This window comes from Saccharopolyspora sp. NPDC003752, from assembly GCF_053605825.1.
The window spans coordinates 1-57671 of record NZ_JBSGJZ010000047.1 but is presented as its reverse complement, the minus strand read 5'-3'; the positions used below and the strand labels follow the sequence as shown (position 1 = coordinate 57671).

Below are 57671 nucleotides of genomic sequence, written 5' to 3'. Positions count from 1 at the left end.
TGACCTCCTCCGCTTCCGGATCATGCCGAAGACGCCGGAGACGGTGCTGCATCACACCGTCGAAATAAGTTTCGACCCGAATACGGTGATCGACCAGAACCATTGGCAGTTCGGGCAGTTCGCGGTGCAGTTCGCGCACGGGTACGGCCGCATGATCGGGCTCGTCGAGGAGTACTCCGACGAGCCCGGCCAGCTGGACGTCCATGGCACCGTCATGGGGCGGCACATGACCGTGATGGAGGACGGCACCCGAGTTCCTATGGCGGGCATTCGCACGCCCGCCCGGTACGGCCAGGTGCTGTCGCTGTTCATCGGTGAAGTGCCGATGGAACCGGGCCTGGTGGGTGCGGTGGATCCGGTCACTGGTGCGCCCGCACCGGAAGCGTCGGCGACTACGGACGCACGCCCGCCTGTGGACAGTGTGATCACTCCGTCATTGCGTGACGGTTCGACCTTGCCGCAGGCCCCGCGGCCGCAAGGAGATCGGGAGTTCGAGTCCGGCACGCCGCAGTCGGCGGTGGTGGGTGGGTGGCCGGTGGAGTTGAGTGGTGACCTGCTCGAACACGTGCGGTCTGCGATGCGGCAGATCCGGCAGCAAACGCAGCCGCAGAAAAACGTGGTGGTGACGGCGGAGGATGCTCGCCACGGGTATGCGGAGTGGCTGGAAGTCCGGGGCGTATACCCGGAGTGGGCTCGGCTTTCGGTGCCGGAGAACTCCGTAAGGCTGGCTGTTGAAGTCGCCTATGTCGAGGCGCAGAGACGGAACGGTCATGACCGGCCGGCTATTCCGGGTCTGCGTGGTGGCGCGCCCGGTACGTCTCGTGTCACTGGCCCTTCTGCTTCAGCATCGTCTGGTAGTCGGGCGGGCATTGGTGATCACGGGGGTGCCGGTGGACACGCAGCCGCGCGGGGCGAGTCCTTGGTGGTGCCGGCGGAGGTGCGGGAGCGCATCACCCAGTGGCGCCCAGCACTGGAAGAGCCGCAGGCACCACGGGATTTCCCGAGCGGCCTCCAGCGGGACGGCCAGGACCTGCCCGTTATGGGTGGTGCACCGGACCCCGGACCGGTTACCGAGCGGACGCACCAGGTCCGGGTGTTGCTGCCACACAACGTCGTCCGGGCGGAGAACATCGACGGCCAGGGGATTCGCCAGACCGCGCAGGAGGCGATGAAACGGGCCGGGGTCTCCGAGCAACGGATCAAGCAGGTGCTGCACGGCCTGTCCGACGCCGCGTTGAAGGACAATTTCACCGTCCTCAACGGCGAGGGGCTGACCGTGAGCGTCGGCCTCGGCGCGGACGCAGTGGAGATCTCTGTGCACGCGCGGCTCACCGACGACACAGTTTCCGGAGGGGCGCCGGAAACGGCGGCTCAAAAGCCCGGCAAGTCTGGGAAGCCGGGGAAGAGCGGCAAGAAGTCCAAAGAGAACAAGATCGAGAACGCTTTGGGCGGCTACGGAGAGGTCAAGCACGAGGTGTCCTCCCCAGGCCGCTGGGACGATGGGTACGGCTACCGCGCCAACATCCCCGTGCCCGGGGCCTCTGTGCAGATCGCGACCAGCTTCAAGGGGCTCACCCCGCAATCGTCTTGGAAGGCCACTGATAGCTCGGAACTCCGGTACGGCTCGTCGTTCATGCCGCTGGGCGCCCGCACTACGAGTTCGCACGACTTGACGCACGCCGTCACCGTGCGTCGTGATAGCCAGGAACCCGTTCAGCTCAGCGGGCAGCGCGCTGGTGCGGCGACCGTGAGCACGCCGAACGTCCTGCACGGCCTGCGGCGCGTGGACACTGCGGAGCTCGGCAGCGAGTCCGCCACCGGGTTCGAAGCTTGGCTGAACACCGATCGTGCATCCGTGCGGCCCGGCGAGTCGGTCTACCTGTGCGGAAGCCAGACGCTGTTCGACAGCGCCAAGGCTCTCGTGCACCGGCACGATGACTGGGCTGGCAAGGCCGACGAGATCGGCTCGTCGCTGCGCAACACCCTGCGGGCCATGGTCGGCAGCGCCAATCTCAGCCAACGCGGGCCGGAACTGCTGTCCGGCGGCACCATTACCGAGAAGCTGGAGATCCGGGACGCGACCGGGAAGACCCGCACCGCGACCTTCGAGCTCAAGGTCCGCCAGGGACAGTCGCACGCCTTGCTCACCGATGAGGAAGTCCCGGCGGGTGACACGAAGTTCACCGCCAAGTTCGGCCGCAAGGACGGCCGCGAGCTCCAGGCCACGGTGGAACAGCCGGTTGGTCTCGGCGTCCGGTTGCGTCTCGCCAAGAGCGTCTACGACGACGGCGCCAATAGCCTCGACGTGCGTGTCTCGGGGCAGGGCAAACTGACCTCGCAGGAAGAGCACAGCGAGACCCTCGTCGACGACCTGCGCACCGAACTCGAGTGGGAGCACCAGGGTGAATTGCGCGGCGTCAGCGCGGACCTGACCTACGACCTGCGGGTCAAGTTCGACGACGGCCGGGTGTGGGACACCTCGCACGACATGGCGGACGGCGTCACCAAGTGGCGCGCGCTCGCCCCGGCACCCACGGACTCGGACGCGACCTCGCCGACGCAGCTCGATGGGGAGCCGTTCCCACCGCAGAAGGTCCTCGGAGCGGCCGAAACCCGATTCCCCAACGTTGCCGCAGTCAACGCGGCACTGCGTCAGATGCTGCCCCAAGGGGTGCTGCCGACTGCGGGTACGACTGCCGAATCGCACATGGCCGACAACGAGGAGATGCTGAACGACTTCGTGTCGGACCGGGGGTTCAGCAGCCATTCCCCGGATCTCAACGGGCCGGGTCTTCCGCTGGTGTTCACCAAGGCCACCTACGCCGACACGTCCCGCCCGGACGAGCTCGTCGGCGTGGTCATCCAGGCCGTTCCGCGCGGCTCCCAACCGCGCGGAGGGTACGGCACCGTCGACTCCGGGACGGCCGTGGCCGAGGCTGCTGCCGGGCGTGTGCCTGGCGCCGGGCTGAAGGGCGCGCTGACCGGCAGCACGAAGGTGGAGCACAGCAGCTCGGTCAAGACTGGCACGACCCTCGGCGGCGGTGCCGGCCTGCGCGGGCGCGCCGAAGCATGGGGGCAGTTGGACCTCAACGTCCAACGCGCGGACAAGTACAACACCGTGGAGTCCACACTGGACTTCTACGGTGGAGTCGGGCGCGGCCAGGGCTGGAAGGCCCCCGACGTCGGCGTGCACCTGAAGCAGGTCGACTACCTGATCACCGTGCTGGACAATGATGGCGTGCTCGGGCGGCGGACCGTCCGAGGCGGCCCGGCGACCACCTTCGTCGGTGGGGCACTCCCCGTCGGCGACCGGCCCGCGGACGCAAACAGCGCGGGCGCCAACGCCGCCGACGGGGCCGACGCTTCCGCCTTCCACGAGGTCGAGCACGACACACCGCGTCGGCCGGAGGGCTGGACGCCGGCCGCGCTGCCCGACTACTACGTGGTGCACGGCCTGGACCTGCCCGTCGTCAGCGGCCGCGAGCTCACCAGCCGGCTGCTCGGTGACTTCGGCGACAACAACGTCATCGCCGCGCACCAGGTGCATTCCTTCGCTGGTCCGGAAGAGGTCGCCACCCACTTCGACAGCGTCACCACCGGCACCTACGAGGGCGTGGTGCACCGCTACGCCAAGGGCAGGTTCCTGTCCGTTGAGGAGCGGCTCGGCGACATCAAGCAGCACACGGTGCTGAGCAACGCGCGCCTGAACGGGCCACCGCAGAACGTCGAGCTGAACTTCATCAGCACGGTCAGCGGCGCCACCGGACACGGCACCACCAAGTTCAGCGGCGGCGGCTGGACCCAGCGCGTCCGGGTGGGCGGACAGAGCAACGGCGACGATGCCAAGGGCATGTTGATGGGTAGCCACTCGGCCACGCCATCGGCATCGAAGGGGCGGTCGTTCAGCCAGGAGTTCGAGCACACCACGACCACGACTTACAAGGGCCTCGCCTACCTGGTCACCTACGACAGCAGCACGCTGTACAGCGGCAGCGAGGCCGAACACGGCGCGAACCCGCTGAGCGACGCCGCCGGGAACACGCGGCACCTCGAAGCCCACAAGAAGGGCTCGGTCCAGCTCTGGGTGCCGGCTGGCGAGATCGGCAGGCTCGGGCTGGGACCGGACGCGAAGACCACCCCGGCCACGGGCGACGGTTCGGGCTGGGAGCCGACCGCGTTCGTCGACGACGGGCACGCCTCGGCGACTGTCCGGCCCGAAGTCACCGGGGACCTGGTCAGCGGCATCAAGGAGCTCCTCAGCAGCGTCCCGCAGCAGAACGTGCCGGGCACCGCCGGCCAGCAGTTCACCGACTACCTGACCAAGCTCGCGTTCGGAACGGCCGAGCCGCGCGCCAGCCGGGACCTGTGGAGGCAGAGCATCCGCGACGTCGCCCCGCGCGGCTTGCAGGCGCTGTTGAAGGACTTGCGCGGGCCAGGCAAGCGGTGGTCCACCAGGATGTTGGGGTCGCTCGGCAAGATCGACGTCACGCTGACCTTGAAGGGCCGGCAAGGCCCCGGCCGGTTCGCTGGGGTCGAATCCGGGTGGAGCGAGAAGCACGAGATCAAGACGACCTCCGAGGACGCCGTCACCACGAAGAGCGGTCAACAGCGCCGGGTCCAGCCGATGCTCGGAGCACGGCAGTCGGGGGATGGTTCGCGGCAACCGGTGGCGTTCATCGGGCAGGGCGCCGCCGCCCAGAAGTCGTCCACCAAGCTCGTCGAGACCGCCAGTAAGGAAAGCACCCGGACGTACTCGTTCGAGAGCGACTTCCTGATTTTCGAGCACGACCTGGACCTCGTACTTACGGTGACCAAGACCGCGCACGCCGACCGCGCGTCGCGAATCCTGACCCTGGGCCTCGCCGACCTGGCGACCCAGGCGACCCTGGCGAGCACTAGCAGGACACTCCCGCTGCGGTCGTTGCCCGGCGTGGTGCGGACCCGCGTACCCATCGGAGAGCTCGCGCCCACCGAGTACCAGCCGAAGAGGATCGACACGCTGCCCGAGATGAGCCACGCGAAGGCGAACTCGGACGAGATGCACAAGGTCCTCCAGCGGTTCCTCGCGCCCCCTGCCGAGCAGACCGAGCAGACCGAGCAGACCGCAGACACCGCGCCCCCGGTGCCGCTGGGCGCGACCTGGACCCGGCACGCCATCCTGACCGGCACCACCACGAGCGCGCTATCGGCGCACCTGCAGGAGGCTATGAGTAAAGACGGCTACCGCCTTGACGGCCTCGACCACGACAGCCACGCCGCCGACGTCACGCGGAACCCATTGAAGTCCCTAGTTTTTCATGCCTACCTGGACGATGCGCACGTCACACCGACCGCGGACTCGGCAGGTCTGACGACCAAGGGCTCCACGACATTCAGCATCAAGGAGGAGCACAAGGACGGGCCGGTCTTCAAACCCAGCGCTCGCTTCCGGCAGGTCGCGCAGGCCACGATCGGCGGACCGGAATACTCCTGGCAGCAGACTTCCGCCGCCAAGTCGAAGTTCAAGGACGCCAAACCGGAAAAGAGCTCCAGCGGCGAGACCTACCTGGTGAGCGCCATGGCGAACTGGACGATCGAGCCCCGCCACCGGGAGGGGGCGCCTGAGGGCTGGAATGTGCCGCTCCACGCCAGGGACAAGGTCTTCGTGCACACCGACGAGGCCGGTCTGCGCGAGATGGGGCTGCGGCCGCCGCGTCCTGAGAATCTCTGGCGGCGTACCCCGGTACGGGAGGCGTCGTGGTTCACTCCGCTGCCGAACCCGCTGAAGCCCACCGACTGGGAGCACCTGCGGAACGCGCTCCCGGATGGCTCGGCGGACTTCGAGATCAGCGGTGCCAAGATGTCCAGCCGCCCCGACGATGTCGTGGACCGTGTCGTATTAGGCAATTACGACTGGCGGCGTTTCGAGGTCGACGGGCGCGGGGTTCAGGAGTTCACGTTCAAGGCGCACCTGAAGGAAGATGAATTCCTGGTGCCGTGGCGGGAGAGCGCGGAGCGTGAGCTGCGGCTCGCTGAGGAGGCCGACGCCGATGCCGCCGTCGCCGATGCCGCCGTCGCGGTCCGGCGTCTCCAACTGCAACTGGATTCGTCGCCAGACAACGCCGACGCGCTAGCCCGCGCGCAGGCCGATGTTGATGCCGCTCGGCGCTTGGCCGACGAGCAGCGGGAGAAGGCCCATGAGGCTAGCATGGAGCTGGATCAGCGGCGGCAGTTGGTCGACGATGTCAAGCGGCGTGCCGCCGGTGCGGTGGACGAGGTGTTCAACCAGGGCTACCGGATGCCGCGTTCCGGCGACCAGTTCCACTACCGGCTCGAGTTCGTCGATGGCCCGGCGCAGGCGCATCAATCGATCCGTCTCCACACCGATCCGGGTGCGCGTTCAGACCAGCTCAGCTGGAACCCGTACACCGCCGACGAATCCGTGTTTGTTCACGAGCTCGGGCACCCGCTCGGCCTTCCCGACGAGTACCGCCAGTTGGGGACCTACCAGTTGGGCCGGCGGCAGGCTGCGGACGGTGTGTGGCTGCCGGAGTACACGGTCAGGATGCACCTGAACACCGATTCGCGCCTGGTCCCACTGCGAGAAGAGGTGGACACCCATGAGCGGTGGGCCGTCGAAGCCGAGGCGGATGCGACGCGCAAACCGCATGATGCGGAGCTGCGGGACGAGGCGCAGGGGTTGCGGGCGAAGGCGAACGAGTCGAAGCAGCGGCTGGCGGAAGCCGAGCGGGAGATCGATGAGCTGAAAGCCCAGGCGATCGTTGCGGTCTCGGAATTGTTCGATCCCAAGCGGATGCACCCGGATTCGCGTTTCTTCGTTAATCTGGAATTCACGGACATCGTGTCGGACTCGCATGTCCGCGTCGATCTCATGGACGAGTCGATTGGCGAGCCGAGAGACTGGGGCACCCGGGCTGGCGGGTTCAAGCTCGCCGACACGGTTGGTCGCCACCTGGGTTTGGAATCCGGTTTCCTCCAGGCGCTGCGGCGGGACCAGGCAAGCTACATGCAGGCACGCCCGAAGGCTGACGACCGGTTGGTGTTCAACCGAGCCGACCCGCCGATGCCTACCGAACCCACGACAGGCCGGCCGCATCGCCCGCAGAACTCGTACATCGACGATGACGGGCTGATGGGCACCCACCAGCGGACGTTCCTGCCGCGCCACCTGTGGCGGATCGAGGAGATTGCGGTTTCGCAGGGCCTGCGTCCGGACGTGGCGGTGCCGGGCCCGGAGCGCCGGGCACGGACGCTGGATCACTTGTTGTCGCGGGAATCGGTCAACAAGGACGCGGTGCTGAACGAGCTGGCGGCGCTGCGCGGGAACCCTGCGGCGGTCGACGAGGTGCGAGCGGCGTTCCTGGCGAACGCCGGGGATACGCTGGACACGGTCCTGCGCATGGTGCTCGGCGAGGACGGTTACCGGGAGGCTGTGCAGCAGCTGGAGCCGCGAGACAACTCGGCAACCTCGGCTGCCGACGCGGACACCGAGAACCACCGCGAAGTCGCGCAGGCGGACTCGCGCCCGTCCGAGCGGGTGGACGTCAGCCCGAGGGACGACAGCACTGCCCACGAGGGCGCGGATTTGGCTCAAATGGACACTCCGATGCGGGGCGACGAGTCCGCGCGGCGCGACGGCACCGCGACCGCGGAGCGGAGCGAGGCCACCGCGGCGGTGCAGGACGGCGACGGAGCCGAACAGGACGGGGACAGCGACAGCGACGGTGAGTCCCTGGAGAACAGCGTTGGCACGGAGGTGACCGAGCAGCCCGAAACCACCACGCCTGCCGGGAACGAGGCTCTCGCCCGGCGTCGGTGGCGGGCTCTGCCGCGCTACCTGCTCGGCAACCGCGGGCTCGGTGCCGCGAGGCAGCTCACCGCCACGCAGGCCGCCGACCGGATCGTTTCCGCCGCCCAGGACTTGCTGACCAAGACACCGTCCGCTGAGGAGATTCACAGCCTGCGGCACGCTGTGGCGAACGAGTTCGAGTCGTTCCTCGGCGGCGGCCGGGAACTGAACGTGGGGGAGAAACGCCTCCTGGTCAGGGCCGAGCTGAACTGGTCGGAGGCTGCTTCCATCGAGGCGGACATCTCGGGGCCCTCCGGGGCGACCGCGCACGCGGGCGGTGACGGTGCCGCCACGTCCAGCGGCCGTACCCCGATGTCGCGGTGGTTCTTCTTCGTCCCGGCAGTTCCGGGGCTGTTCCTGCTGGGTGGAGTCAATGCGCCGACCGCCGCTGCGACGTCTCGCAGCAGCTCACGGAAGCACGTGCACGGCGAGCAGAACCGGGTCGCGCTTCCGGATAGCACCGACAGCGAGATCGGCTACCGGGGGATGCGCGCGGTGCGTGTGCCGGCCACGTTCTTCATCTCGCGGCTTGACGGCGAGGGGAACCCGACTCTGCCGGAGGTGCGGGTCGGCCGGGCGTTGGGTGACCAGACTCCGGTCACGGTCGAACTCGGTGTGCCCGTCGGCATGGCAGGGGCGGGACGCCAGGTGCCGGTGCCCGCGCAGCTGCCCCACTGGGCACCGGAGCACGCCGAAGTCCACACCGACGTGCAGGGCTGGTACAGAAACAAGCAGCTGCCCGTACCCAGCCGCCGCGCGCTGCCCGGGGGCAAGAGGCCGGACGGTATCCGGCTGAACTTCATGTTCGATCAGGTCGCCACCTACGTCGGCGAGCTGAGCGAGGACGCTCTCGCCACCATCCGGAAGTTCATCAGCCCCAGCAACATCAAGCAGCATCTGCCCGAGATGGCGGTGACCCCGGACCAGGCCGATGCGGGCCTGGGCTGGGTGTCCTCGGACGCGTTGCTGCCGGGTATCAACCCGATCAAGCGGATCGTGCGCTGCAGGGGCCAGCGGCTGCAGATGCGCGTCGTCGTCCGACAGGTCGCCTACGACCAGACCATCGATGGCGCGAGGTTCGAGAAGACCACTTCGGCCACGGCCACCGCCAGCGACTCCAACTCGACGAGCCTCAGCGGGGATGGTTCGCTCGCCGGCGGGCCCGGCTTCGACGTCGGAATGGTCTCGGTCGGAGGGGGCCCATCCGCGGGTGGTGGGTACGGGACCAGCCACGAACAGGGCTATGAGCGTGGCACCGGGACGGAGACGACCCGAACCCACACTGGCCCGGCGACGCGCTTCCTCACCGTTGGTGACCTGGAGATCCGTAAGCCGGGGCATGAGCCGATCATTTTCCGCGCAGCGGTGGACGGCTACCACCTGGCGGAGGCGGCCGAGGCTTCGCGGCACGGCATCGACGCTGCCGCGGCGGCGAACGGTGCACCCACAGAAGGGGCGGTGAAGGACACAGCGGCCCGCGCGGCGCTGCAGCTCAGCGAGGCCAGCGGGCGGCTGGCGAAGATCATGGAAGACTCGGCGGCTGAGCTGCCCGGCCACAAGCGGTGGAAGTGGCGGGACGCCAGGTTCGTCACCAAGTTCGACGACCCATCCCTGGACAAGGGCATTTCCGCCAAGGACGAGCGGAAGCTGGCACGGGGCGACGAGATCCGCGGCAGGATTTCTCCCGCGGAGCTGGCCCGCCGCGCGCCGGACATGCTCACCGACCGGCCGCTGGTACTGGACCTCGAAGCGGAACCCGGGCGGGGCCACGACTACCACGCCTCGTTCGAGGTGACGGCGAGCCTGGAGGGCGGCCTGGTCGACCTCGGACCGGCCGAGAGCCCCGTCACGGGTGAGAAGATCTCCGAGTCGGAGGGCGCCACGTTCGCCAAGGGGCGGAACTGGACGCTCAGCGGCGGCGGCGTCGCCCGCGTGTACGCGGCCCTGCACGGCACGGGCATGCTGACCGCCTACAGCAAGTTCACCTACAACCGGTCCGAGTCGTCCGGGATGGGGCAGGAGACGAAGCTCTCCGGCGGCGGCGTGCGCGGATCGGAACTGGACGCCGATGGCAAGGTCCGGCCCGAGCCGATGCGGCGGTACCGGGCGACGATCAAGCTCACCGTGTCCGGGCACCACTGGAACCAGCACAACGAGCTGGTCCGTGGCATCAGCGTCGGCAAGTCCGGCAAGCACGCGCCGGAGCGGCCTCCGCTGGACATCGTGGACTCCGCGGCCGCCGCCGAAGGGCGCGAGCCGGGAACGGTCACCGTGGACGTGGTCCTCGAACTGCCTGCCTCGCACGGAGAGCTGCGCCCGGACGTGCAGCCGGTCAACCACACCAAGCTGGCAGACGTCTCGATCAACCGCAGCGATGAGCTCCACCGCGGCGCGTCCCGCAAGCTCGACTGGGCGCAAGCCGTGTCGTTTCACGGGCTGGAGCACGTGCGGGAGGCGATGCGGCGGGTGCTGGTGCGGGCATCCGGCGATCCGGTCTGGAAGTTCGAGGACGGGGACAACTCTGGGCTGATCGACCGTGCGATCTCGCAGGAGGCGTTGTCCGGTGACCCGCGGGCGTTCAACCGCCCGACCCGGATCAGCGGGCTCTTCTGGAGGAACCGCAGGCGGGCCGATGCGTACGCCGAGGGCGCCGTGTCCTACATGCTGCGCAACCCGGAGATCCTCCAGACCGTCTGGCAGCAGCCGGAGCAGTCGATCAGCGGCGGCAGCACTACCAGTACGGAGAAGGGCCGGACCTGGACCTGGGCCAACGCCATCGAACCGGCATACCTGCCGACCAGCGCCAACGAGCTCCACACCCCGGGCACGGCCACCCATGGGCTGGGGCTGCTCCTGCACGAGCTGAGCCTTTGGGTGAGCAGCTGGGGACACAAGAAGGGGCACAGCACCGCCGTTTCCAACACCGTCTCGGTGGCCCCCGAGCCCCGCAAGATGTATTTGATCTCCGCCTCGGTGGAGGCCACGGTGGCGGGGGAGACGTGGAGCCGAGGCAAGCTGGACCGCTGGAATGTGTTCAAGCCGAAGGAGGTCGCCCGGGCCGCCGAGCGCTTCGAGTTGCCGCGCGCGGCGAAGGTCTTGGTCACTCCCGAGCAGCTGGACGAGATCCGGAGCAGGCAAGCGGAAGAGGACGCGCGGCGCGCGGGCGAGGCCGCCGGGGAAATACCGCTTCCCGTGCACGAGGCGGAGCTCGGGCACGATGCCGATGTGCTCAGCCCGGTGCCGGAAGGGCACGACATCGGCGCCCCGAAGTGGGCCGACGCCGTCATCGAGCCGATCGACCTCACCAACCGCCTCGCACCGCTGCGGGAACAACTGGTGCAGCGCCTCGGTGAGGAGCGGGCCAACCGACTGCTGCCACCCTCCCCGTTGGGGACCGAGCACAGCACGCACGACAACTACCGCGAGGCGGAGCGCTACCTGTCGCAGTTCCAGGCATCGCTGGGCGACCTGGAAGGCGGCGGCACCAGCACCCCGCTGCGGTTGCAGGACCGGTTGACCGGCGAGACCTACGAACTGCGGGTCAGCGCGGAGAAGCTGGGCGAGGCGAAGCCGGAGGGCATCACGCACGCCGAGATGGCGAAGGTCGCCAGGACCACGCGGACCGCCAGCACCGCGCGCAAGTTCTCGAGGGTGGTGGCCGAGGCATTCACCGTCCTCGCGCCGGCCGCCATGATCCAGAATGACTCCGCCGCCGCGCACGCCGAGACGACGCCCGGCAAGCACGGCGCGCCCTACGGCAACTTCGGATTCGGGTTGGGCCACATCTTCGAGTGGCTCAAGCAGACCCGGGAGACTACTCGCGAGCGGACAACCGAGCACGTACACACCGAGACGGTGAAGGGCGCGCTCGCCCAGCACCGCACCGAGATGCTCTTCGACGTGCGCATCGAGCGACACGGCGAGCGCATCGCGGCGGCGCCGGACACCCGCGAGGTCACCACGATCACACCGATCGAGGACACCACGGTTGTCGGCACCCGGGGCGGCACAGGTGAGGGTCACGTCACCGAGCGCTCCGCGGAGGATGCGACTGAGCAGGCGCTTCTGAAGTGGCGTGCCGCGGAGCCCACGGAGACGCTGCCGGACGACCCGGCCAAGTTCCGGGTGATCGATTTCAGGGGCAACGTCGAGGACTTGGTCCGCCAAGTGGAGCAGGGCATCAGGGACGCGGGCGGCACGGTCGACTCGCACACCAGCCGGATGCTGCGCGCCGAGCTCACTCGGAGCCGGGTGGCCGCGCTGCAGAACGCGCCCGGACCGAAGGGGGTGACGCTGGAACTGCCGCCGGGCCTCGGGTTGAAGGTGACCGCGCACTCCAAGCTCACCGGCCACGGCGAACTCGAGGGCGTGAGCACGCGAATCGAGATGGACGGGTCGAAGACGACGGCCGGCAGCAAGGCGACCGAGGTCACCTCGGGCAGCGGTAATACCCTCGCCGCGCTGCCCTACATCGCCGGTGGTGTCCCGCAAAACCCCGAACACGCCCACTACCCGCACCGGCAGCCCTTCGGCTCAGCGGGCGACTGGGCACTGCCGATGGAGCCGCTCGGTTCCCGGGAGGCCGAGCACGAGCACCACGTCAGTAACGAGTTCGGTGGGCCCGAACTGCCGGGCCTGCCGAGCACCACCCGGCCGGCGGACGGGATGGCCGATGTCCCGGCGACATCCGTGGTGCCCGGCCACTCCGAGCGGCGCGGCGCGACCACGACGGAGGACGAGGGTTCGCCCGGTCCGTCCTACGAGTCGTGGCGGCCGCTGTACGACCGGCTGTCGAGGTGGGCGGAGAAGGGGAAGGCCGCTGATGAGCCCCCGCCGCTCACCTGGGCGATCGCGCACCAGGCCGGCGTCAAGCACCTGAGCCTGGGACCGGAGGATGCCGACGCCCGGGCGCAGTACGAGCGGGATCTCGCCATGATCGACTGGGTTCGCCGGGAGCAGGGCGATCGGGCGGCCCTGAAGTTCGCCCGCGGGTTGAAGGAGTTCACCGACAGGTATCCGAATCCGGCGGGTGGCCTGCTGGGTGGTGTGAAGTACGACCTGCTCGTGCCCGAGGACCGGGACCGGGGGGTCGTGGAGGTGCAGCCGGGCGAGGTGTTCCGCTTCCTCGACACCGAGCCGGACGTGGCACTCGCGAACAGGGCTGCCGCACGAGCCGATGTGGAGGCGGACAAGAAGCCCAACACGGACGGCGTCACCAGCACGTGGTCGCACGGCGCCGGGTTCCGGTTCGTCATCGAGCCGACCTCCCGGCGCAGCCTGAAGCGCACTGTCGTGACGGACGTGGACTTCGGGCCGGGAGATGGATATGTGGTCCGCCGCTCGGACCGGTCCGACCGGCTGCCCGAGCCGCTGGTCCACGCAGCTAAGGACTTCGCCGCGCGGGACGCGGAGTGGTCGGCCGCCCGCGACCGGCGCCGCGCAGCCGACCCGTTCGGCCTGGGCGACCGGGACACTGACCTGGGTGGCTCGCGGATGGAGGAGGAATTCGCCTTCCGCAACGCCACCGAGGCCGAGCACGCCACGGCATCGGCGTGGTGGCAGGCGAAGCGGGTCTACGAGCAGGAACTCGCGCACGCGCGGCAGGACCCGGGCCTGTCGGGTGCCGAGCCCGCCGCGCGGGTGGTGTTCCCCACCGACGCCGACCGGCTCCCGTTGGCGGAGCGCAGCAAGCTGTACCCGTTCGTGCGGGAGACGCTGGCAGCGCTTGAGGCCGGTGAGTCGCCAAAGGTGCGGTACCGGGTGCACGGCGACGTTGACTCCCGTCGGGCGGGCAGCGATTTCGCCGCCACGGTCCGCGAACTCGATGTTGTGATCAGGCTTCTCCAGTCGACGACGCCAGACCGCCAACGGTTCCGCAGAGACGCATTCGGCCTTGACCCCGAGAGGTCGCCCGCGCCGCACTACGTGCGCTCCGAAGGACCGACTGAGGTCGAGATCTGGCTCGAACCCGCCGAGCCCACCCAAGGCGACACGGCGCCGAACTCCGGAGTCCGGTCGGACAACGCAGCACCGCCGCAGCGGCAGGCACCCGAGGACCGTCGGCTCGGCGAAGGCAACGAGCCGGTGGTGCGCTCCAGCACCGAAGGTCCCGTGGGCGGTCGGGAACGGCGGGATTCAACGAGGCACTCGACGGGACCCGAGGATCCCGCCCGGCATCCGCGCAACACCACCGACGGGCCCACGCGCCTGGACTCCGAAGCGGAGTCGACGAACGTCGAGACCGGTGGGACACCGCGGTCCGAACGCCGTAACGATGATGGGAACCAACAGGACCCCTCCCGGTTGTCCCCCCGCGAACCGGCCGACGCGGGCACCGTGCGGTCGGACTCGGCCGAAACGGTCCAGTCGATCCCCACCGACCAGTCCACATCGGATGGTTCGGGATCCGGGCCGCACCGGGGCGGGGCCCAGCATCCTCGAGAAGACCAGATTCTCAGCGAGCGGGAACAGTCCGAGCAGTCAAGCTCTGGCGACGTGCAGCGCAACCCCGCGACGGTAGCCGAGGACTTGGCCGAGTCCGACCGCGTTCTGCTTCCGTCGGAGTTGTTGCGGGGCGGGGTGATCTCGCAGGCGTCCCGCTTGTTGCCCAGTGACGGCGTGTGGTCAGGGGCCGATATCGGCGCGGACGACAGCCTGATCAGCAACATCGTCGACAAGATGCCCCTGAACGATGCGCAGCGGAAGGAGCTGCGACAGCAGCTGACCGACTATGCAAGCCTGCGTGGTGAGGCTGGCCTGCTGCAGACGCTTTCCGGCGGCAGGACGTTCCAGATCACGACCGATGACGGGCCCAAGGGTGTGTTTCTGCGCATGGACCGGGACGCGATCCGGCCGGCGAACCTGTCCGCGGGCGCCCTCCAGGGCCTGCCGGTGCAGCGGAGCAAGCAGGAGACTGCCCCCAGGCTGAGTGCCAGCAGCACGATTTCCCGTCGGCTCAAGGCCACGCCGGTGATGGGTTTCCTTGATGCGGCGGTCGATGCGGTGTCGACGACGGTGAACCTGCGGATGCTGCCGTTTGTCAGCTGGGGCGGGGATCGCTCGCGCACGACGTCGGGGAAGCATTGGACGGTGCGAGAGCGCACGGCGAAGCTGGGGGCATTCCGCCGGGTCTTTGACGTGAACTTCAACTTGCACTGGGAGATTGACGGACAGCCGCCGGGCGGCGACCGCTTCGACCCGACGGTTCGGCTGATATATCCGGACTCGATGCTGGAAAACTGTCCGTCCACAACGGACCTTGATTCGATCTCCTCCCGGAATGCGGGGGAGTCGGCGGTGAATGCCGTGCCGCGGAATGCGGTCGCGATGCCGCTGGAATTGCAGCAGTTGATCGCGAACATCGATACCTATGCCAACATTGGCGGTCTGCACCGCAACGTCATGGCCGGGCTGCCGGACTGGGTGCGCCGGGATGCCACGCTGAACGATAATGTTTCCGCGAGCCTGGATTCCGCTCTTCTGGTGGAGGAATCGGCCGAGGGCCTGGTACATGGCGTGGACATCACCCACCGCACGGTCTACCCGAAGGCGCTGTCGCGGCCATCCCGGGACTGGTCGAAGCATCCCGAGATCAACGTGCAGATCGAGCCGAAGCTGGTGGGCTTCGAGCGGATCGGCGGGATCCGCAAGGACGTCGGCAGCGGCGAGATCTGGCGGCGTACGAAGGACAGCCAGCTGGCCAAGAGCGTGCGCTCCACCGGAGAGGGCGGGCTGCGGCTGCGTATTCTTCCGCAGCTGGGCAAGGTCGAGGTGGATGGGCACAAGAGCCCGTTGCGGATCGGGCCGCTGGCGCAGATGTCAGTGTCGTCCACGCGCCAGGAGTCCTACACGGGCAGGTCGGGCGGCAAGTCCAAGGACAAGTCCATCGAGCGGGACGGCATGCAGCGGTACCGCATCGACCTGTCTCTCGGTGGGCAGTTCACGGCGCGCCCGGGTGGAAAGGGCACGCCTGCGCCGACGACTGTCGACGACAGTCCCGGTTCCGTATACGTGTGGGTCCGCGCGGACGACGTGGCCGAGTTCGAGGCCGTGCTCAACCACGCGCTGAACCCGCATGCCGAGCGACCGGTTCCGGGTGGGTCGAGGGACACTGGCCTAGCCGACCTGGTGGAACGTGAGCGGGTCCGCGCTGTTCTCGACGGCGACGGCATGTTCAAGGATCCGGTCACGTTGCGCGACGGCGGGCGGCTCCGTGCGGAGGCCATGCAGCACATGCAGCGACGTTTGGCCGCTGACGGGGTCGAGCTGAGCGATGCGCAGTGGGCGGGCGTGTCGAAGCAGCTGGGCGGGCTTGGCCCGCACAAGCTGCTGGCCAAGTTCGACGGCATCACCGGTAAAAGCGCCCGCCCGCACCGCGTCGAGGTCACCGCCGGCGACCGGAAGTTCTCCTTCTCCATCACGGGCGATCTCGGCGAGGTCACCGGCCGTCGCGGGCTGGCAGAGGATGCGAACTTCAGCGCGACCCGTTCGCGGGGCGCGGGCTGGCAGACCAAGGTGAAGGGCTCGTTCGGCTGGGGCGCGTTCTTCAGCGTCTGGGCCCGCACGACGGTCCGACCCGACGCCTACGGTGCATCCACCTACCTGGGCGGGGTCGTCGGCGCGGGCGGCAAGGGAGACCGGGGAGTCGGCGGCGGACACGGCAGCAGCGCCGAATCGGAACTGCGGGTGAAGTACACCGGCAAGGCCGACCGCGTCTCCCGTGCGGTCGACCTCCGCATGAGCGTCCACGAAACCCGGCAACGGCAGCGGGCCTGGGGCCTGCGGAGCACGCTGGAAGGCAGCGAGCAGACGCACTTCACGGTTCCGGCGGAGGTGGACTACCGGGTCGCACGGTTCCTGCTGGACGCCGACCGGGGCCGCACCGCTGCAGACCAGGTGGGTGAGCTCACGGAAGCCACCCGGGTCGACATGCGCGATGCGGCGGTCGTGTTGGTCGACGACCTCTACAACAGGGCCAACCAGGCGTTCCGGGACACGCAGATCGCGGCGGCGTGGGCGGCGAAGGACGGTAAGTACGAGCGGGCGCGGTTGCGGCTGGCCGAATCGTGGGACACGGCGAGCGCGGCGGTCGTCGACTTCTACCACCGCGCCGGTGACAAGGTCCAGGCGATGTGGCGGGAGGCCACGGGCCGGGAGAGCGAGCCCGCGCAGCCCCGGCAGCGGGAAGCGCGCGACCACGGCCCGCAGTACGTGATGGACCTCGACCGGGATTGGTGGCAGACCCGGCTGGCGGGGATGTTCCACGGCACGCAGGTGCGCGACGAGGGCGGCCGTCGGGGCCTGTTGTTCGACCGGATGCAGCGTGGTGGCGTCGAGCTACACGTGCATAACGAGCGGTCGCTCGGGCCGGTGGCGGGCGGCGCGCAGTGGGAGAACGTCACCAGGTCCGAGCTGTCGGTCTCGCACGAACACAGCAAGGGCGTCGCCGCCGAGGCATCGGCCCAGTTCATCTGGGGCGTTGGTGACGCGACGGCTGGTTTCGGGGGGCGCGCCTCCGGGGGCCACGAGGGGTCCCTGACCGGCACGACGAAGACGAGTTCGGCCCGCAAGACGCGTTTGGAGCTGTTCACCGGGGACCTGGTGCTCAAGGTCCGGGCGGACGCGTGGCAGGAGCTGTTTGGCCAGCCCAACCGCAAGTGGGATCCGATCAGCCCCTTCCCCACCGGCGCGAGCACCGAGACCGTGGATGTGGTCATCCCGGGCGGGCTGCTCTACGTCAAGCCCGAATCCGTGGCGGGCGTCCCGGGCGGGGAACCGCCGTCGGGCGAGCCGTTGCCCGATGACCTGCCGTTGCTGCGCGATCTGGGGCAGGGGCTCGACAAGGGCGTCACGGTCACCAAGTTCACCGTCGACCAGGGCCGGACACCGGGCCCGGAGAAGCTGTCGGATCGGGCGATCCGGGCGTTCGCACACGCCGCCCCAGAGTTGTTCCCCAAGTGGGATCCCGATTCGGGCACGCCGGCCCCGCTGTTCGACGCGACGCAGGCGCTGCGACAGCTCGACGAGGAGGCGGGCGTTCGCCAGCTGCTCAACGGCAAGTGGGAGCGGACCCTGTTCCGCTCCCAGTGGTTCGGCACGAACTACTACACGTTCACCGCACGCGCCAAGCCGGTGACGGGCGGCGCCGAGTGCATTTTCGAGGGAGATGGGAAGACTTCCGGTTACTCGGAGGTCAAGGGTATGCGAGGGCTCGGCGAGAGCAGTTCCCGCGGTGTCAGCGGGGGCCTGGGCTTCGGCCTGAGCGTGGAGACGCCGGGCGAGCTCACGGCTCTGCCGGACAGCACTACGCTGCTGCCAGGCGCGCCGCTGGGGAGGTCTGCCGAGAGCAGCAGCGACCAGTCCACCGGGGTCGACGGCTTCCGGCAGGACCGCGTGGGAACCGACGATCAGGCGGCAGTGCGGGCGCCGGTAGAGGTGAAGTTCACGGTCCACAAGTTCAAGGCACCGCCGCTGCTGCTCTCGACCATCACCGAGGGCAGGGCCGGCCCGTCCAGCTACAAGCACGAGAAGCTGCGGGAAGTCAAGCTGCCGCGCGACGAGCTGAAGACTGTGCGGGGCACCGTGGACCTGTCCGCGCCGGAATTCCTGCTGCGCGACCACCAGGGCTCCCAGACCGGCGGAGTGCAGAGCGACATCACCGAGGAAGCGCGCCGTGCGTCGTCGTTCCAGCTCGCCAAGGCGCTTGAGGACGACCAGCTCGCCGCGCAGGTGGTTGAGTGCATGGCCGAGTCCTCGGGCCATCCCGACCTCATCCGCCGGTGGTTCGGCCCCGGCACCCCGCACCGATCCAAGCTCGACGCGCTGTTCTCGCCGTCGATGGTGGTCCCGAACCTCGGCAACGAGAAGCAGTTCCTCGCCGAGGAGGGCTACAGCACCGAATTCCGGATCCAGGACAAGGCCTTGGCGGAGTCCTGGCGGATCCAGTTGCGTCCGCGGCTGGTCGACCCGGGCTTCAAGTACGAGTGGGTAGAGACAGAGCACAGGACCAAACACGGCGAGGCCCACTCCGAAAGCAAAGCCGACACCCACGACAGGAGCGGCAACGCCGGGATGGGCTTTGCGGTGTTTAGCAGCACCGCCGCCACGTACGGAGGCCCCGAATTCGGAAGCGGGCGCAGCCACTCCCGCTCCGAGGGCATGTCCAATTCCACCCAGCTGGAACACATCGCCAGATCGAGGAACCTCACGTGGCGCCGCTACGACGCGGTTCCGGTGTACGACGTCGTCGTCAGCTCGAAGCGGCACTTCGCATCGGAGTGGACCGAACGCGGCCGCCTAGAGGAAGACGAGACCCTGGTCGACCGGAGGACCCGGAGGGTCGACTTCGACGTCAAGAAGTCCGAAGCCGCCCCCTTCGACCACGCCGCCGTGCCGCAAGACACCGACAGAACGCGGCAGACGCTGCCCATGATCGCGGAGGAGCCGGAGAGTTCAGTCACGCCGCGGGATTCGCGGGAGCCTGAGACCCCGAACACCCGTGAGGTCGCTGCGGCGTCGTTGGCGAACGACCGTGGCGAGCAGGTCGGTGTGTCGTTTTCCGTGCCGTCCCCGGTGGCAGTAGGCCCGAAGATCATGCTCGCTCCGGCATCGAACGGTGCGGTGTGGCCGTTGTTCGGCAGGCTCGGTGCCCGGATCGGCGCGCTTTTCTCGTCTGGACCACGCACTAATCCAGAGCCGAATGGCTGGTCGCTCGTTGGCAGCAACGGGAAGCGAGCTGGGTCCGCGTTCTCCGCGAACACTCCGCCGTCGCCTGGTGAGGGGCCGCTGCCAGGCAAGGTCGGCGAGGCGTGGCCGCGGGCCGCCGGCGAACGGCCAGCCGGGCCCGCCGGGCCCGCCGCTGTCGAACAGGCGACGGATGTTCCTGGTCCGTTGGCGGATGTGGTCGACGCCGATCCGGTAACGCCGTCTGTTGTGGACGTCGTGCCGTTCATGCGCGGTTCGGTTCGGGTGGGTGCAGCCTTTCCCGATCAGGGTGCGGCCGGGGTGACGGATCCGGTGTTGAGGAATCAGCTCGGCGGTGCCGGTGAACTGGTGCGAATGAGAGGTTTCTGGGACCGCGAGGCCCTGTTCTCGGGCGGCCCGTCGTTGCGGATGGGCGGTGCCACCTCCCGTGCGGGGGCACCGCCGTTTGACATGCCGGACTACCTCCACCACAACACTGGAAGAGGCATCACCCGCCGGCAAGGCGAGATCGCGAACGCCGCCGCGGCAGAGCTGGACGACCGTGACCGGCCCGATCTCGGTGGTGCCGCTGCGTTCCAGGTGGTTCCGGAGGCGTCGACCGACCAACCCGAGCCAGCCCGCAGGCGCCCACGCGACGAGAATGAGTCGGACGTCGAGGAGCCGGTGGCGAAGCGACCTCGGACGTCGGGTGTGGAGGGTGACCCGCTGAGGCAGCTCGCCGACGAACTTGCTCTCGTCCACCGGCACCTTGCAGCGTTGCCGGACGGGTTCCGCCCCGACCTGCGGACTCAGGCGGCGCTGTTCGACGAGGCGCGTGCGAACCTGACCGAGGCCCCCGGCCGGCTGGCGGCCGTTCGCGAGCTGGTCGCTCAACTGCGGGAGGCCCGGCTTGAGCAGATGACGCAGATCCACGACATCGCGCTGAGTGAGTCCACCGGCGGTGGCAATCCGCTGACCTTCTTCGAGGACGGTGTGCCCGGCGGCGTCACGAGCAATCCGGATGCTTGGTTCGGCTTCGAGATCGAGTTCCAGATGTTCGGCCAGGAGTTTCCCGAGGTGGTCAAAACACTGGGGCAACGGCTAGGGGCCAAGGGCTACGTCGACTTCGATTTTCTCCTCACCGAGATCAACCGCAGTGAGGGCGAGGAAGGACCGGACGTTCCGGCGGTCAGCGGCACCGACGAGCGGAGCTGGTACTACCCGACGCGCGGAGTGAGCATGCACGACGCGGTCGCAGTGGCGGGGAGGATGCCGCGCTACGACGGCGCGGAGATCGTCGCCGCCACGCTGACGCCCGACGCGGACACCGTCGAGATGTGGCTCGGCGACCCCGTTCCGTTCGCCCATTTCGCGAAGGCGTTGAGGACGCGCCAGGTGACAGCGGACGCGGAGGGAACCGTCGAGCTGGATGAGATTCCCCGGCTGGTGCTCGCGGTGTCCGGTGGTACGCGCGGACTCGACCTCGACGAGGTCGACGTCATCGACGAGGACAGCGAGCACGACGACGAGGACGACGTGGACAGCGAGCTCAGCGAGGAAGACTTCCAGCTGTCCTTCGGCAAGTCGGTGCTCACCTACGTCGATAGCCCGGTGCTGGTGACCGGGGGACAGGTGTGGCTCACCGATGACAACCGCATCGAGTCGAACTCCGAATGGATCGAGCTGCGTCCTGGTGCGCTGCCGTTCCGGACGGGAGCTACCGAGGTCGGGGAAGCGTTGCGCCGTGCTCGTGCCAAGGCGTTCGCCGGTCCGAACGAACGGTCACCATCGGACAAATGGATGATGGTCGTGGAAGAGGCGCACAAGTGGGGCGTCGAGGTGGTTTCACCGGTCATGCCCGGCGATCCCGCGACGTGGGCGGAACTGAAGAGGGTGCTCAAGGAGATCCGGGCGCACCGCGCCGCCAACGGCGAGCGGCCCGACGCGTCCACCACTGGTGGGCACGTGAATTTCAGTTTCACTGACCAGCTCGAGCTCTCCGACTACGGTTGGCTGGCGCGGTTGAACAAGGCATTCGAGACGGTGCTCTACCGGCTGGGCAACCACTACGGCGCCGGCGCGCCGCACCGAAACCTGTGGGCGGTCGGCCCGAACCCCGTGCCGCTCCACCCAGTCGAGATCAACTCGGTCGACGACGTGCGAGAGTTGAACGAGAGCAGGAACGATGCCATCAACTTCCTGCACGTCGAGGGCGAGGCCGATGACCGGGTGGAGTTCCGGTTCTGGGCGGGCAGCTTGGACCCGGCGGTGTGGCAGGTGCACGCCGAGCTGTCGGCCGCAATGGCGCTCGCAGCCAAGGATCCGTCGATCCATCGACGGCTTGACGCGCTCATGGCAGAACCCCGGCTGCTGGGGCCGCGGCCGTCGCCCGCCGATCGGGACGGCGCGCTGAATGAGTTGCTGGATTTCCTTGAACTACTGCCCCTCAGTCCGGCCGCGCACGAGCAGGCCGTCCGGCTCTTCGCCTGGACCGAGTGGTGGTCGCCGCAGCGAAACGACACGCACCTGCGCACACAGATGCTCAGCGGCCCCGGTGGGCGGAACTGGTATTACCCGACGCTCGGAGAGAGTGTGTCCGACGCGATCGCAACGGTCGGGAGGATGCCCCGGTACGACGGCGTGGAAATCGTCGCCGCCACGCTGACCGTCGGTGTGGACACAGTCGAGATGTGGTACGGAGAACCTGTCGCGTTCACCGCGTTCGCGACGGTATTGGACGAGCGCGGCGTCATGGTGAACGCACGCCGCGAACTCGCGGATCCCGCCGGGGACACGTATCTAGTGCTCGCGGTTTCTGAAGGCACGCGCGGACTCGACCTCCACGAGGTCGTCGAGGTGAGGGACGAGGAGATCGCCGAGGCTCGGCACGGCGAGGCAGTTCAGCAGGGGACGGACGCACCGGCCGCATTCGTGAAGCTGGTGCTCGAGGCGGCCGACAGCCCGGTGCTGGCAACCGGGGGACAGGTGCGGATCATCGACAACGGCCGCATCGAGTCGGATTCCGAGTGGATCGAGCTGCGGCCGGGAGCGGCACCGTTTTGCACCGGGGCGACCGAGGTCGGCGAGGCGCTGAGGCAGGCCCGAGCCGCCAGTCCGGTCGACCACGAGGATCACGAGGCGGACGTGGTCGCCGCGCAGTCGACTCTGCCGGAGCTGGACTACCACCCACCGACAGTCATGCACGGTCAAGTAGGCCAGACGGGCCGGTCGGTCTGGCCCGCTCCGGTGCAGGCGCCCGCACAGCGGGCGACCGCGGACGCCATCAACTGGTTGCTGCCCGCCAACGCGTATTTCAACCAGAACGTGCTGACCGTGGCAGACAGCCCGTCCGACGCTGAGACGAGGGCTGAAGTCTTCAGCTCGTACAGCGACTACTCTGAACGGCTGCACGCGCGGAGCACCAAGATGGGTGACGGCACGGTCAAGTTCGTCGAAACTCCCGCGCCATGGGCCGATGACACGAGAGTCGTGCACATCGTGCTACCGCTGTACGGGAACCTGTTCCGCGTGCCGCTGCTTGACGGCGGCTTCGCACTGCTCACGCCCTGGCAGATGGCGGAGGGAGTCGTCGCTAGTGGGTTGTTCGATGACCTGATGGCGGGGGAGGTGAGGCCGACGGTGGCCCTGCACAGCGAGACGGCCGGCGGGCAGCCGGGTGACGACGAGGCCAGCATGGCTTTCCTAGAGAAGCTGTTTGAGTTGAGAGGGCCGTTTAAGTCCTTCCACCTCGTCGGACCGCTCCGCCACCCCCCCCAGCAAAGCGTCCGGGAGATCGATCGCCCGTTCGCTCCCGGCCCCGCGCTCACGCTTAAGGATGTCAGACACGACGCGCGTGGCGAGGTCATCACGTTCGACCCGGGTCGTCCCGCTGGCGAGAGCATCGCCGCTTCGGTGGAGACGCTCGTCGTGCGGCTGACCGGCGGGGAGCGAGCCGCGAGAATCGTGCTGTCCAACGGTGTGCATGCCGATCTTGGGGGTGCGGATTTGGGGGCGCTGGTGCTGAGCCATCCCCCCTTCCGGGCGTTGCTCGACAACAAGTGGCGGGTGCTGCTCGACACGGATGTGAGCGAGGTGCGGGTCAACTACGGTGGTGTGGGTTTCGATTTCGCTGGTGCGTTGCGCAAGGAGAGATTATTCAACGACGTGCGTCTCCGTGCCGCCAACGGCGAGGAGACGACGGTATCGGTCCCGCGTGCTGAGGACCTGAGCGTGGAGATGATCTACGACAAAAATCGCGAGGCTTTCGGACTGTTCCCGCACTATCCCGGTGACATGTCGACGCTGAATCGGGTGCGGCGCTGGGGGCGCGAAACCACTACTGCGTTCCACACCTACCTGTCGGGCGACGGGTCGTGGGCGGACGTGCCGTGGGAGCCGGAAGACCGCCCCTGGATAATCTTCGCTCGGCTCGACCCCGACAATGGCGCAGGCTACGTCGTAGAGCTGGCCGACCGCACAAAGCGTCACTTGAGCCCTTACGACTTCGGCCGGTATCTGTGCGAGCTTTCCGAACTCCGTGACGCGATGGTCGAGCGGAAGTCGTTCCTCGTGCTGACCATCGGCGGTGCTGTTGTCGGGCTCAAGGAGATCGCCGCCGGTGCGCTTTCCGCGGGGTTCTCGCGAACATGGTACGGCTCCAACGGTAGGACGACCTTCAAACCGGACGGCATCCTCTCAGTGGCCGCGGTGGGCTTCGAACGAATCGACCCGATCACGCCAGGCCCCGAACACTTGGCGAATTACGAGTTGGCGAGCGCCAGACTGGGCGTGCGAGGCCAATTCTTCCCATCCAATCACTTCGACCGCGCGAAGCTATCTTGTTTTGCCGGCAGGACGCAGTGGCTGAACAACCGGATCCACTACAAGGTTGGGGGCCAGCCGGACGACCCGACCGCGTTATCCCGCGCCGTCCCATACCTCACTCCCGGCCGGGCGGACTCCCTGCGCACGTGGCTTGCCGCAATGCACGGCGAGGTGAACCACGGGTTTGCGTTCCAGATGACCACCAATCGCCCCCACCACCTTGGAGACACCGTGATGTTGCCGGGGGCCTTGAGCGCAAACGCGATCACCGCCAGCCAGTTGTTCCGGCGCGCGGCGTCGGCCCAGTTGGAGGAGCTGATCCTGATCAGCTGCCACGCGGACGCCATATCCAAGGACGACGGGATCAGCTCGGTGTCCAAGTTGCTGACGGGCTGGGGCGACGGGCTGCACCTACCGAGAGTGATCGCCGCGGACGGCGTAGTGGATATGGACCGAATCAAGGGTGCAAGGTTCGTGTACAACGGTAACTTCCGTGAGGTGCTCCCTCCGGGTGCGGTTCAGCCCGAGCCTATTCCGCTGAGCGACCTCGCGACCAACGACATCCCTGGAGCGTGGTTGCTCGGCAACGACGACACCGACCTGCGCCGCCTCGCCCGCCAGGTCGCGCGGTCCACGGCGTGGCGGCTGTGCAACGGAGCGCCGCTGCCCGAGGTAACGGTCCACGGCTACGGCGTCGACCCTGCGGCAGGGCAGGCACAGGCAGAGCGGGCGGCCACGATCTACTACAGCGAGCTCTTGAGCGAGTTCAATCGGCTAAAAGGAATGGACCTGCCGATGTCCGAGGTTCCGCTGCGGACGTTCGCGTGGACCTACGCCGAACTGCTGGACGACGCGCCCAGAGTCGATGCAATGGTGATTGTTGGCCTGTTCGCCTGTGAGCTGGGTGGGTCGGCACTGACCCTGAGCGGGAGCTATGCCGGCCACGAAGAGATCATGCACGCATTTGCCCGGCTTGACCCTCGACAGCGCCCCTAGCGCCACACACGCACGCCCTATCGCGGCGGAGATGTTTCCTGCGGGTTGCCCGGTTTCGATGGGGGAGCGGGCGGCTGGTTTGGCGATGTGCCCGCTGCTGTTGACTCGTCCATAGCGGACGCTGCGGTGGTGCCGTGGCCTAGCCTCATCAACGACCACCGGGCCGGTTCCACAGGTGCTGATCTGTTCGAAACTCGGGACGAGGCCGTGCAGTCGGCGGCGATGGGTCGGTGGCCAGCGGAGTTGTGTGGTGACCTGCTCGAAGACGCGGTCTGCGATGTGGAAGATCCGGCAGCAAGCGCAGCCGGGGGAGAATGTGGTGGTGACGGCGGAGGACGCTCGCCGCGGGTGTGCGTTGTGACGGGAGGCCCGGTGGAGAGCGCGCCCCCTCCTTCCCGGTACGCGTCCGCACAATGGAACACAAACACGTTCGGCCGCACGAACAATCGCGCGTAGGCCAACACGGGCTGTTCCTGGTCCGTCCGCCCGCCGATATGTTCCTCGATGATCGGGGCTAGCGTCGTTGCCTGCGTTTGCGGTGATATTTGATCTCGGTCCAGGACGATCGCCAGCCGCAGTTCCTCGCGGGTGCGCCCCCGCCTGGTGTCGAGAACGTTCTTTTGCAGCAAGGAAAAGAACGATTCCATCGCGGCGTTGTCCCCACGCGCGCCGACCCTGCCAATGGATCCGGCCCGCTGGTGGGGGGGTGTAGTAGTCGCCGGAACTTCTTCGACTGGAACTGGCTACCGCGTTCCGAGTGGACGATCACGCCGCGCGGATTCCGGACTGCGATGGCGTTGCGTAACGTTGCGACGGCGAGTGAGGACTACATCCGGTGGCTGATCGAGTAGCCCACGATGCGGTTGGAGTACCAGTCCTTGACCGCACACAGATACACCTTCCCCTCGGCGGTGGGGTGCTCGGCGATGTCTGTCAACCACGCCATATTCGGCGCCGTGGCGGCGAATTTCCGGCCCACGAACAAGGTGGTCGTGCATCGGTGGACCCGGCTTGCGGAACCGGTCCTTTTTCGTGGGTAACAAGGAAAAGATGCGTTTCATCGAGCAGATCAGCCACATCCGGTTCTCCGACACGACGAATCAGCAGGTCGTGAGTTCGTCGGCGATGAACCGATATCCTCCGGCGGGGTCGTCGGCGTGGATGTCGAGCGCGGCGTTGATCAGATGTGCGTCGTCCCAGTCGCGTTGCGAGGCCGGATCACGGCGCCATTGGTAGTAGGCCTGCCGGGAGATCCTCAGCGCCCTGCACGTCACCGCGACCGGCACCCTGATTGGGGCGCCGGCCGCGGCCAGTTCATGGACGAGCGGGAAGACTGTTCTCCCGGAAGATTGGCCTGCGCCAGATACGCCGCTGCCTTACGCAGGACCTCGTTCTCCTGCTCCAACACCCGGTTCCGCTCGCGGAGTTTCCGCAGCTCGGTGGACTCATCGCGGGTGACCCCGGCGCGCGTGCTGTCGTCGACGGCGGCAGCACACAACCAGTTGGCCAGGCAGAACTCGGAGATCGTGAAATCCTTGGCGATCTGCTTCAACTGAGCCTCACCACGATGGGCGACCGCGACTACATCGTCACGGATCTCCGGGGGAAAGGGCTTAGGCGCGAAGACATCCTTCCAGACGAGGCCGAAGCCTCACATATCAAGTGTCAACCAAACCCTGGGCAGGCCCGGTGGGCGTGGCAGTAGCTCAGTTGCGCAGCAGCAACGCTGTCACATGTAGACCGCATGCGACTGCCACGATCAGCGTGTACTCGGTGGTGATCTCGTCGAGGTAGTACGCAAGATTGACCGGGTAGGTGGCCACGGTCATATTGCCGTGCTCTGCGAGGGTGTCCAGGTATTCCCGGGGTTTGATGCGCTCATTCCAGTGGTCCATCAGGATCCGGGAACCCTGGTGGGTCATCAGGGTTACCTGGTTCGGGTCCACGTCATTGCGTTTGAGCAGGTCCAGTGCCACTACTGCAACGGCGTCCTTGACCAGCCCGCCGAGATCCTCGATCCCGGTCTGCGTCATGTCGTAGGTCGGGGTCGGCAGCCCGGTGACCGGATCGGCGGGGAGCAGCGTGAGTCCGTTGAGGTGCAACGTTCTCATGGTCATGGTCAGGCCGTGGTATTGGCTGCTTGCGGTCTGCGTCAAGTGGTCGACGACCACGAATCGATCGGAAGGACCGACCACCGCCGCACCGGCCGCGTCGCCGATGCTGACCGCGTGGCCTTTGGTGTAGTCCATGTGTCCGGTCCAGTTGGCGCCGCAGGCGACCAGCGAGTTGCGGGCCCGGCCGGCTTCTACCGCCTCGGCTGCGTGCACGACGCCGAGCAGGAAGTTGCTGTACTCGCTGTTGATCGGTACGACCATGACTTCAGCGGGAAGCCCGAGCAGGTGGTGCACGTGGTACAGGCTGTTGGGGGTGAGGTATTCCGGCACGGTGATGTAGCCGTACAACCGGTCGATGTCGACGGGCTCGAGCCCTGCTTTGCCCAGCGCGAGATCGGCGGCTTTGACGACGTGGTCTTCAATGCGTTCGCCCTTGGCGAGCACTCGGCGGCGATCGAGGCCGCGGAAGACGGCCGCCTCGATCACGCCCTGGGCATTGCGGTTCTGATTCAGCGAAGCATATGCCGGGTCGTCGTTGCGTCGGACCCCGTTCGGGACCGAATAGCCAGCGCCGAGAATGCCTGCAGTCTGTGTCATGTCGTCCCTCAGTACGTGATGAGCGGCTTGATAATTCCGTCAGCGCGTGAAGCGAGAAGGTCGAAAGCTTTCGCCGCGTCTCCGAAGCCGAAGCGGTGCGTAGTCATCGGTGTGGGGTCGATGCGCTTGTTGACCATGAGCCGGAACAACCGCTGAAGGCGCTCGGAGCCGCCAGGGCAGAGCATCGCTCGGATTGTCTTGCCACCCATGCCGAAACCGAAGGACACTAGTGGAATCGGCAGCGGCCCGGTGGCTTGCCAGCCGTGGTAGCCGGCATTGACCACCGTGCCTCCGGCTTTCGTTGCGCGAACGGCCTGTTCGAAGGTCTCGTGGGTGCCGAGTGCCTCGATGGCGCAATCGACCCCGTGCTGGCCAACGACGTCCCGGATCTTGTTGATCGCATCCTCGTGGCGCGGGTTGATGACTAGATCGCTGCCGAACTGCGCGGACAGACGGGCATTGAGCGGGCGAGTCGCAGTGGTTATGACTGTGCCGGCGCCGAGCAAGCGGGCTCCTGCCGTGACGGAGAGACCGACCGCGCCTTGAGCGAACACCGCAACGGTACCGCCAAGAGGGATGTTGGCCTGTTCGGCTGCGGCGAGCCCCGTGCTCATGGAGTCGGTCGCGTACAACGCCTGCTCGTCGGTCAGCTCGTCGGGGATCCTGGCGACGTTGAAATCGGCGTCCGGCACGACGAAATATTCAGCCAGACTTCCGTCCTGTTGTGTGGTGAACTTATAGCCACCAACCCCACCGCCGCACTGCTGTGGCGCTCCGCTCTGGCAGAAATCACAGCACCCGCACGGCGTGACTGAGGTAACCGCCACCCGTTCGCCTTCGCGTATTCGTGTCACCGCGTCCCCAACGCGGCTCACGATCCCCACGCTTTCGTGCCCAAGGACCCGGCCCACTGGCACTGCCATTGCTCCGCTTAGATTGTGCACATCGCTCGCACACATCATCGATGCAGTGGTTCGCACTACCACATCGCGCGGACCCGGGTGCGGTACTGGCCGTTCTGCCAACGCGACCTCGTTGTGCGCCACAAGCGTGAGCGCTTTCATGGTTGCGTGCCGATGACGCGGCAAGCTCGTAGTTCCTTGGCTACCCGATTGCGTTGTGACTGAGCCGCTCGTACTCATGCCTTTCCTCCTGTACTGTAGCTTTGCATTCGAGAACATCGGCCAGGTCCTGGAGGCTGTCAATCAAGGTTTCGCCACGTCCCCCGGAGGGCCTCAAGAACAGTTCCAAGTATTGTCGTCCGTCGTGGCTTTCCAGCGACATTCGGTCTATGGTGAGGCCGCAGCGGCGCACTGTGGCCGTAACGCGCGGTACTGCGTAAGGCGTGTCCCGCGCAACCAAGGAAACTGCACGAGGTGAGGTGCGCTCCACCTCATGAGTCGAGTTTTGGGCGATGATTTTCTCGCGGACGATGCTCGTATCCCAGCGTGGTGACATACCCCGGGCGATGGCAATGTCATCGTTGCTGGCGCCGGGTCCGACCATCGGCCATACCATCTCGTTGGCCGGAACCTGGAAATCGATGATCGCTGGAATGTCGGTGATCTCGCGAGCACGCTGAACCACTTCGTCTACTTCATCGGCCTTCGTGCATCGCAGGCCGACGCAGCCGTATGCTTCGGCGAGCCGGACGAAATCCGGCGCTGCCCCAACGGTGTTCAACTCAGACTGCGAGTACCGCTGGTCGTAGAAAAGGTTCTGCCACTGCCGGACCATGCCATAACTACCGTTGTTGATCACGGCGATTTTGATGGGGATGCGTTCGGCCACGCACGTAGCGAGCTCCTGATGCGTCATCTGGAAGCAGCCGTCGCCGTCGATCGCCCAGACCTCGCGCTCGGGCAAAGCCAATTTCGCGCCCATGGCGGCAGGCACCGCTACTCCCATCGTGCCGAGCCCACCCGAGGTGATCAGCGAGCGCGGACGTTCGAAGCCGATGCACTGGGCAGTCCACATCTGATGCTGGCCGACCCCGGTCACGTAGATCGCGTCCGGCGCGGCCAGTTCGCCCAACCGGCGTAGGACGCGCGGGGCGGACAGGCCGTCCGCGGGCTGTTCGTAGGCCGGGCGATAGGTCTTCTGGTAGCCCTGCAAGATCCTGGTCCAGGCCGTGAAGTCGTAGCGAAGGTCCTCTGCGGCGCTTAGCCGGTGGAGTTCGCCGAGTACCTGTTTGCAATCGCCGACTATGGGCACGTCGGCGCGCCGGACCCGAGAAATCTCGGTGGCGTCGATGTCGATATGGATGACCTGCGCCCCGGGGGCGAAGGTGGAAAGTTGTCCGGTCACTCGGTCGTCGAAGCGAACCCCGACCGCGATGAGCAAGTCAGCCTGCTGCAGAGCGCCGACCGCAGCGACTGATCCGTGCATGCCCGGCATACCCATGTGCAATGGATGACTGTCCGGGAAGACGCCGAGTCCCATGAGCGTGGTCACCACAGGTATCCCGGCATGTTCTGCGAAGCGCAACAGCTCCGGGGCAGCTTCCCCGAGAACGGCACCACCACCTACGTAGAGCACCGGCCGCGATGCCGAACTCAACAGCTTTAGGGCGTCGCGCAGGAAATGACCATCACACGTGGTCGGCGTCTGAGGCGCAGACGCTCGTGGTTCAAGGAAGGATGTGGTGGCGAGCAAGGCGTCCTTGCACACGTCGACGACCACCGGCCCAGGTCTGCCTGCCCCGGCAATCCGGAATGCGTTGGCGATCGCAGTGGGGATCTGTTCGGCGTCGGTGACGGCGAATCCGTGTTTGGTAACGGGAAGAGTGATCCCGAGGACGTCAATCTCCTGGAAAGCGTCCGTCCCGATTGCCGTGCTGGGCACTTGGCCGGTGATCGCCACAATCGGGATCGAGTCTCGGTACGCGTCGGCCAGGGGAGTGACGAGATTTGTCGCGCCGGGACCGCTGGTAACCAGGCAAACCCCAACCCTCCCGGTCGCCTGGGCGTATCCCCTCGCCGCGTGACCGGCGCATTGCTCGTGCCGTACCAATACATGCCGCAGTGTCTTCGAATCGACCAGCGCATCATACGCCGGCAAGATCGCGCCCCCCGGCAACCCAAAGATCACCTCCGCCCCGACTAGTTCCAGGCTCTGGGTCAGGGCTTGAGCACCGGTTATCTCTTCGGCAGACCTTGGCGGGGGGATGGTCATCGAGAAAGCCTCCTAAGGAAGACCCATTAATGCGCTCAGCGCCGGCGTACCGGGCAAGTATTGTCTTGAGGAAATAAGCGTCATTGGCCGCCGCTTTGCGTGCGATCAGCGGGATCGCAAGGAAACCCTGCAGGGAACCAGCGGATTGGTCCACGTGCTCCCGTGCCTCCACCTCCGGTAATGTTCCCCGCTTTCGGTATGCGGAAATCGGTCTACCCCAAGTGTGCGCTTGGGGCATGGATCCCACGGCCAACCGGGCCAAAGGTCGTTGGTCGCGATTACGAGGCGGATTCTGACCCTCTTTTCGTTGGAGGCGATACCGTTAGGTCGCGACTGTGTCCTGATGGTCACCAACACATGACCATTTGGACAGTTCAGCTGGCCGGGATCGTCGAAGCCGGTTCGGGCTGGTCGTGGCCGCTGTGTGGCAGGATTCTGGTGCGGTCGGCGGCGACGCGTTGCGGAGTGCAGGTGATCTGGGTGATGCCGGCCAGGCCTAGCAGGCCGAGTGCGAGGCTGCGTGGAGTGGCCAAGACCTCGGCGCCGGTTCCGGCGTGAGCGTTCTGGACGTTCTCGCGGTGGGTTACCCCGTGCGCACTCCCTTGCTGATCCGGCTACTGAGGTGGTCGAAGGTGTCCGCGGCGGATGCGGACTTTTTGTACGGTGCCCGGAAAATCGATCCCTCCAGCGGGCGCGGCCCAGATCGCCTGGCGTACGAAGCGGTGGGCCTCGGCGTAGGCGGCCGAGCTATCCCGGCACACGACCTGGACAGTCAGGCGGCCGGGATGGCGGCCCGACGGTCTTCCAGCAGGCCAAGAACGAGGCCGGGCTTGACCACTACCAGATCTGGTCTTGGTGCGCCCCCGTCACCCTCGCGTCCCGCAGGGGGCGATCAACAGAGGATTCCCGTTCGTACCCGGAGACTCTTATACTCCCGCCGTGGACGTACCCGGCTACTTGGCACGGCTCGGTCTCGAACATGAACCGCCGAGTCTGGCGGCGTTGCAGAGGTTGCAGGCGGCGCACGTCGAACGGGTGCCTTATGAGATGCTGGACCTCCAGTTCGGGCAGCCGCCCTCGCTGGATCCGTCGGCCTCGGCAGCGCGAATACTGCAGGGCCGCGGTGGTGGCTGCTACCACCTCAATGGCGCTTTCTCCGCGCTGCTGCGCGAGCTCGGTTACCAGGTCACCCGCCATCTTGGCGGAGTGCAGCACAGCACGGAGGATCCGCCTGAAATCAGCCGGAATCACCTGGCGCTGACCATCACCGGCCTGCCGGAAGACCCCGAGGCAGCGTGGCTGGTGGACGCCGGGTTGGGAGACGGCTTCCATTTGCCGCTACCTCTGCGAGAAGGCTCGTACGACCAGGGTCCTTACACCTACCGGATCCGGCCGTCCGAGGTGGCACCGGGCGGCTGGCGTTTCGACCACGACCCGACGGGTGCCTTTGTCGGTTTCGACGTTGCGCCCGGCGTCGCGAAGATGACCGACTTCGCGGAAAAGTGGGTGTGGTTGTCGACAGCGCCGGAGTCGGGATTCGTCCGTCTCTGCATGCTGATGCGCCGCGACGCGACAGGCGTCGACACTCTCAAAGCTTTGTCCTTGAACCGCCACGGTGCCGAAGAAGTACTCGAATCCCCCGAAGCATGGTGGACGGCGGCAGGTGACGTGTTCGGGATCCAGAGGACCCTGTTCACCAACGATGAGCGCGATCGACTGTGGCAGCGGCTCCTCGAGCAGCACGAGGGCCACGTGGGCGACGAAGTGATCAACGCCTAGTAGTGCTTCGTTAAGTCTTGATCTTGTTGGTGGGCATGCTTCATGATCTTGGTGTGGATCTTGGTGCGGTGGAACGTCTTCGGGGCGAGTTGAGCGAGTTCGTGGGCGAGGTGTTCGCTTCGGTGTCACGGAAGGACCAGCGACGGCAGGGGGACTGCTATCTGCGGGGGTTGATGCTGGATGGCGCCCGGAAGTCGATTCAGCCGATGGCCGAGCGGTTGCCGGACGGGAATATGCAGGCCCTTCAGCAGTTTGTGAATCAGTCTCCGTGGGACCACGAACCGGTGTTGCGCACGATCGCGGGCAAGATGACCGAGGTGATCGGCCCGCAGGCGTGGGTGGTCGATGATGTGTCGTTTCCCAAATCTGGTGATCAGTCGGTGGCGGTGGCGCGCCAGTACTGCGGCGCGCTGGGCAAGCAGGCCAACTGCCAGGTCGGGGTCAGTGTGCACGGAGTCACCGATGCGGCATCGTGCCCGTTGTCGTGGCGGCTGTTCGTCCCCAAGGGGTGGGACGACCGGGACGATCCACGCCGGGCTCGCACCGGAATGCCCGCCGAGGTTGGTCATACCGAAAAATGGCGGCTGGCTTTGGAGATTCTCGATGAACTGATCGCACAGGAACTCACGCCGCCAGTGGTGGTCGGCGATGCCGGTTATGGCCAGGCCGCTGCGTTCCGGCACGGCTTGGCCGCACGAGGCATGGACTACGTCGTGGCCGTCCGGGGCAACGAGAACGCTCACCTCGCCGACGCTATACCTGCCACGGCTGCCTACCCGGGACGCGGTCGACGCCCGGCGCCTCGCTACCGCGAACCGGCGGCCCCGCTGGCCGAGATCGCCACCGCCGAGGGACGCGGCGCGTTCCGTCAGGTCACCTGGCGCCACGGCAGCCAAGGACCGATGCACTCGAAGTTCCGGGTGATCACGATCCGCCCCGCCGGCCGGGCCATGACCGATCTCGTCCGCAGGGAGAACGGAGGACGCGACTGGGATGGTGTGCTGCCTACGGCGACCCTGCTGGTCGAATGGCCACCCGGCGCCGAAGCACCCACCGATTACTGGATCACCAACCTGCCCACCACCACACCCATCCGAAAACTGGTGCGACTGGCCAAGATCCGCTGGCGGATCGAACACGACTACCGCGAACTCAAACACGGCCTCGGACTCGACCACTTCGAAGGCCGTACCTGGCGCGGCTGGCACCACCACGTCACCCTCGTCACCGCTGCCCACGCCTTCCTCACCCTCCGGCGGCTGAACCCAAAAGCCCCCACGCCGGCCTGACCTTCTACCAGACCCTGACACTGCTCCAAAGCGTCTTACTGTGCTGGACCGGCGTTTGCCCCACATGCCAAAGAAAACTCCCCAAACGAAGACAAACTTAACGAAGTACTACTAGTACTGCAACGGCAGATAGCTGAGTGGGTAGCCGTGGCGTTTGTAGTGGCTGAGGCGTGTTTGATGTTGTCGTCGGCGGTGGAAGCGAGACCAGGCGAGTGCCCTTTTTCAGGCATCCGGTGTCGTCGACGCTCATTGCGCCATCGGGCTCGCCGAGATGCTCGATGACGTAATCACGCACATCGTCGCGGACACCATCGATATCCAGTCGGCCCAGCGCAGCAGTCGCTGCCATCCTGTCCGGGGATATCTCGCCGGCGTGCTCGGCCAGCGTCCAACCGCGGGTGTACGCGCCGTCGACGGTGGGGCGTTTCTGCGGGCCTTCACCCACGTCCACACCCAGCAGTTAGCGTCGGTGGCCCGCCAGTTGCTGATCAATCTCGCAGAGCGGACGCCGATGCTGGACGGCGCGAACCAGTGACCTTTGTGGACATTCGCCGAACCAGGGCGCCGACGTTAGCGCACGCCTCAACGTACAAGCGCGACCTCACAAGCACCGGATGTAGTGTGCGATCAGGAAGTCATCTGTGCATGATGGGACATTACCGTTGACGCGTCCGTGACGCGAAGACAGCCTGGCTTCGACACCACTTCCGGACACGAGGCGATTGTTGGCTTGCTGCCCGCCCTGCGGGCTCGCCCCCCACGTTCGTCTTCCTTGAACTGGCGTCAACTCCCTATTTTTTGAGCAATCAGTTCAGGAAGGAGCGGCATGCTCAGGAAGATCGCTGCCACTGCGGCGTTGGCATTTGCCGCGTTGTCGCTCGTCGTGCCCACGGCGTCGGGTGCTACCCTCGTCTACGCTGGCGTCTACCCCAGCAACGAGGAAGCTCATAAAGCCTGTGCCGTTGGGCTTGAACAGGGCCGCTGGTCGGATTGTGCTTACACACTGATTGGTCCAGGCGGAGCGACTGAGCTCTGGGTGGCCCCCAGGTAACACCTCATCCGTCCGCGCACGCTGACCGATGCGGCAACTGGTGCTGGCCCACCGGCTTGACGGTGGTCGGCACCGCCGGGACTCGATGGTGGCATCAGTGCGGTCTGTCCCACGCTGTCGAGATAGAAGACGACATCGGCGACCGTGCGCTGCCCAATCCCGTGCTCCACGCGGCTACCGCGACCGATCTACAATGGCCGGATCGCTGATAGCCACTGATCGTCGAACGGCCCATTACGAACCACGCCGCCAGCACACCGGCTTGTACCGGCCCCGCGCCCAGTGCCCCGCCGTGCATGCACGAGGTCGTTGGTCTCCTGGTCGTTAATGGGCCTAGGTCCTCAGCGACCAGTCAGAGATGGCCGCCGCGATTAGAAATTTCACCGCGCCACTCGGGTTAGAAGCTCTCACTATTGGGAGGGCAAATTCGCCACCCGATTGGACTAGTTTCAGTTCAAAGAACAAGCCTAGACTTCTGGGCGGCCCCGCATCTGATCACAATATCGTAGCTCTTGGTGAGGTCGGGGATCGGCACAGTCATGTCGTGCTTGGAGGGCTGATGGCAGTGCCTAATCTACCGCTTCCTGCGCAGACTCGGTCCGGCATTCCACGAAAGGAGTCGGGTCGGTCCCCTCTTGGCGGGCCGCAGTTGTTGCATGAGTTGATCGAAGGCCAGGCCAAGTGCACACCCGGTGCCATCGCCATTGAGGTGGGCTCGACGCTCGTCACATATGCCGAGTTGATTCACCGGTCTAGGGAACTAGCAGAAATGTTGGTCCGAGCCGGCGTGAATCCTGAACGTGCGGTGTGCGTCGATATGTGCCGAGGATATGAGTTGGTGATCGCACTGCTGGCGGTGTCGATGGCCGGCGGGGTTTACGTGCCTCTCGATCCGATGTACCCGCAGCGACGGCTGGCTGCGATGATCGAGGACGCTGCCCCGGCGGCCTTCATTGCTGGCCCTGGGTCGAAACTGGCCGATGCTGCGCGGCACGACGAGGTGCCAGTTCTCGCAGTCTCGGCGTCGAAGACGAGCGCGGGACGTCAAATCGCTGACGACCAGGGAAGGCGACGCGCAAATGCTGTGCCAGTCCCCGCGAACGCGCTGTACGCCATGTTTACGTCCGGCTCCACCGGGCGTCCAAAAGCAGTGGTAAACACGCATGAGGGGTTTATTGATTTTCTGCTTTGGATGAGGGAAGCTTTCCCGTTGGACGCGAGTCGTTCGGTTCTGATGAAAACCCAGATCGGGTTCGACGTCTCAATGTGGGAAATTTGCTGGCCCTTGATATGCGGCGCCCGCCTTGTTGTTCCTCGTCCGGAGAATCACCTTGAACCATCTTATTTGACAAGCTTTATCCAGCGGTGTCGCGTTACCGACATCATCCTCGTTCCTTTGCAACTCAGTGCGTTTCTCGCGGATACCGGCGCCCGAGATTGCGTCTCGTTGCGCCGCGTGTTCTCGATTGGTGAGGCGCTGCCGAGCCGGACGGCTGCCCTGTTCCGCCAAGTGCTCGGGCGCGTGGAACTGCACAACACCTATGGGCCCACTGAGGCAGCGGTCGCGGTCACGGCTTGGTTGAGCACAGTGGCGGAGTCGATGGCCACCGCTGTGCCCATCGGAACAGCGCAGGGCCGCTCACGGCTGCATATCGTCGATGCCAATCTCTGCGAGGTGCCTGCCGGCGTGCCGGGTGAACTGTGCATCACGGGCCCTCAGGTGGCTCGCGGGTACCCACTACATCCCGGAATGACTGCCGATCGGTTCGTTCCCAACCCGTTCGCGGATGCTGGGTTGCCCGGCTGCTCACGGTTGTACCGCACCGGAGATCTGGCCCGACTGGGGCCCGGAGGAGCAGTGGAGTTTCTCGGTCGAAACGACCGGCAGGTCAAAGTGCGCGGCCAGCGGGTGGAGCTAGGGGACATCGAAGCCGCACTCTCCGCGCTGCCCGGCGTCCGAGAGGCCGAGGCGGCGTTGCGCCCGGACCGGTCCGGCCAGGACAGGCTGGTCGCCTGGGCGGTCGCTCAACGAACGGGGTTGGTTTCCGGCGGCCAACTGCGGGATGCGTTGCGCGTGAAGGTGCCATCCTCGATGATCCCGGACGTCGTAGTGGTGCTCGAGCAGTTCCCCTTGCTCGCAAATGGAAAGCTGGACCGCTCCGCGCTACCCGATCCATTCGCGTCACGTGTTGACGTGGCAGCGGAGATGAGTACCTCTGCCTGTGGGCTGGAGCAGATCGTGAGCCAGGTGTGGGGCCGCGTGCTTGGCCACGCCCCTGCGGGACGCCACACCTCATTCTTCGATGAAGGCGGCAACTCGTTGTTATTGTTGGACGTCCTTGCCCGACTGCGTGCCGCGGGCCTGCGGGTCGAACTCGCCGACCTGCTCCGGCTACCCACCATCGCCAGTCTCGCTGAGTGGCTGCGCGGTGACGTTACTGACTCCGCATCGGCGATCACCGGTCCTGGGCAGCGTGTCAACCTGCTGCACCAGCGCCGGGCCAGATATTAGGGAGTATCGGTGTCTGAGCTCACTGGCAGTCCGGCGCGGGAGCGGAACGGCCTCGAGATCGCCATCATCGGAATGGCGGGCCGGTTTCCCGGCGCGCCATCGCCAGCGCACCTGTGGGAGAGGGTGCTGGCGGGGTGCCCCGCGGTATCGCGATTCAACAGCAACGATGCCGCGGCTGAAGGGCTGAACGCGGACTTATTAACGGAACGCGCGGACTACGCGCCGTATGGCGCGGTCCTCGACGATGTCGAGATGTTCGACGCCGAGTTCTTCGGTATGTCACCGCGAGAAGCTGAGCAGACCGACCCGCAGCAGCGGCTTTTGTTGGAGTGTGCCTGGGAAGCACTAGAAGACGCCGGGTACGACACTCACCGACTACCCGGGCTGATGGGGGTGTACGCGGGTGTGGGCTCCTCGACTTACCGCCAGATGCTGCCCTCACACCCAGAAGACGGCCTGGGATCGGCCCGCGACTACCAGCTGTCAATTGGTAACGACGCTGACTTCGCTGCCACACGGATCGCCTACCGGATGGATCTCACAGGCCCGGCGCTCACCGTGCAAACGGCCTGCTCGACCTCGCTGGTGGCGGTGCACTTGGCGGTGCAGGGCCTCCTCGCCGGAGACTGCGACCTCGCGCTCGCGGGGGGAGCTTCGATCCGGCTGCCGCACCGTGCGGGGTATCTGGTGCAGCCAGGCGGGATCCTCTCGCCTGACGGCCGGTGCCGTCCCTTTGCCGCCGCCGCCAACGGAACCGTGATCGGCAGCGGGGCCGGCGCCGTCGTGCTACGCCGTCTGCAGGACGCCGTGGACGACGGCGATCACATCTACGCGGTGGTGCTCGGTTCCGCGATCAACAATGATGGATCGCAGAAGTTGTCGTTCACGGCGCCCAGCGTGTCCGGCCAGGAAGCGGTGATTCTCGCGGCCCAAGCGGCCGCGCGCGTCGGTCCAGACTCCATCGAGTACGTCGAGACCCACGGCACTGGGACTGCGCTCGGCGACCAGATGGAGTTCGACGCCCTGGCCAGGGCATTCCGCTCTGGTACCCGACGTACCGGTTTCTGTTGGCTGGGCGCGGTCAAGAGCGTGGTCGGGCACCTGGACGCAGCATCCGGCATCACCGGCCTGACCGTCGCATCGCAAGCGCTGCACCGCGGCGTGATCCCGCCCGCCCGCCACGTCGATCAGCCACATTCCGGCCTCCATCTGGAATCCAGCCCATTCCGGCTGCCGAGCGAGCCTGTCGACTGGCCCCGTTCGGGACGACCAAGACGCGCTGCGGTGAGCTCGTTCGGCCTCGGGGGCACCAACGCGCACGTGGTCCTTGAAGAGGCACCGGCCGTCGCCGGGGCCGACGAGCGCACCGCACGGACATCGGAGTTGCTCATCGTCTCGGCACGCACCCAGGACATGCTGGGGACGAGTCTTCGCGCGCTCAGCGGCGCGCTCACAGCTAGGCCTGACCTGTGCTTGGACGACGTGTCGTTCACACTGGCGAACGGCCGGCGGCAGATGCCGTACCGGTGGTCGGCAGTCTGCCGAGACACTTCGTCGGCGGCGAGCGCTGCTGCGGCCGCTGTGGGTATGTCCGGGCCGGCGCGGGAGGAGCCCCGCCTCGCTTTTCTGCTGCCAGGGATCGGTGCCCAGCGGAAGGGTATGGCGCAACAACTGTATGCCGCCGAGCCGCGTTTCCGCGCGCGGATGGACCAGTGTGCGCGGCTGCTCGCGGCTGATGCCGGCATGGACCTGTTGGCAGCGTTGTACCCGGCGGGCGACGCATCGAGCAGCCTTGACCGGCTGGACCAAGGTACTGCGGCGCTCTTTTCGGTCCAATACGCACTGGGGACGCTCTTGGAATCGTGGGGTGTTCAACCAGCAGCGCTGCTCGGCCACAGCCTCGGTGAATGTGTAGCCGCCTGTCTTGCCGGCGTGATGTCCTTACGCGACGGGCTACGGCTCGCGGTGCTGCGTGGGCACCTGTTCGAACGGGCACCGGGAGCGATGGTAGTGGTGCCGCTGTCCGAGCAATCCCTGATTCCACTGCTCCCACCGGGGACCGCAGTCGCGACCATCGCCGGGCCGGAGCGGTGCGTGGCTTCGGGGCCGACCGCACAAATCAGCCAACTCATGGAGACACTGGCAAACCAAGGGATGCGATGCCGACTGGTTCCGGTCCGGGCAGCCCTGCACTCGCCGGCGATCGGGAACGCCGCCGACGAGTTTGGTGAGTTCATGTCCTCCGTGTCCTTGCAGGAGCCCCGAAAGCCGTACATCTCCAATGTGACCGGGACCTGGGTCACTGCGAAGCAAGCGACAGACGCGGCCTACTGGGCGACGCAGATGAGGAGCACGGTGCAACTCAGTGATGGATTCGCCCTCTTAGCAAGGACTGGGCACAATCTATTTGTCGAGTTGGGGCCGGGATACACCATGAGCACATGGGCCCAGCAGCACCAGGCTCTGCGTGGGCAGGCTACCGCACTTCCCACGCTCGGCGATGTCGCTAACCACGACGCACTGGAACAGCTTCAGGAGACCGTTGGCCGACTGTGGCAACGCGGGGTCTCCATCGACTGGCAAGAGTACTTTCAAGGTCGCCACCGGCGCCGCGTCTCATTGCCAGGACATCCATTCGAGCGCCAACGCCACAGCGTCACGAGGCGGGTTCGGTCCATGCCTGCCAACACCACGCCGCGCCCTGCCGTCTCGCCAAGGGCGCAGACGGAGGAGGAACCATCCCCGATGGCGGCCGCGTTCCGGCAGCAGTGGCGCGAGACCCTTGGCATTGACCAAATTGGACTCGACGATGACTTCTTCGCGCTAGGTGGCGACTCGCTGTTGGCTGTCGAGCTGGCGGCCAGGCTGTCCAAGTTGACGTCCACGGTCATACATCCGAGTGGGCTGCTCAACGCTTCCACGCTCCGCGAACAGCTTGGCGTCTTCTCCGGCCACCGGGCTGAACCGGGCCACCTCACACTCATCCGGGCCGCAGCCCAAGCCCCCGAGGAGTCGGTGCCGCTCTATCTCGTGCACCCTATCGGTGGCGAAGTGATCGCCTATGCGGATCTCGCGGCGGCCCTCGACTGGTCGGCGCCGATCTTCGGCTTCGCTGCCAATGACCAGGCGGACAATGCTGACCAGCGTTGGACGCTGGAGGCCATAGCCGAGCGTTACGCCCAGGAACTGAGGTCCGCCCAGTCAGCTACCGGATACGTGTTGGGTGGCTCCTCTTTCGGCGGCGTGGTTGCTGTGGAGATGGCCCGCCTGATGCATTCTTATGGCAACCCGCCTCTCGTGACTGTTCTGCTGGACAGTCCGTGGCCTGCCGATATCCCACTCGCACACGCCACATCCGACGCCCAACTCGCCCGCCTCACCGGAGTGAGCCTGCCCGTTGTCCGGGCCAAGCTACGAGGACTTCGAGGTGAGCGCCGACGGCAGCGACGGTTGCAGTTGGCGCAGCAGGCGCGGGCCGTGCCAGCCCATGTCACAGTTCGTGAGTTCGCGCAGTATCTCGACCGGCTGGCAGGGCGCGCAGAGTCGCTGCGGTCGTATCGTCCGCAGGGATACAGCGGCGAGGTGGTCTACTTCCAGGCGGCTGGATCCGTCCACTTGGGAGAGACGTCTGCCGATCGATGGGCGCACGCACTGCCGAGGCTGCGCGTGCTGGCTGCTTCTGGGGGGCACGAGTCGATGCTGCACCCTCCGCATGTGTCCGGCTTGGCCGTCGATCTGCGGAGAGCCGTGCCAACCCATCAGGACTGGGGGGCCATGAAGGGAGCCGACGGTTGAACTCGCCATGGCCTAGCGCGCTCGCCGGCCGCCTCGTCGAGCATCAGCTCGACAGCCGATGCTTGAAGAACAATCCGCTCGGTGACCCCGCGCGCCGACCTCTGTGGGTGTACACGCCGCCTGACTACGGCGCGGCCCCCCTGCGCCGGTACCCGTCGATCTATGTTCTGCAAGGGTTCACCTGCCACCTGGACATGTGGCATAACCGAGTAGCGTTCCGTCCCACGCTCCCGGAGGCGGTGGATGCGCTCTACGCTCACCACGGCTTGCCGGGTGCGATCGTCGTCTACGTCGACGCGTGGACCTCCTATGGCGGCAGCCAGTTCATCGACTCACCGGGAACCGGCAATTACATGTCCTACTTGTGCGAGGACGTCGTGTCCTTCGTGGACAGCCACTATCGAACGCTGCCAAGCCCCGCACACCGGGCGATCAGTGGAAAGTCCAGTGGTGGGCTCGGTGCGATGCTGTGCGCCCTCCTGCGACCGGAGCTGTTCGGCGGATTGGCGAGCCACGCCGGAGACGCGCTCTACGAAGCGCTGTACCTGCCGGATTTCGCTAAGGCGACGCGCTACCTCCGCCCCTACGGGGGAAAACTCGATCGATGGTGGCAGGAGTTCCAGCAACGCGGACAGACCCCGTCGGGCCCCGAAGACCTCTGTTTGTTGGTGCTGCAGGGTGCAGCTGCGGCGTTCTCACCTGCAGCTGACGGTACGCCGTGTCTTCCCTTCGACACCATCACGGGCCAGCTGGCACCCGAGAAGTGGGACAAGTGGCTCGCCTGGGATCCGGTGCGACTGGTGGCACGCCATTCCCAAGCCGCGCGTGGTATCAGGGCTGCTTGGATCGATGCCGGCGATGCCGATGAGTACTTCCTCGACCTGGGCGCCACTGCATTCGACCGAGCGCTGCGTGCACACGGCGTTCCTGATGACCGCATCCGCTTCGAGATATTCAGAGGCCGCCACTTCGGCATCGAGCACCGCTACCCCGCGGCGATCGCCTGGCTCTCGCAGCAGATGGCAACCCATTGACCTGACCGAACCAGAGAGGCTGCCATGTCTCGCTTCCAACCAGGCACGAACGCCCGCGACATCGTCAACTCCCTCGACTTCCCACCTGATGGACTGGACAACGAGTTCCTGCGGCTGGCCAGGAACAACCAGCTGACGGTGCATCACTGGGAACGGCTTGTGCGCTACACGTATGTCGCCCTCGACGCGCAGGTCGTCGCGCATGCCAGCCTGGTCACCCGGTTTCCGCACCACCCGGCTGCCGACTTCTTCGTCCGATTAGCCGGCCTGCCCATCTCGTTGCGTGTCCCGCTTCGCGAAGCCGCCGAGCAACTGGGAACACCTCCAGATGCGCTGGCTGCGCGGTTGCTGCCGGTGCCTTGCCAAGGGCTGCTGGGCATGTTCGCCTGGCTCGGTGTCCACGCCACCCAAGCCGAGGCCGGTATGGCCGTGTACACCGATCTGGCCGAGTGGTACGCGATCTGGGGGCAGTTGATCCCCTACATGGAAAGGGCCGATCCGCCCCCACCGGCGCCGGCGGTCAGCGTCTTCCGCCGCTTCTCCACCCCGAACCGCGAACTGCTGGACGGTGCGTTGATGGCAGCTGATGACGGTCTGCTCCGGGGTGATGACCCGAACAGCGCACGGGAGGCGGCACTGCTCGCTCCTCACTACCTGAAGGAGTTCTGGGACGTATCAGCGGCAGGGACCGAGGAGTGACAGATGGACCCGCACGTCACCCCACAAGATGATCTACCCAGCCCGGCCGTTGGCATCCACGCCCTCATCGCCCGGCAGATGGCGGCGACTCCAGACGCTCCCGCACTGATCTGGGAAGAGGGGACACTGAGCTACGGGCAGCTGTCCGCCTGGGTCGACCTCATGGCTACCCACGTCCAGGCTGCCGGAGGCGGACAAGACATCCCCGTCGGTCTGATGGCGTGGCGATCGCCAGAGCTCGTCATCGGGCTGCTCGGCATCCTTACCGCAGGCTCGGCCTACGTCCCACTCGATCCCGAATACCCGGAGAAGAGACTACGGTTTCTTGCGACGAGCTGCCGGCTTCCCATCACCGTGGCCATGTCCGGGGCGCCTGCGGGCTCGCTACGCGCCGATGGGGTCCAGGTGGTCCAGATACCGCAGCCGATCGGGCAGCCTCCGCGGTGCCGGCCGGTCACTACTCGGTTCCACCCCGACCAACTCGCCTACGTTCTGCACACCTCTGGCTCGACGGGCGTACCCAAGGGAGTCGCAACCCCACATCGCGGCGTGGTCAACCGGCTCTTGTGGATGCAGGAGCGGTTTGCGATCGGCCCTGGGGACCGGGTTCTGCAGAAGACACCGTTCACCTTCGACGTGTCCGCGTGGGAGCTGCTGTGGCCGCTGATCACGGGTGCCGCCCTGGTACTGGCCACGCCCGGAGCCCAGCGCGACCCGATCCAGCTCACCGAAATCATCCAACGACACGGAATCACCGTGGTGCATTTCGTCCCGCCCATGCTCGACGCCTTCTTGGCGGCCCCGGACGCCGCGGCGTGCGTCTCGCTCCGGGACGTGATCTGCAGCGGACAGGAGCTCACCGCTGACCTGCGGGACCGCTTCTACCTCGGCCCTGGGCGCAACGGCGCGATGCTGCACAACCTCTACGGCCCGACCGAGGCGAGCATCGATGTCACCGCCTGGACCTGCCTTCCGGGTGAGCGCAAGGCACAGATTCCCATTGGGTACCCGATCACCAACACCGCCCTCAGCATTGTCGACGCGGATCTGCGGCCGGTTGCCGACGGCGAACCAGGTGAGCTGCTGCTCGGTGGCCATGGACTGGCTCGTGGCTATGTGGGGCAGGCGGCGCTGACCGCAGCTGCATTCGTTCCCGGCGAGGACGGACAACGCCTATATCGAACCGGTGATCGGGTGGTGCGCCTGCCCGGAGGGCCAGTTGTCTACCTCGGCCGGCTCGACGATCAGGTCAAGGTGCGGGGATTTCGGGTCGAGCCCGCCGAGATCGAGCACCATCTGCTGCGGCTGCCAGGCGTGCGGCAATGCGCGGTCGTGGCCGTCGGCAACGGGGCAGATGCCCGGCTGATCGGCTACGTCACCGGTGGCATCGCCTCGGAGCGAGAGATGATCGGCGACCTGGCCGACCATCTGCCAGCGCACATGGTGCCCAGCCGCGTCATCCGGCTCACCGCATTGCCGGTCGGGCGACACGGAAAGACCGACCGTGAAGCACTGCGCCGACGAATTGACGCGGACCAGCCGTCCGACACAGGACTCCAGCCCCCGGTTGGTGAACAGGAAGAATGGCTGGCGGCTCTGTGGAGCCAGGTACTGGGTGTCCAATCGGTGGGGCGGGACGACTCGTTCTTCCACCTGGGCGGAACATCCTTGTTGGCCGCCAAGGTCATCACCCGGGTACAAGAGCGCTTCCGGGTACGCATCACAATGCGTGAGTTCACCGCCACCCCGACGGTCAGCAGCCTCGCCTCGCTCCTGACGACGGCCTCGGCGCGGCAGGCGATGCCTGCACTCACGGGGCTCACCGGCACTTCGCAGCCGGAGACCTACACCCCGACCAGTGCCCAGCACGCACTATGGGCACTACGCAGCGTCAATCCGGCCGCTGCGTCGGCCTATACCGTGCCGAGCGCGCTGCGGATCACCGGCTTGCTCGACGTGGACGCCCTGCAGGGCAGCCTGCATGAGGTCATCCGGGAACACGCGGCGTTTCGTACTGGCTTCCGCACCGACGAAACGGGTTTGGTGGCCTATGTGCTGCGCCCGGATGACCCACGGTGCGCTATCGCCTTGCCGGTGCACGACCTCACCTCGTTCGGCGAAGACGCCTACGTCGAGGCCGAGCGCCGCGCCTCGTGGGATGCGGGCCGTCCTTTCGCGGCGGAAGCCGCGCCATTGCTGCGCGCCACTCTATGGCGGCTTCGGCCCACTGAGCACCTTCTGCTGGTCGTGGTCGACCACCTGGTGTTCGACGGCTGGTCACAGGACATACTTGATCACGAGCTCTCCGTCCATTATGGGCGCCTGACCGGACACGCGGCCACGGGTGCTGGAGTTTCCGGGCCCCACGTCGCTCGTTCCGAGTTCCACGACTACGCCCAATGGTTGCAGCGATGCGAATCAGCCGGAGTCATCGAACGGCAGGTTCGCGCCGCCAACGAGGCGCTGGTAGGCATTGGCACACCGCTTCGCCGGTTTGGGGATCTCCCCGAACCGAGGTCACAGGAGTTTCGGGGCCGTCGGCACACCATCGTTGTCCCGCAGGGCACCGATCACCACCTGCGCAGGTTGGCTGCCGAGGAGTCAGCGACACCTTTTGCGGTGCACCTGGCAGCGTTCGTCTTGGCCCTTGACGCATACAGCGACGGTGATCTGCTCCTCGGTACCGTCATGGCGGGTCGGCTGGCCAGCGCCGTGGAGCACACCGTCGGCTACTTCGCGAACACCGTGCCACTGCGGCTGTCCACTGCGGGTTCGGCCACGTTCCGTTCTTTGGTAGGTCACGCCAGGGATGTCACGGCCACAGCCACGGACCGGCAGCAAGCACCACTGGCCCAGATCGACACGGGCGGCGGCAAACACCCACACATCCGCGCAGTCCTTGTCTCCCAGGGAGAGGTTCGTACCAGGGCTGCGTTTCCTGGACTGGGCTGTACGGCGGTAGCAATCGACAACGGATCCGCCAAATTCCCGGTCACCCTGCTCGTGGAGGAGCACCGAGGGCGTACGCACGTGATCCTGGAAACACGTACCGACCAGTTCACTGAACCTGCTGCCCAACAACTGCTCGACAGCTACGTGCGGATCCTAGCCGCAGCCACTGCCGATCCTGACACCGCGCCCGCGGCTCTCGTCACGACGCGGCCGAAAGCCCTCCCGCAGACAGCGGAGTGCATCCACCATCGGTTCGAGCGCGCCGCCGCCAAATACCCCGGCAATATCGCGGTTATTCACAACGATCATAAGATCACATATCGGGATCTCGACGCGGCCGGCAACTGCGTGGCTCACCGTCTCATCGAGCGGGGAGTACGGCCAGGGATGACGGTCGGCATATGCGCCGAACGAGGCCTGGCCTTCATCATCGGCCTACTCGGCGTGCTCAAGGCCGGGGCAGCCTACGCCCCTCTCGACCCGAGATATCCCAAGGCCCGCAACCGTCTCGTACTGCAAGACACCGACTGTCCGGTGATCATCGGAACAACCGCGCAACTCGCTGCCTTGGGCAAACACACCGGCCAGTTCCTCCTCATCGATGAGGAATGTGCCGATGACCACCGGCACCAACACAGCCCACCTGCCACGGTGACGGTGACCCCGGAGTACCCCGCTTACGTCATCCACTCCTCAGGTACGACAGGACGCCCCAAGGGAGTGCCCGTCTCCCACCGCAGCGTGACCCAACTGTTCGACGCCGCACAGCGGCAGTTCAGGTTCGGCCAGCGCGATGTCTGGACTGGGTTTCATTCCTTCGCTTTCGACTTCTCGGTCTGGGAAATATGGGGTGCGTTGCTACATGGCGGAAGCCTCATCGTGGTGGACCACGCGATCAGCCGCGACCCGGAGGCATTCTGGAGCCTGCTCATCCGCCATCACGTCACGGTCCTGAGCCAAACGCCGTCCGCCTTCCGGCAACTCCTGCCCGCCGCCCAGCGAGCCGGCTTCCCGGACACGGCGCTGCGGTTGGTGGTGTTCGGAGGTGAGGAGCTCTCCCCGGCGATGCTGCAACCGTGGTTCGATCGATATGGCGACACCCGCCCCCAGCTGGTCAACATGTATGGGATCACGGAAACCACCGTCCACGTGACGCTGCGTCCTCTTGAGCGGGCTGACGTGGTCGGCGCCCGCAGCCCGATCGGCAGACCGCTGCCCGGCGCCGCTGTCCACCTACTCGACGACGACCTCAGACCTGTTGCGCAGGGCACCATCGGTGAGGTGTTCGTCGGCGGGTCCGGCGTTGCCGCGGGCTATCTGCAGATGGCTGGGATGACCGCACAGCGCTTCCTGCCCGACCCCTTCGGGCCGCCCGGGAGCCGCCTGTACCGGACGGGGGATCTCGCCGAATACGACACCGACGGCGAGTTGTGCTTCCGTGGTCGGGTCGACGATCAGGTGCAACTGCGCGGACACCGCATTGAGCCGGGCGAGGTCGAGGCCGCGCTCCTCAGCGACGGCCGCATCGAGCATGCGGTCGTCGTCCTGCGTGACGATCCACAGGGCGAACCGCGACTCGTGGGCTACGTGGTCCCACGCCCCGGCGTGGCTCTCGTCCCTCGCCAGCTGCGCGAGCGCCTGAGCCACGTGCTCCCTTCACATATGGTTCCTTCCACCGTGATCCTGATCGATAGCCTGCCCATGACACAGCAAGGCAAACTTGACCGCACCGCCCTGCCCGATCCGGTATGGCCGCTCGTGGGGAGGATCGCCGAACCGGCCACCGTCTCCACCGCGCACGAGCGGGAACGAACCTTGAAGGCGATCTGGGAGGCAGTGCTCGGCGAGACCGGAATCGGCATCGACGATGATTTCTTCGCGTTGGGTGGCGACTCGATCCTTGCCATCCGGCTCATCGCGATGGCCAGGACCGCCGGCCTCGCCATGGACGTCGCGACCGTGTTCGCGAGACCAACCATCCGGGACCTGGCGGCGCTCCCCACCCGGGGCGAGCCCGTCCAACGGCTACCGACAGCCCACGGGGCGCCGGGGTGGAACGAGCGTTGTTACCCGATGACAGCCCAGCAACTCGGGATCGCTTATGAATGCGAGGTGGAGCGCGACCCGACCCTCTACCACGATCTGTTGGCGGTGCACCTGCGAGGACGGCTCGATACGGAGGGGTTGCGCGACGCACTCCAGCAGATCAGCCAGGCTCACGAAGCGCTCCGCACCTCCTTCCACCTCGATGCGCCCGGTGGCCCCATTCAGCGTGTGCACGATGACTTACGCATCCCGCTCATGGTCGAGCCACCGTCCGCAGTCGTGGAACCCGCGCGGAGAGTCGAACGGTGGTGGCTGAGACAGCGACACAACGCGTTCGATCTCGCTAGCGCCCCGCTGATCAGATGCCACATCTTGCCGCATTCGGCAACCGCCTACGACTTGTGCCTCACCACGCATCACGTACTGCTCGACGGGTGGAGTTTGGCGACCGTTGCGGCGGACCTACTCCACTGCTACCGCAGGCAGCTCTCCGGCGAGGCGCCGAACACGAGGTCCCTGCCGACCGCCGGTCAGCGCAGCTGCGTTGTGCGTGAACGTGCGGCCCGGGAAGATGAGGCCGAGCAGGAATTCTGGCGGCGCTATCTCGACGGTATCGACCCAGGGCCGTGCCCTGGCGGCGGGGTAGTGCGGTCACCGGAGGCCACGGCCCGGATTCAACCGGATGCCCGCATCCTGTTGCCGACAACGCTCACCCCGGCATTACGCCAGGTAGCCCGCGATCTGTCCGTGTCGCTGAAGAGCGTGCACGTAGCGGCACATCTGTGGGCGGTGGGAGAGTTGGCTGGCCAGTCCGACGTGAGTTTGGGTGTTGTCTGCCATACCCGGCCCGAGGAGGGCAACGGCGATCGTGAGGTAGGGATGTTCCTCAACTCGTTGCCGTTCCGGGCGAATCTGGCCAGCATGCAGAACTGGGCACAATTGATCCGGTGTGCCGCCGTGCGGGAACGCGAGCTCATGCCACATCGGTGGACGCCGCTGGCTGACCTCGTCGCGATCAACCGCGGCCCCGTCTTTCACGCGCTGTTCAACTACACCGATTTCCATCTCCTGGACAACGTGCCGTCGCACGGTGAACTCCAGGTCTGCGGCTGGTATTCCAACGATCGGACGTCCTTCCCGCTGTTCGCCGAATCCAACCGCCTTATCGGCTCAAGCCAGGTCGAACTCACAGTCCGAGCCCATCACCTCGGCGCCTCCACCGCGGCGAGGCGGTACGCGGCCCTGGCGTTGCGAGCCGTCGAGGCAATCGCCGAAGACCCCTTAGCACCGCTTCCTGACCACCGTCTCAGTGAATGAGGTGAGATCATGACGGACGAGCCCGACTCCCAACGCATGCAGGTTGTGATCAACGACGAGGAGCAATACTCGATCTGGCCCGCCGACCGCGACCTGCCGCGTGGCTGGCACCCAACCGGGGTGGCCGGAACGAAGGAGGAATGCCTCACACACATCGATACGGTGTGGACCGACATCCGGCCGCGCAGCCTGCGAGAACACATGGCACAAGCCGCCAGTGCAGCCTCGCAATTCGACCAACTGGGCACGGTGTACGACACGTTCTCGGACTCACCGTTCCGGCGTTACCTCGAACTCCCGACGGTGTTCAGCTTCCTTGGCGACATCGCGGGCCTGGACGTGCTCGACATCGGCTGCGGTAGTGGCGTGTACACCCGGCTGCTGAAACGTCGCGGAGCCCGGCGCGCGGTTGGCCTTGACCTCATGCCCGGGATGGTTGAGCACGCCCGGGAAATAGAGGAGGCCGCACCGGTCGGAGCTGAATACCTCGCCGGCGGGTTACCGTCCAAACTGAACGGAACCTTCGATGTTGTCCTCGCCGTGTATGTCTTGCCCTACGCGACAGACTCCGCACAACTAGCCGATCTCTGCCGGACGGCCGCACGGGCTCTCCGTCCCGGCGGACGCCTGGTGACGTTGCCCGTCAATCCTGAAGTGCGGCGAGACAGAAAGTACTACGAGCCGTACGGGTTCAGGATGTATGGATCCGCTACCGGAGCCGATCCCGACCCCATCACTCTCGACCTCTGCTACGAGGAGATCGACGAGACGATATCTGCCTGGGTGTGGTCGGCTCAGGCGATCGAGTCCGCTCTGTCCGAGGCAGGATTCACCGACATCACATGGTCAGGCCCCATTGTGGAGGACAGCGGCCGGCAGGCCATGGGACAGGCGTTCTGGCAGCCGTACCTGGACTGCCCACACGCACTAACCGTCCAATGTCACCTCCCAACAGTAAGCCCAAGATCTTAGGCCTCAACGCGGTATGACGGGCACCCTTGATCGGGCAATGCGGACGGGGTCTCCGGTCACCACATACACGCAATGACACGCATACGGCCGCACCTGTTGTTGAGGTAAGGCCGCCGACAGTGTGCGCGGAAAGGGAAAGATGATGACCATCGCCGCACGGGTGGGTGCGCGAGCACAGGGTGCTGCCGACGCCACGACCGAGAAACTGCTGCAAGTCGCCCGTGACATGCGCCCGCGACTGCTGGAGCGATCAGCATGGGCCGAAGAACACAGGCAGATCCCGCAGGAGTCCATAGAAGACCTGCACCAGGCCGGATTCTTCCAGTACTGGGTTCCTCGCCGATGGGGCGGCGCGGGTGGTTCGCTGATCGGACAGATACGAATCGCGGCGGAGCTGGCGAAGGGCTGCCCGTCGACAGCCTGGGTGTGGACGCTCGTCGGTGAAATGACCGGTTTGACCGGCACGTTCCTCACGCCTGAAGGCACCAGAGCCGTCTACGGGTCGTCGGACCGTCCGGCGGTCGCGGCAGTTCTCATGCCCAGCGCCACGGCGCGCAAGGTCGAGGGCGGCTACCGGGTGACCGGATCATGGGGATTCGCCAGCGGTTGCCTGCACGCGAACTGGCTCATGGGTGGGATCGCCATTGTCGACGACACCGGCGCGGTGGTCGACCAAGGGGCAGCGTTCGTGCCGATGTCGGACGGCGCTATCAAGGACACCTGGAAGGTCGTCGGCATGCGCGGTACCGGTAGCCACACCTTCGTCGTGGACGACGTGTTCGTTCCCGACGACCTGGTGCGCATGATCGCCGAGCTACCAGCCCTCGCCGCGGCCCTGCCGGAAGAGGACAGGGACTTGGTCGACCGAGCCCCCATTGGGCCCCTGTTCAGCGTAGGCCTCGGCGGTCCGCTGCTTGGTGCGGCAGAAGCGATCCTGGAAAAGGTCAGCGTGAGCGCGCACGAGCGCGGGATCACCTTCTTCGACTTCGGCAAGCAGGTCGACTCCGCCGTTGTACTGGAGCGAATCGGCGAGGCCGCTGTCCGAATCGACTCGGCGTGGCTGTTGCTGGAGCGCGCCGCTTACGAGTTGGAGGAGCGCACTCGCCTGGGGCCACTCGGGTATGAGCGTCGAGCGTGGTGCCGGGCAGCGGCCGGACATGCGGTCGACGAGCTGCGCATCGCGGTGGACTCGTTGATGTCGATCGCGGGTGCTTCCTCCTTCGCCGAATCCAATGTACTGCAGCAGTACTGGCGTGACCTCATGGTGGGTTCGCGGCACGCCTTCCTGAGCACCCGACCGCTCTACGAAGCCTACGGCCGTGCGTATTGCAACGTGGAGCCCAACATCACCCCCTATATCTGAGCCAATTGCGGCGAGTAGTGTGATTTGCCCTGAGATGTGTGGGGGTACTGGATTCTTGGCTACTGTCAGGGGTCTCGGGTGGAGTCGTTTGTACTCGATGGGTGCAAGCATGTCGTTTTCGATATCTTCGCCCCACCGTGCCGTCTATGGCGTCCAGTGGTTATGTCGCATGCTCGATGCGACCCACACGGGTTTCTATGCCTGCTTGCGCGTAGGCCTGCCCTACCAGGCAAGTACCGCAGAGGAGGCCGAGCGGGTGGAGTACATCCGTGGAGGTCCACGGCTATCCCCAGGGCACCTATGGGGCGCCTCGAGTGACCGAGCTCCGCTCGACTGGTCGACAGGTGAACCAAAAACGCGTTGAACGGCTGATGTGCCAGCAGGAGATCGTGGGACGCCACCAGCACAGACGCAAGCGCACCACCATCCTGGATGCGACCGTGCCGCCGGCACCGGACTTGGTCGGCCGGGGCTTCACCGCCAGCGAGCTGAATCAACGATGGTTCGGTGACATCATCACCTACCTGCCCATCGCAGGCGGCGAGTACCTGTATCTGCCAACGATGATCGATATCTGCTCGCGCAGGCACATCGGGTAGTCGATTGCCTTTGGCCGGCCCGGGCACGTGATCGGGACCGATGGCCACGTCAACAGCGGCGTGCGGGTTTCCTGGTCAGAAACTCCACCAGAGACGCACCTCGCCCGCTTCGATCGCCATTGGCGCTCGCTCCGACATATCCTTTCAGTCGCGGCATCGATTTTCTCGGAGTTCACTCGGAACCAAGCCGATCCTGAGCGTGACTCGTGCGAACCGCCAACCCCGAAACCACTATCTCGGTCCGACAGGCGCGAGATTCTCGTCGAACCCGAAGGTACACAAACGGCCGCAGGCGCAACCGATGTCGCGCCCGCGGCCGTGCACTACCGCCGGATCACCACTTCGCCATCGTGGGCGCGCCAACGGTGCCTTGCGCACCGAGGCCCAGACCGTCCTTACTGTTGTACGACGCGGCACCGACGTGGAACTGCGACCCGTCGGGGCGAATGCCCCACACGTCGACCGGGGCGTCCACGCCATGGGTGCTGAACTTCCGTAGCCAGCAGCTACCCGGCCGCTGAACGGGACTGATCACGCCGACCGTGGTCCCGCCGCCGCCGAGTTCGGCCGGGTGAATGTCCACGAAGGCGGAGTAGTTACCCTGGGCACAGATCTGGATATACCCGTCCGGAATGGTCGAGGCCGAGGCGGTCGCCACCGTGCCGGTCAGCAGCGCACCGCTGAGTAGACCGGTCGCGCCGAGCCCCACTACGACCCGCTTCACTGCATTCTTCACACCCATGGAGATTCCTTTCAAGAAATATGGGACGCCCTGTTCGAGCGCGTTGCTCAGTAGTCAACCAGCCGCCTCGGGCATACTCAACCGAAAAACCCCAGGCCAGGACGAACGGGTATCGGGCAATGCCCGAAAATCTACTTCGACCCACCATTTCCGCACGACATCGAACCCGTATTTAGAGCGTGCACCATTTGGCGAGTTCCTGATAGCAGAGTAAGTGCGGCAGCAAGCAAGAGGGGCCGCAGAACAAGGGCCGTATCGCCGTCGGCGTAGGCCGGCGCGGTCGACGCGTGCGAGTTCTCGATCACCTCGTGCTCGCTCTCGGCCCGCGAGGGGTAGCCTGACAGACCGCCGTACTGCCGCAGCGAGTCGAACCCGGCGGCGCGGCCGGTGACGAGCTTGTGTACGCAGGCTTGAGGCCCGATGTCGAAGTCGCTGACGATGGTCACGGTGTTAGCGCTCGCTATGGCCGACGCACCACAGTACTGGAGCGGGTCTTGTGCGCGGTCACGCTGGCGCTGGGTGGTCGCGCCGGGGCCCGGTTGACCCAGCGCCTGGCCGCTGCGGTCAGCCGGATGACGTTGCTGCACCTGGTTCGTGCCCTGCCCGACCCCGAATACGCGACTCCTCGGGTGCTGGGTGTGGACGACTTCGCCCTGCGTCGTGGGCACCACTACGGCACGCTCCTGATCGACGTCGAATCCTGCCGCCCAGTCGACGTGCTGACCGACCGCACCGCCGAGACGCTGACCGCGTGGTTACAAGCCCATCCTGGCGTGGAGATCGTCTGCCGGGACCGGGCCGGCGCCTACGCCGAGGACGCCCGCCAAGGCGCACCGGACGCGCTGCAAGTGGCCGACAGGTGGCACGTGTGGAACAACCTTGCCGACGCGGTGGAGCGCACCGTCGCCCGACACCAGAAACGCCTGAATGCAGCAGTCGAAACCTGCGCCGACTCCGACCCCGGTACTGATGCCGATCACCAGCACGACCAAGACGAGGACGTCGCGGCGCCGGTGGCGGCTGTCCAGCCGCAAGACAGAACGGATCGGATCGCGACCCGAACGCGGGAGCGCTGCACCGCAATCCATGCCCTGCTGGCCGAAGGCGTGGGCATCAGGGCCACTTCCGCCCGGCTCGGGCTCGCGCGTGGGACCGTACGCCGTTTCGCCCGCGCCGATGCCGTGGAGGAGTTGTTGACTCGCAACGACACTGGTCGACGACCGAGTCTGTTAGAGGAGTTCAAGCCCTACCTACACCAACGCGTCAACGACGGGTGCACCAATGCCGTCGCCTTGTTCGCCGAGATCAAGGCACGCGGCTACCGCAGTGGCCAGAAGATCGTGCGCGAGTACCTGCGTCCGTTCCGCACCGCCGACCGTGTCCCCGAGCCGCTTCGTAAGCCGCCCTCGGTTCGGCGAGTCGTGGGTTGGATCACGAGCAACCCGTCCAACATGGACGAAGAAGACCAACGCCGGCTCCACACCATTCTGGCTGCCAGCCCACAACTGGCCGCACAGGCGGGTCACGTTCGTGCCTTTGCCACCATGACGATCACCCTGACCTCGGTATGACACTCTGGAGTTGGGTGTGCGGCGTGGTTGATGACCGTCTTGCATGAAGCAAAGCCTTAACGCAGTTGCGCAGCCTGCTGACCAAGGCCGGTCGCCGCCGCAACATCGAGTCCGATGTCCAGCGACTGCGCACGATCTTCCGCGCCGAGTATTTGCGTCAGCCAGGCGTGGTCGAGGACGCGATGGGCCTCCAACTCGCCGCCCTGCTGGCCCAGTTCACCGCCGCCCGCACTGCCGCTGAGCAGCTCGCGGAGGCCGCACGAGCACATTTTGAACAGCACCCGGACGCCACGATCATCACCAGTTTCCCGGCCTGGGGCTGCTGGCCGGCGCCCGGGTGCTCGCCGAGATCGGAGACGACCGCTCCCGATTCCCCGACCCACGGGGTTTGAAGGCCTACGCCGGATCGGCACCCATCACCCGCGCCAGCGGCCGAAAAACGGTGGTCATGCACCGGCCCGTCAAAAACCGGCGCCTGGCCGCCGTCGGCAGCATCTGGGCACTGGCCTCGCCCAAAGCCAGCCCCAGAGCACGCCGCCACTTCGACGCCCGCCGCGCCACCGGCGACTGGAACCACCAAGCCCAGCGACATCTGTTCAACAAGTTCCTCGGCCAGCTCCACCACTGCCTGCACACCGGTCAGCTCTTCGACGAACATCGCGCGTTTCCACCCCCTCTCGTCGCTGCGGCCTGACTTCTAACCACCGTGAGATGTCTTTCTGGTGTGCCTCCGGTCGTCCGGAAAGATCGGGGCGTGCAGGCGGGGCAGGGATGGCTTTCATGCAGGCTGCCCTTGATGGCTCAGGAGGCTCGGCCGCCCCTACCCCGCACCCTTGTTTTGACCGCTGATTAGGCACTGCGAACGATCGCTATGTAGGGCGTTGACGGCAGGACGGGGATGCATCGCACCGTCTGACTGATCGGAGGATCGATGGCAGTAAAGGTGGGAATCGATGTCGCCAAGGAGTTCCACTGGGTCGCGATCGTGGTGGCCGAATCCGGGAAAGTCTTTGCCTCCCAACGTATCGATAACGATCCCGACAGTATCGACGCGCTGATCGGCCAGCTGCGGCATGCCGAGGCCCCGACCACGGCGAGCTCACTGTCGCGATCGATTTGATGGGCGGTGTGGCCAGCCTCCTGACCGCGATGCTCATTGAGGCCGAGATCCGCCTGGTGCACGTGCCGGGCCTGGTCGTCAACCGCGCCCGCCGCGCCACCAAGGGCGGCGAGGCCAAGTCCGACCCCCGCGACGCCAAGACCATCGCCGACCAGCTGCGACTGCACGACGACTGGCGCGAGGTCACCACCAGCGACGAGACCACGCTGGACCTGCACATGCTGGTGTCCGCCGGAGGGAACTCGTGGTGGACCAAACCCGCCGCCTGGCCCGGTTGAGGGAGACCTTGGCCAGCTTCTTCCCCGGCCTGGAACGCGCCGTGGACGTCACCAACCTCGGTGATCTCCAGTTGCTGGCCCGGCATGTCACCCCGGCTGAGATCCGCCGGGCCGGCCGACGCCGCCTCACCGAGTACCTGCTGCGGGCCGGTGCTTGCGGTCCCTACGCCGAAGCGCTGGTCGGAAAGCGGTCACCGCCGCCGAGGCTCAGCGAACCGTCGTGCCCGGCGAGGCCCGGATGGCCGAGTTCGCCCGCGAGTTCGCCACCGAGGTCATCGCGGTCCGGCGCCGTATCGGGGAGCTGGACGCCCAGATCGCCGAGGACCTCGACCGCCACCCTGACGCGGCCCTCATCCGCAGCCTGCCGGGGACGGGGGCCACCCTGACCGCGGAATTCCTCGCGGAGGCAGGAAATCTCACCCGATTCGCACCGCCGACCAACTCGCCTCGGCCGCCGGCCTGGCTCCGGTGCTGCAGCAGTCCGGCAAGATGCACTACCTGCGCCGGGCCACCGCTGGCAGCAAGGCCCTGAAGTTCGTCTTCTACCAGTCCGCGTTCTGCGACATCCGCGCCGACCCCGCCAGCTAAGCCTTCTACCGGCGCAAACGCACCGAGGGCAAACGACACCACCAAGCCCTCATCGCGCCCGCCCGACGCCGCATCAACGTCCTGTTCGCGCTGCTGCGCACCCGCCAGCCCTACCAAGCCGACTACAGGCCCCCGACACGGCTACCGCTGCTTGACAAAAACATTAGGCAGCCTCCTCGACTCGCTCGGCGACCGCATGCCCGCATGGCGAGGTGTTGAATGGTGAACTCGCAAGCTCGGACCAGTGCACTGAACCTGCCACCCAGCAACTGCTCAACAGCTACATGCGGATCCTGGCCTCAGGCACTGCCGATCCGGACACCGCGCCCTCGGCTCTCGTCACGACGTGGCCGAACTCCCTCCCGCAGACAGAGGCGTGCATCTACCTCGGTTCGAGCACGCTGCAGCCAAATATCCCGACAAATCGCGTTTATGCAAAACGATCATAAGATCACGTACCGGGATCTCGAGGCCGCCGGCGACTGCGTGGCTCGCCGTCTGATCGAGCGGGAAGTACGGCCAGGGACGACAGTCGGCCATATGCGCCGAACGAGGCATGGCTTTCATTATCGGTTTGCCAGGCATCGGATTGACTGCCCAGGCGTGTGTGATTTGGCCTGGCGGACCAGCTTGCTCTATGGGCCGAATGAGTTGTGGGGGGGGGGGGGGGCGGCGCCCACACAACTAACGGCGCGGGCTATATGCGGGGGGGGGGGTGGCGGGGCAGT

At 66.3% G+C, this 57671-nt stretch carries 25 protein-coding genes and 2 pseudogenes (1 of these 27 running past the window's edge); 17 read left to right on the top strand and 10 right to left on the bottom strand.

Annotated features, from left to right (window positions below; genetic code table 11):
- A protein-coding gene (locus ACWEV3_RS37355; protein WP_452618416.1) for a protein-glutamine glutaminase family protein crosses the window boundary here: on the top strand, window positions 1–25351 show its 3' portion. The gene continues 2063 nt to the left of window position 1, outside the view; 25351 of the gene's 27414 nt are visible here — the last part of the coding sequence; its start codon lies beyond the left edge, outside the window; the stop codon is at window positions 25349–25351.
- Between the two features lie 1100 nt (window positions 25352–26451).
- Here ACWEV3_RS37355 and ACWEV3_RS37350 read toward each other — a convergent pair.
- The 6 genes from ACWEV3_RS37350 to ACWEV3_RS37325 all read right to left on the bottom strand — a co-directional run bounded on the left by ACWEV3_RS37350 (window position 26452) and on the right by ACWEV3_RS37325 (window position 31769).
- Window positions 26452–26625: a hypothetical protein gene (locus ACWEV3_RS37350; RefSeq protein WP_452618415.1), complete on the bottom strand. Its 174-nt coding sequence runs from the start codon at window positions 26623–26625 to the stop codon at window positions 26452–26454.
- Window positions 26622–26903, bottom strand: coding sequence for a transposase (locus ACWEV3_RS37345; RefSeq protein ID WP_452618414.1), 282 nt, complete (start codon window positions 26901–26903; stop codon window positions 26622–26624). The genes ACWEV3_RS37350 and ACWEV3_RS37345 overlap by 4 nt, the downstream gene beginning before the upstream one ends.
- 154 nt (window positions 26904–27057) lie before the next feature.
- The gene (locus tag ACWEV3_RS37340) at window positions 27058–28062 is read right to left on the bottom strand and encodes a hypothetical protein (RefSeq protein WP_452618413.1); all 1005 of its coding nucleotides are present in this window, start codon (window positions 28060–28062) and stop codon (window positions 27058–27060) included.
- Between the two features lie 8 nt (window positions 28063–28070).
- Window positions 28071–29126 carry an alcohol dehydrogenase catalytic domain-containing protein gene (locus ACWEV3_RS37335; protein ID WP_452618412.1) on the bottom strand — a complete coding sequence of 352 codons (1056 nt, stop codon included), beginning with the start codon at window positions 29124–29126 and terminating at the stop codon, window positions 28071–28073.
- 40 nt (window positions 29127–29166) lie between these two features.
- Window positions 29167–31236: an acetolactate synthase large subunit gene (locus ACWEV3_RS37330; protein ID WP_452618411.1), complete on the bottom strand. Its 2070-nt coding sequence runs from the start codon at window positions 31234–31236 to the stop codon at window positions 29167–29169.
- A gap of 374 nt (window positions 31237–31610) precedes the next feature.
- Complete coding sequence (locus ACWEV3_RS37325) at window positions 31611–31769, bottom strand: hypothetical protein (protein ID WP_452618410.1); 159 nt, start codon at window positions 31767–31769, stop codon at window positions 31611–31613.
- 406 nt (window positions 31770–32175) lie between these two features.
- On the opposite strand from ACWEV3_RS37325, the gene ACWEV3_RS37320 reads away from it, so the two are divergent.
- Window positions 32176–33015 carry an arylamine N-acetyltransferase family protein gene (locus tag ACWEV3_RS37320; RefSeq protein WP_452618409.1) on the top strand — a complete coding sequence of 280 codons (840 nt, stop codon included), beginning with the start codon at window positions 32176–32178 and terminating at the stop codon, window positions 33013–33015.
- A 53-nt stretch (window positions 33016–33068) separates the two neighbouring features.
- Window positions 33069–34304 carry an IS701 family transposase gene (locus ACWEV3_RS37315; RefSeq protein ID WP_452618418.1) on the top strand — a complete coding sequence of 412 codons (1236 nt, stop codon included), beginning with the start codon at window positions 33069–33071 and terminating at the stop codon, window positions 34302–34304.
- A 208-nt stretch (window positions 34305–34512) separates the two neighbouring features.
- On the opposite strand, the pseudogene ACWEV3_RS37310 reads toward ACWEV3_RS37315, so the two are convergent.
- Window positions 34513–34698: pseudogene (locus ACWEV3_RS37310) on the bottom strand (IS701 family transposase); the annotation flags it as partial.
- A 1318-nt stretch (window positions 34699–36016) separates the two neighbouring features.
- On the opposite strand from ACWEV3_RS37310, the gene ACWEV3_RS37305 reads away from it, so the two are divergent.
- The 8 genes from ACWEV3_RS37305 to ACWEV3_RS37270 all read left to right on the top strand — a co-directional run bounded on the left by ACWEV3_RS37305 (window position 36017) and on the right by ACWEV3_RS37270 (window position 52644).
- Window positions 36017–37867, top strand: a complete 1851-nt coding sequence (locus ACWEV3_RS37305; RefSeq protein ID WP_452618408.1) for a non-ribosomal peptide synthetase — start codon at window positions 36017–36019, stop codon at window positions 37865–37867.
- A 9-nt stretch (window positions 37868–37876) separates the two neighbouring features.
- A complete protein-coding gene (locus tag ACWEV3_RS37300; protein ID WP_452618407.1) occupies window positions 37877–41662 on the top strand; it encodes a type I polyketide synthase in 3786 nt (1261 codons plus the stop codon).
- A complete protein-coding gene (locus tag ACWEV3_RS37295) occupies window positions 41659–42696 on the top strand; it encodes an alpha/beta hydrolase-fold protein (RefSeq protein ID WP_452618406.1) in 1038 nt (345 codons plus the stop codon). Before ACWEV3_RS37300 ends, ACWEV3_RS37295 begins: the two co-directional genes overlap by 4 nt.
- Window positions 42697–42720: 24 nt before the next feature.
- A complete protein-coding gene (locus ACWEV3_RS37290) occupies window positions 42721–43395 on the top strand; it encodes a hypothetical protein (protein ID WP_452618405.1) in 675 nt (224 codons plus the stop codon).
- 3 nt (window positions 43396–43398) lie between these two features.
- On the top strand, window positions 43399–49710 hold the full coding sequence (locus ACWEV3_RS37285) for an amino acid adenylation domain-containing protein (RefSeq protein WP_452618404.1): 6312 nt from the start codon (window positions 43399–43401) through the stop codon (window positions 49708–49710).
- A gap of 9 nt (window positions 49711–49719) precedes the next feature.
- On the top strand, window positions 49720–50682 hold the full coding sequence (locus ACWEV3_RS37280; protein ID WP_452618403.1) for an MbtH family NRPS accessory protein: 963 nt from the start codon (window positions 49720–49722) through the stop codon (window positions 50680–50682).
- Window positions 50683–50821: 139 nt separating this feature from the next.
- Entirely contained in the window at window positions 50822–52045 is a 1224-nt protein-coding gene (locus tag ACWEV3_RS37275) for an acyl-CoA dehydrogenase family protein (protein ID WP_452618402.1), read from the top strand.
- Between the two features lie 269 nt (window positions 52046–52314).
- Entirely contained in the window at window positions 52315–52644 is a 330-nt protein-coding gene (locus ACWEV3_RS37270) for an IS3 family transposase (RefSeq protein ID WP_452618401.1), read from the top strand.
- A 334-nt stretch (window positions 52645–52978) separates the two neighbouring features.
- On the opposite strand, the gene ACWEV3_RS37265 is transcribed toward ACWEV3_RS37270, so the two are convergent.
- Together ACWEV3_RS37265 and ACWEV3_RS37260 are read right to left on the bottom strand one after the other, a co-directional pair.
- Window positions 52979–53386, bottom strand: a complete 408-nt coding sequence (locus ACWEV3_RS37265) for a hypothetical protein (RefSeq protein ID WP_452618400.1) — start codon at window positions 53384–53386, stop codon at window positions 52979–52981.
- A gap of 149 nt (window positions 53387–53535) precedes the next feature.
- A pseudogene (locus ACWEV3_RS37260) lies at window positions 53536–53814 on the bottom strand (1-deoxy-D-xylulose-5-phosphate synthase N-terminal domain-containing protein); the annotation flags it as partial.
- 66 nt (window positions 53815–53880) lie between these two features.
- On the opposite strand from ACWEV3_RS37260, the gene ACWEV3_RS37255 reads away from it, so the two are divergent.
- The 5 genes from ACWEV3_RS37255 to ACWEV3_RS37235 all read left to right on the top strand — a co-directional run bounded on the left by ACWEV3_RS37255 (window position 53881) and on the right by ACWEV3_RS37235 (window position 56355).
- Window positions 53881–54957, top strand: coding sequence for a transposase (locus ACWEV3_RS37255; RefSeq protein WP_452618399.1), 1077 nt, complete (start codon window positions 53881–53883; stop codon window positions 54955–54957).
- Between the two features lie 65 nt (window positions 54958–55022).
- On the top strand, window positions 55023–55349 hold the full coding sequence (locus ACWEV3_RS37250) for a hypothetical protein (protein WP_452618398.1): 327 nt from the start codon (window positions 55023–55025) through the stop codon (window positions 55347–55349).
- On the top strand, window positions 55295–55651 hold the full coding sequence (locus tag ACWEV3_RS37245) for a transposase (protein ID WP_452618397.1): 357 nt from the start codon (window positions 55295–55297) through the stop codon (window positions 55649–55651). The genes ACWEV3_RS37250 and ACWEV3_RS37245 overlap by 55 nt, the downstream gene beginning before the upstream one ends.
- 237 nt (window positions 55652–55888) lie before the next feature.
- Window positions 55889–56077, top strand: coding sequence for an IS110 family transposase (locus tag ACWEV3_RS37240; RefSeq protein ID WP_452618396.1), 189 nt, complete (start codon window positions 55889–55891; stop codon window positions 56075–56077).
- Window positions 56078–56085: 8 nt separating this feature from the next.
- Window positions 56086–56355, top strand: coding sequence for an IS110 family transposase (locus ACWEV3_RS37235; protein ID WP_452618395.1), 270 nt, complete (start codon window positions 56086–56088; stop codon window positions 56353–56355).
- A 163-nt stretch (window positions 56356–56518) separates the two neighbouring features.
- On the opposite strand, the gene ACWEV3_RS37230 is transcribed toward ACWEV3_RS37235, so the two are convergent.
- Window positions 56519–56692 (bottom strand): hypothetical protein, encoded by a 174-nt coding sequence (locus ACWEV3_RS37230; protein ID WP_452618394.1) that lies wholly within the window; start codon window positions 56690–56692, stop codon window positions 56519–56521.
- 56 nt (window positions 56693–56748) lie between these two features.
- Between ACWEV3_RS37230 and ACWEV3_RS37225 the strand changes: the two genes are divergently transcribed.
- Window positions 56749–56943 (top strand): transposase, encoded by a 195-nt coding sequence (locus tag ACWEV3_RS37225; protein ID WP_452618417.1) that lies wholly within the window; start codon window positions 56749–56751, stop codon window positions 56941–56943.
- The last annotated feature ends 728 nt before the right edge of the window (window positions 56944–57671 follow it).

Excerpts from the sequence above, each read along its gene's own strand:
- ACWEV3_RS37240 (WP_452618396.1), top strand. The coding sequence starts at position 55,889 with ATGGCAGTAAAGGTGGGAATCGATGTCGCCAAGGAGTTCCACTGGGTC.
- ACWEV3_RS37265 (WP_452618400.1), bottom strand. The coding sequence starts at position 53,386 with ATGGGTGTGAAGAATGCAGTGAAGCGGGTCGTAGTGGGGCTCGGCGCG.
- ACWEV3_RS37280 (WP_452618403.1), top strand. The coding sequence starts at position 49,720 with ATGACGGACGAGCCCGACTCCCAACGCATGCAGGTTGTGATCAACGAC.
- ACWEV3_RS37290 (WP_452618405.1), top strand. The coding sequence starts at position 42,721 with ATGTCTCGCTTCCAACCAGGCACGAACGCCCGCGACATCGTCAACTCC.
- ACWEV3_RS37340 (WP_452618413.1), bottom strand. The coding sequence starts at position 28,062 with ATGACACAGACTGCAGGCATTCTCGGCGCTGGCTATTCGGTCCCGAAC.
- ACWEV3_RS37275 (WP_452618402.1), top strand. The coding sequence starts at position 50,822 with ATGATGACCATCGCCGCACGGGTGGGTGCGCGAGCACAGGGTGCTGCC.
- ACWEV3_RS37285 (WP_452618404.1), top strand. The coding sequence starts at position 43,399 with ATGGACCCGCACGTCACCCCACAAGATGATCTACCCAGCCCGGCCGTT.
- ACWEV3_RS37330 (WP_452618411.1), bottom strand. The coding sequence starts at position 31,236 with ATGACCATCCCCCCGCCAAGGTCTGCCGAAGAGATAACCGGTGCTCAA.
- ACWEV3_RS37335 (WP_452618412.1), bottom strand. The coding sequence starts at position 29,126 with ATGAAAGCGCTCACGCTTGTGGCGCACAACGAGGTCGCGTTGGCAGAA.